The sequence below is a fragment of the Micromonospora sp. NPDC005413 genome (assembly GCF_040606435.1).
Lineage (GTDB): Bacteria > Actinomycetota > Actinomycetes > Mycobacteriales > Micromonosporaceae > Micromonospora.
Genome location: NZ_JBEXEV010000039.1, coordinates 1 through 57,671, shown reverse-complemented (window position 1 = coordinate 57,671; position 57,671 = coordinate 1). Strand labels below are relative to the sequence as shown.

At 71.6% G+C, this 57,671-nt stretch carries 49 protein-coding genes and 2 pseudogenes (1 of these 51 running past the window's edge); 30 read left to right on the top strand and 21 right to left on the bottom strand.

Annotated features, from left to right (window positions below; translation table 11 throughout):
* The 4 genes from ABZS37_RS28810 to ABZS37_RS28795 all read right to left on the bottom strand — a co-directional run.
* On the bottom strand, positions 1–790 hold the 5' portion of the coding sequence (locus ABZS37_RS28810; protein WP_355174074.1) for a hypothetical protein. 65 nt of this gene lie to the left of the window's left edge; only the first 790 of its 855 coding nucleotides appear in the window; it begins with the start codon at positions 788–790; its stop codon lies beyond the left edge, outside the window.
* Positions 783–1,283, bottom strand: coding sequence for a SigE family RNA polymerase sigma factor (locus ABZS37_RS28805; RefSeq protein ID WP_355174072.1), 501 nt, complete (start codon positions 1,281–1,283; stop codon positions 783–785). The genes ABZS37_RS28810 and ABZS37_RS28805 overlap by 8 nt, the downstream gene beginning before the upstream one ends.
* Positions 1,284–1,344: 61 nt before the next feature.
* A complete protein-coding gene (locus ABZS37_RS28800) occupies positions 1,345–2,328 on the bottom strand; it encodes a 2-dehydropantoate 2-reductase N-terminal domain-containing protein (RefSeq protein ID WP_355174070.1) in 984 nt (327 codons plus the stop codon).
* Between the two features lie 51 nt (positions 2,329–2,379).
* Positions 2,380–3,123, bottom strand: a complete 744-nt coding sequence (locus tag ABZS37_RS28795; protein ID WP_355174068.1) for a M50 family metallopeptidase — start codon at positions 3,121–3,123, stop codon at positions 2,380–2,382.
* Positions 3,124–3,249: 126 nt separating this feature from the next.
* Between ABZS37_RS28795 and ABZS37_RS28790 the strand changes: the two genes are divergently transcribed.
* The gene (locus ABZS37_RS28790; RefSeq protein ID WP_355174066.1) at positions 3,250–4,002 is read left to right on the top strand and encodes a GH25 family lysozyme; all 753 of its coding nucleotides are present in this window, start codon (positions 3,250–3,252) and stop codon (positions 4,000–4,002) included.
* An 84-nt stretch (positions 4,003–4,086) separates the two neighbouring features.
* On the opposite strand, the gene ABZS37_RS28785 is transcribed toward ABZS37_RS28790, so the two are convergent.
* Positions 4,087–4,314 carry a hypothetical protein gene (locus ABZS37_RS28785; protein ID WP_355174064.1) on the bottom strand — a complete coding sequence of 76 codons (228 nt, stop codon included), beginning with the start codon at positions 4,312–4,314 and terminating at the stop codon, positions 4,087–4,089.
* A 65-nt stretch (positions 4,315–4,379) separates the two neighbouring features.
* On the bottom strand, positions 4,380–6,386 hold the full coding sequence (locus ABZS37_RS28780; RefSeq protein ID WP_355174062.1) for a protein kinase: 2,007 nt from the start codon (positions 6,384–6,386) through the stop codon (positions 4,380–4,382).
* Positions 6,387–6,476: 90 nt separating this feature from the next.
* Between ABZS37_RS28780 and ABZS37_RS28775 the strand changes: the two genes are divergently transcribed.
* The 5 genes and pseudogenes from ABZS37_RS28775 (at position 6,477) to ABZS37_RS28755 (ending at position 11,551) form a co-directional block, all read left to right on the top strand.
* Complete coding sequence (locus ABZS37_RS28775) at positions 6,477–6,680, top strand: acyl-CoA carboxylase subunit epsilon (RefSeq protein WP_355174060.1); 204 nt, start codon at positions 6,477–6,479, stop codon at positions 6,678–6,680.
* An 88-nt stretch (positions 6,681–6,768) separates the two neighbouring features.
* Positions 6,769–7,227: a hypothetical protein gene (locus ABZS37_RS28770; protein WP_355174058.1), complete on the top strand. Its 459-nt coding sequence runs from the start codon at positions 6,769–6,771 to the stop codon at positions 7,225–7,227.
* Positions 7,228–8,605: 1,378 nt separating this feature from the next.
* Entirely contained in the window at positions 8,606–9,733 is a 1,128-nt protein-coding gene (mycP, locus tag ABZS37_RS28765) for a type VII secretion-associated serine protease mycosin (RefSeq protein ID WP_355174056.1), read from the top strand.
* A 500-nt stretch (positions 9,734–10,233) separates the two neighbouring features.
* A complete protein-coding gene (locus tag ABZS37_RS28760) occupies positions 10,234–10,902 on the top strand; it encodes a Maf family protein (RefSeq protein ID WP_354995435.1) in 669 nt (222 codons plus the stop codon).
* Positions 10,899–11,551 (top strand): annotated as a pseudogene (locus ABZS37_RS28755) (O-methyltransferase). Before ABZS37_RS28760 ends, ABZS37_RS28755 begins: the two are co-directional and overlap by 4 nt.
* 68 nt (positions 11,552–11,619) lie before the next feature.
* Here ABZS37_RS28755 and ABZS37_RS28750 read toward each other — a convergent pair.
* From ABZS37_RS28750 to ABZS37_RS28740, 3 genes are all read right to left on the bottom strand, one after another.
* A complete protein-coding gene (locus ABZS37_RS28750; protein WP_355174054.1) occupies positions 11,620–12,375 on the bottom strand; it encodes an ABC transporter permease in 756 nt (251 codons plus the stop codon).
* 16 nt (positions 12,376–12,391) lie between these two features.
* The gene (locus ABZS37_RS28745) at positions 12,392–13,351 is read right to left on the bottom strand and encodes an ATP-binding cassette domain-containing protein (protein WP_355174052.1); all 960 of its coding nucleotides are present in this window, start codon (positions 13,349–13,351) and stop codon (positions 12,392–12,394) included.
* Between the two features lie 146 nt (positions 13,352–13,497).
* Complete coding sequence (locus tag ABZS37_RS28740) at positions 13,498–14,112, bottom strand: PadR family transcriptional regulator (RefSeq protein ID WP_355174090.1); 615 nt, start codon at positions 14,110–14,112, stop codon at positions 13,498–13,500.
* Between the two features lie 148 nt (positions 14,113–14,260).
* Between ABZS37_RS28740 and ABZS37_RS28735 the strand changes: the two genes are divergently transcribed.
* Together ABZS37_RS28735 and ABZS37_RS28730 are read left to right on the top strand one after the other, a co-directional pair.
* On the top strand, positions 14,261–16,012 hold the full coding sequence (locus ABZS37_RS28735) for a biotin carboxylase N-terminal domain-containing protein (RefSeq protein ID WP_355174050.1): 1,752 nt from the start codon (positions 14,261–14,263) through the stop codon (positions 16,010–16,012).
* 117 nt (positions 16,013–16,129) lie between these two features.
* Positions 16,130–17,569, top strand: coding sequence for a GuaB1 family IMP dehydrogenase-related protein (locus ABZS37_RS28730; RefSeq protein ID WP_354995440.1), 1,440 nt, complete (start codon positions 16,130–16,132; stop codon positions 17,567–17,569).
* Positions 17,570–17,696: 127 nt separating this feature from the next.
* Here the strand turns inward: ABZS37_RS28730 and ABZS37_RS28725 are convergent, their stop codons facing one another.
* The gene (locus tag ABZS37_RS28725) at positions 17,697–18,260 is read right to left on the bottom strand and encodes a TetR/AcrR family transcriptional regulator (protein WP_355174048.1); all 564 of its coding nucleotides are present in this window, start codon (positions 18,258–18,260) and stop codon (positions 17,697–17,699) included.
* An 82-nt stretch (positions 18,261–18,342) separates the two neighbouring features.
* Here ABZS37_RS28725 and ABZS37_RS28720 point away from each other — a divergent pair, with 82 nt between their 5' ends.
* The 4 genes from ABZS37_RS28720 (at position 18,343) to ABZS37_RS28705 (ending at position 23,141) form a co-directional block, all read left to right on the top strand.
* Positions 18,343–18,789: a DoxX family membrane protein gene (locus tag ABZS37_RS28720; RefSeq protein WP_355174046.1), complete on the top strand. Its 447-nt coding sequence runs from the start codon at positions 18,343–18,345 to the stop codon at positions 18,787–18,789.
* Positions 18,790–18,814: 25 nt separating this feature from the next.
* Positions 18,815–19,297 carry a MarR family transcriptional regulator gene (locus tag ABZS37_RS28715; RefSeq protein WP_355174044.1) on the top strand — a complete coding sequence of 161 codons (483 nt, stop codon included), beginning with the start codon at positions 18,815–18,817 and terminating at the stop codon, positions 19,295–19,297.
* Positions 19,291–21,024, top strand: a complete 1,734-nt coding sequence (locus tag ABZS37_RS28710; RefSeq protein ID WP_355174042.1) for an ABC transporter ATP-binding protein — start codon at positions 19,291–19,293, stop codon at positions 21,022–21,024. Before ABZS37_RS28715 ends, ABZS37_RS28710 begins: the two co-directional genes overlap by 7 nt.
* Before the next feature lie 164 nt (positions 21,025–21,188).
* The gene (locus tag ABZS37_RS28705) at positions 21,189–23,141 is read left to right on the top strand and encodes an ABC transporter ATP-binding protein (RefSeq protein ID WP_355174088.1); all 1,953 of its coding nucleotides are present in this window, start codon (positions 21,189–21,191) and stop codon (positions 23,139–23,141) included.
* 59 nt (positions 23,142–23,200) lie between these two features.
* Here ABZS37_RS28705 and thrS read toward each other — a convergent pair whose 3' ends face one another.
* Entirely contained in the window at positions 23,201–24,418 is a 1,218-nt protein-coding gene (gene thrS, locus ABZS37_RS28700; protein WP_355174040.1) for a threonine--tRNA ligase, read from the bottom strand.
* Between the two features lie 517 nt (positions 24,419–24,935).
* On the opposite strand from thrS, the gene ABZS37_RS28695 reads away from it, so the two are divergent.
* Together ABZS37_RS28695 and ABZS37_RS28690 are read left to right on the top strand one after the other, a co-directional pair.
* The gene (locus ABZS37_RS28695; protein ID WP_355174038.1) at positions 24,936–25,550 is read left to right on the top strand and encodes a DedA family protein; all 615 of its coding nucleotides are present in this window, start codon (positions 24,936–24,938) and stop codon (positions 25,548–25,550) included.
* Between the two features lie 193 nt (positions 25,551–25,743).
* Positions 25,744–26,313, top strand: a pseudogene (locus ABZS37_RS28690) (DUF998 domain-containing protein); the annotation flags it as partial.
* A gap of 30 nt (positions 26,314–26,343) precedes the next feature.
* On the opposite strand, the gene ABZS37_RS28685 reads toward ABZS37_RS28690, so the two are convergent.
* A complete protein-coding gene (locus tag ABZS37_RS28685) occupies positions 26,344–27,747 on the bottom strand; it encodes an NAD(P)H-quinone dehydrogenase (RefSeq protein WP_355174036.1) in 1,404 nt (467 codons plus the stop codon).
* A 106-nt stretch (positions 27,748–27,853) separates the two neighbouring features.
* Between ABZS37_RS28685 and ABZS37_RS28680 the strand changes: the two genes are divergently transcribed.
* Positions 27,854–28,309, top strand: coding sequence for a gamma-glutamylcyclotransferase (locus ABZS37_RS28680; protein ID WP_355174034.1), 456 nt, complete (start codon positions 27,854–27,856; stop codon positions 28,307–28,309).
* A gap of 75 nt (positions 28,310–28,384) precedes the next feature.
* Here ABZS37_RS28680 and ABZS37_RS28675 read toward each other — a convergent pair whose 3' ends face one another.
* From ABZS37_RS28675 to ABZS37_RS28660, 4 genes are all read right to left on the bottom strand, one after another.
* Positions 28,385–29,344, bottom strand: coding sequence for a GNAT family N-acetyltransferase (locus tag ABZS37_RS28675; protein ID WP_355174032.1), 960 nt, complete (start codon positions 29,342–29,344; stop codon positions 28,385–28,387).
* A 60-nt stretch (positions 29,345–29,404) separates the two neighbouring features.
* Positions 29,405–30,139 (bottom strand): hypothetical protein, encoded by a 735-nt coding sequence (locus ABZS37_RS28670; RefSeq protein WP_355174030.1) that lies wholly within the window; start codon positions 30,137–30,139, stop codon positions 29,405–29,407.
* A 104-nt stretch (positions 30,140–30,243) separates the two neighbouring features.
* Positions 30,244–31,227 carry a hypothetical protein gene (locus tag ABZS37_RS28665; RefSeq protein ID WP_355174028.1) on the bottom strand — a complete coding sequence of 328 codons (984 nt, stop codon included), beginning with the start codon at positions 31,225–31,227 and terminating at the stop codon, positions 30,244–30,246.
* Between the two features lie 4 nt (positions 31,228–31,231).
* A complete protein-coding gene (locus ABZS37_RS28660; RefSeq protein WP_355174026.1) occupies positions 31,232–31,864 on the bottom strand; it encodes an MBL fold metallo-hydrolase in 633 nt (210 codons plus the stop codon).
* 93 nt (positions 31,865–31,957) lie between these two features.
* On the opposite strand from ABZS37_RS28660, the gene ABZS37_RS28655 reads away from it, so the two are divergent.
* A complete protein-coding gene (locus ABZS37_RS28655; protein ID WP_355174024.1) occupies positions 31,958–32,947 on the top strand; it encodes a DUF4349 domain-containing protein in 990 nt (329 codons plus the stop codon).
* Here the strand turns inward: ABZS37_RS28655 and ABZS37_RS28650 are convergent.
* Together ABZS37_RS28650 and ABZS37_RS28645 are read right to left on the bottom strand one after the other, a co-directional pair.
* Positions 32,904–34,163, bottom strand: coding sequence for an amidohydrolase (locus ABZS37_RS28650; RefSeq protein ID WP_355174022.1), 1,260 nt, complete (start codon positions 34,161–34,163; stop codon positions 32,904–32,906). The two genes, ABZS37_RS28655 and ABZS37_RS28650, sit on opposite strands and share 44 nt — an antisense overlap.
* A gap of 580 nt (positions 34,164–34,743) precedes the next feature.
* Positions 34,744–36,327, bottom strand: coding sequence for a methylmalonyl-CoA mutase family protein (locus ABZS37_RS28645; RefSeq protein ID WP_355174020.1), 1,584 nt, complete (start codon positions 36,325–36,327; stop codon positions 34,744–34,746).
* A gap of 206 nt (positions 36,328–36,533) precedes the next feature.
* On the opposite strand from ABZS37_RS28645, the gene ABZS37_RS28640 reads away from it, so the two are divergent.
* Both ABZS37_RS28640 and ABZS37_RS28635 read left to right on the top strand, forming a co-directional pair.
* A complete protein-coding gene (locus ABZS37_RS28640) occupies positions 36,534–38,594 on the top strand; it encodes a serine/threonine-protein kinase (protein ID WP_355174018.1) in 2,061 nt (686 codons plus the stop codon).
* Positions 38,595–38,642: 48 nt separating this feature from the next.
* Positions 38,643–40,322: a phospho-sugar mutase gene (locus ABZS37_RS28635; RefSeq protein ID WP_355174016.1), complete on the top strand. Its 1,680-nt coding sequence runs from the start codon at positions 38,643–38,645 to the stop codon at positions 40,320–40,322.
* Between the two features lie 24 nt (positions 40,323–40,346).
* Here ABZS37_RS28635 and ABZS37_RS28630 read toward each other — a convergent pair whose 3' ends face one another.
* Together ABZS37_RS28630 and upp are read right to left on the bottom strand one after the other, a co-directional pair.
* A complete protein-coding gene (locus ABZS37_RS28630; protein WP_355174014.1) occupies positions 40,347–41,024 on the bottom strand; it encodes a GPP34 family phosphoprotein in 678 nt (225 codons plus the stop codon).
* A gap of 73 nt (positions 41,025–41,097) precedes the next feature.
* Positions 41,098–41,730: a uracil phosphoribosyltransferase gene (gene upp / locus ABZS37_RS28625; protein WP_355174013.1), complete on the bottom strand. Its 633-nt coding sequence runs from the start codon at positions 41,728–41,730 to the stop codon at positions 41,098–41,100.
* A 135-nt stretch (positions 41,731–41,865) separates the two neighbouring features.
* Here upp and deoC point away from each other — a divergent pair, with 135 nt between their 5' ends.
* The 10 genes from deoC to ABZS37_RS28575 all read left to right on the top strand — a co-directional run bounded on the left by deoC (position 41,866) and on the right by ABZS37_RS28575 (position 53,679).
* Positions 41,866–42,894 carry a deoxyribose-phosphate aldolase gene (gene deoC / locus ABZS37_RS28620; RefSeq protein ID WP_355174011.1) on the top strand — a complete coding sequence of 343 codons (1,029 nt, stop codon included), beginning with the start codon at positions 41,866–41,868 and terminating at the stop codon, positions 42,892–42,894.
* 6 nt (positions 42,895–42,900) lie between these two features.
* Positions 42,901–44,331 carry an aldehyde dehydrogenase family protein gene (locus tag ABZS37_RS28615; RefSeq protein ID WP_355174009.1) on the top strand — a complete coding sequence of 477 codons (1,431 nt, stop codon included), beginning with the start codon at positions 42,901–42,903 and terminating at the stop codon, positions 44,329–44,331.
* The gene (locus ABZS37_RS28610; protein WP_355174007.1) at positions 44,324–45,148 is read left to right on the top strand and encodes an aldehyde dehydrogenase family protein; all 825 of its coding nucleotides are present in this window, start codon (positions 44,324–44,326) and stop codon (positions 45,146–45,148) included. Before ABZS37_RS28615 ends, ABZS37_RS28610 begins: the two co-directional genes overlap by 8 nt.
* 354 nt (positions 45,149–45,502) lie before the next feature.
* Positions 45,503–45,973 (top strand): BlaI/MecI/CopY family transcriptional regulator, encoded by a 471-nt coding sequence (locus ABZS37_RS28605; protein WP_355174005.1) that lies wholly within the window; start codon positions 45,503–45,505, stop codon positions 45,971–45,973.
* Positions 45,974–45,981: 8 nt separating this feature from the next.
* On the top strand, positions 45,982–46,887 hold the full coding sequence (locus ABZS37_RS28600; RefSeq protein ID WP_355174003.1) for a M56 family metallopeptidase: 906 nt from the start codon (positions 45,982–45,984) through the stop codon (positions 46,885–46,887).
* A gap of 284 nt (positions 46,888–47,171) precedes the next feature.
* Positions 47,172–48,422 (top strand): cytochrome ubiquinol oxidase subunit I, encoded by a 1,251-nt coding sequence (locus tag ABZS37_RS28595; protein WP_355174001.1) that lies wholly within the window; start codon positions 47,172–47,174, stop codon positions 48,420–48,422.
* A gap of 10 nt (positions 48,423–48,432) precedes the next feature.
* Complete coding sequence (locus ABZS37_RS28590) at positions 48,433–49,440, top strand: cytochrome d ubiquinol oxidase subunit II (RefSeq protein ID WP_355173999.1); 1,008 nt, start codon at positions 48,433–48,435, stop codon at positions 49,438–49,440.
* The gene (cydD, locus tag ABZS37_RS28585) at positions 49,437–51,113 is read left to right on the top strand and encodes a thiol reductant ABC exporter subunit CydD (protein WP_355173997.1); all 1,677 of its coding nucleotides are present in this window, start codon (positions 49,437–49,439) and stop codon (positions 51,111–51,113) included. The genes ABZS37_RS28590 and cydD overlap by 4 nt, the downstream gene beginning before the upstream one ends.
* Positions 51,110–52,915: a thiol reductant ABC exporter subunit CydC gene (gene cydC, locus ABZS37_RS28580; protein ID WP_355173995.1), complete on the top strand. Its 1,806-nt coding sequence runs from the start codon at positions 51,110–51,112 to the stop codon at positions 52,913–52,915. Before cydD ends, cydC begins: the two co-directional genes overlap by 4 nt.
* A 68-nt stretch (positions 52,916–52,983) precedes the next feature.
* Entirely contained in the window at positions 52,984–53,679 is a 696-nt protein-coding gene (locus ABZS37_RS28575; RefSeq protein ID WP_355173993.1) for a permease prefix domain 1-containing protein, read from the top strand.
* A 7-nt stretch (positions 53,680–53,686) separates the two neighbouring features.
* Here the strand turns inward: ABZS37_RS28575 and ABZS37_RS28570 are convergent, their stop codons facing one another.
* Positions 53,687–54,028 carry a helix-turn-helix transcriptional regulator gene (locus tag ABZS37_RS28570; protein ID WP_355173991.1) on the bottom strand — a complete coding sequence of 114 codons (342 nt, stop codon included), beginning with the start codon at positions 54,026–54,028 and terminating at the stop codon, positions 53,687–53,689.
* A gap of 160 nt (positions 54,029–54,188) precedes the next feature.
* Here ABZS37_RS28570 and ABZS37_RS28565 point away from each other — a divergent pair, with 160 nt between their 5' ends.
* Positions 54,189–55,148: a DNA primase gene (locus tag ABZS37_RS28565; protein ID WP_355173989.1), complete on the top strand. Its 960-nt coding sequence runs from the start codon at positions 54,189–54,191 to the stop codon at positions 55,146–55,148.
* A 39-nt stretch (positions 55,149–55,187) separates the two neighbouring features.
* A complete protein-coding gene (locus ABZS37_RS28560; RefSeq protein ID WP_355174086.1) occupies positions 55,188–57,575 on the top strand; it encodes a transposase in 2,388 nt (795 codons plus the stop codon).
* The last annotated feature ends 96 nt before the right edge of the window (positions 57,576–57,671 follow it).

The following is a 57,671-nucleotide window of genomic DNA, read 5'->3' as shown; positions in this document are numbered from 1 at the left end:
CCGGCTCGGTGCCGGTCTGTCCCAGACCGAGCACTGTGATCAGGTCGCCCACCCGGACCACGGCGGTGCTGGTCGGCCGGGGCGCCTTGGCGATGGGCTCGCCCGTCTTCTGATCAACGGGCTGCGAACCGGTGTGCCGTAGCAGTGCAGCCCCGTCGCCGGCGAACCCCCGCTGGACCACCGTCCAGCGGTGCACCGCCACCCCGGTGCCCGTTGCGCCCCCCACCTCGTACTCTCCGATGCTGTTCCACTCGGCGCACGGGGCGACCAGGTCGTCCAGAGTGGCGAGGAGCTGTGTGGCCGCGTCCGGAGTCAGCCGGAAGAGATCCTGCGTGACCAGACCATCCGCCGCGGTGAGGATTGCCGGGGCGCGCTTCGGCACCAGGGTCTGCGAGCGAGACAAGATTGACATCTGCCAGCCATCCGAGCGCCCCTGGCTTGTCCGGCAGTAGCCGAGCATCTCATCCAGCCGGACCGGCTCACCCAGGCCCGACTGGCTGAGCCGCACATCGACCGGCTGCGCCAGGTCGACCGGCTGCAACAGAGCGTCAATGGTGATCTCGTACCGGGTCGGCGGGGCGGAGGCAGTCGGCAGGGCCGGTGACGGGGACTTCGCCGGAGCGGCGACCGCCACGGCGGACACGCCGACGAGGGCCAGCACGACGGTGGCCACAACGGTCCTGCGCTGGTTGCGGCGGCGAGCCCGGGCACGGATCTCCGCCGGGCCGAGCCAGCGCACATCGTGCAGGTCCCGCTGGACTCGTTCGATGAATGTCGGGTCGTCACGCATCGGTGGCCTCCTCCAGATCAGAGACGGCGAGCAGGCCGGCGAGAGCGGCGCGGCCCCGGGAGAGTCGAGCCTTGACCGTGCCGACCGGGGCTGCGGTCTCCCGCGCCACCTCGGCGACCGGCATGCCGACCAGGTAGTAGAGGGCGATGGCGACGCGTTGCTCCTCGGGCAGTCGACGCAGGGCGGCGACCACCTCGATGGTGTCGGTGCCCGGGCCGGGAACGGTCTCGGTGACCCCGTGCCGCAGGTACGCGCGTGCGCGGCTGCGTAGGCTGCGCCACCGGCTGACCACGACCCGACTGGCCACCACCCGTACCCACGCCTCCGGGTCGTCGTACCCACTGATCGTCGACCAGCGCTGCCACGCCCGGATGTACGCCTCCTGCACGGCGTCCTGCGCCTCGACCCGGTCGCCGGTCAGGGCGTAGACGAACCCGAGCAGCCGTTGCCGACTCCCCCGGTAGAACTCGTCGAACCCGTCGACGTCCGGCACCCACTACCTCCCCGTGTCGGTCGCAGGGAACACGCACCGGGCAGGGTCATCGGTTGCCCGGTCAGGCGATCATCTTCTCCAGGTCGGCGAGCGGGAACGCGCCGGCCGCGATCCGTTCCCGGACCGCCCGGCGTACGGCCCGCTGGACGGCAACGTTGGCCGGCGTCGGTACGCCGTGCAGCCGGCCGAGCAGCGCGATCTCCCCGTTGAGGTGGTCGACCTCGGTCGAGCCGGTGCCCCGGGCCAGGCTCTGCCAGGTGGAGCCACCGGAGCGGGTCTCGCCGTCGACCGGGCGCTGCCCGACCAGGTCACCGCGTTCGGCCTTCTCCTCCTCCGGCGAGGTGTGCGCGATGCCGGCGGCGGCGAGTGCGGCGACACCTTCGGCGCGTACCCGCTCGACCAGCGCGTCCGGGATGTCCCGGCCGAGCAGGGCCTGCAGACCGTTGCCGAGGTTGCTGAGCAGCTTGCCGTACTTCCAGCGCAGCACGTCGGTGCGGACCGGCGCGACGAACCCGGCGGCGCTCAGATCGGCGGCGATCGCCCGGTCGGTGTCGTCCGCGCCGCCGGGGTACCGCCCGATGTGGAGCATCCCGGGATGCGGGTACCCGTTGGCCACCACCACGCCCGGGTCCAGGTGGGTGGCCGGCAGCCAGACGCAGACCGGGTGCACGTCGGCGAAGAGCCGCAACGCGGCCCGCTCGTTGGCCACCCCGTTCTGCGCGGTCACCAGCGGCAGACGCTCGCCCGCCGTGCCGCCGCCGACCACCGGCGCGTCCACCCAGGCTGCCAGCGCCCCGGCGGTGTCCTGCGACTTGACGGTGAGGATCAGCACCGTGTCCGCCGGCAGCGGCTGGTCACCGGGCCCGTCCACAGCGACGAACTGGGCGGTGACCTCGCCGTCGGGCTGCCGCAGGGTCAACCCCCGCGCGCGGATCGCATCCAGGTGGGCACCCCGGGCCACCAGGGTCACGTCCCGTCCGACCTGCGCCAGCCGTACGCCAATGGTCCCGCCGACCGCACCCGCCCCGATGATCACGTATCGCATGGCCTCATTCTGCCCGCCCGCGCCCGTCCCTTCTCCGGTCCGGGGATCGGGTCAGACGGTCAGGCCGGCGTCGGTGAGGATCGGGCCGGCGAGGAGCAGCGCGCCGGCGACCAGGGCCACCAGGTTGACCAGGGCGAAGACCGTCACCCAGAAGAGCGCCGGGAACGGGGTGAGCCCGGCGAGCTGGTCAGCGTCGGAGGCGGGCATCCGGCCGCGCGAGCGCAGCCGTTGCAGTTCCACCACCGGCCGCAGCCCGCCGAGCAGCAGGAACCACACCCCGGTGTACGCGAACGCGGCCTGGACCTGCGGGCTGGCGTACCACGAGACGGCGAGCACCAGTGCTCCGGTGACCAGCAGCGACACCACGCCGAACGCATTGCGGATCATCACGAGCATGGCCAGCAGCAGCACCACCGCGACCCAGAGCAGCAGCGTGATCCGGTTGCCACCGAGCAGCCAGGCGCCGGCCAACCCGACCAGCGGCGGGGCGACATAGCCGGCGAGCAGGGTGAGGATCATGCCCGGCCCGGTGGGCCGGCCGGCGGAGAGCGTCAACCCGGACGTGTCCGAGTGCAGCCGGATACCGCGCAGCTTACGGCCGGTGAGCAGGGCAACGAGGGCGTGCCCACCCTCGTGGGCGATGGTGATGGCGTTACGGGCGATCCGCCACGGCAGTCGGGTGGACACCACGACCAGCGCGACGGCCGCGGTGATCAGCACCAGCAGAGGGGGCGGGTCCGGTTGTGCGCCGAACAGCGTGTCCCACAGGTCGCTCAGCCCGTCGATCGACATCATGGGGCGCGAGCCTACCGGCGACGTTCCGTGTCGCCTGCCCGTGAAGCTTTTCTCAGTTCGCCTTGCGATCTAGGGCACTTACCTCCAAAGATGGATGTCGATAGAGCGACGTCCTTGGAGGCACTCATGGCCCGTACCTCATCATCGCTGCGCCGCACGCTCGCGGCCGGCCTCACCATCCTCGCCACCGCGGCCGCGGCCCTGGTCGCGACCGCCAGCCCGGCGGCGGCAGCCACCACACCCGGCATCGACGTGTCCAACTACCAGGGCTCCATCAACTGGACCAGCGTCCGGAACGCCGGCATCCAGTTCGCCTACATCAAGGCGACCGAAGGCACCAGCTACAAGGACCCGCGCTTCAACGCGAACTACGTCAACTCGTACAACGCCGGGGTGATCCGCGGGGCGTACCACTTCGCCCGGCCGAACATCTCCGCCGGCTCGACCCAGGCCAACTACCTGGCGTCCAACGGCGGCGCCTGGTCGGCGGACAGCCGCACCCTGCCCGCCGCGCTCGACATCGAGGGGAACCCGTACGCCGGCGGCTACTGCTACGGGCTCAGCACCACCGGGATGCGCAACTGGGTGCAGGACTTCCTCAACACCTACCGCTCCCGCACCGGCCGGTACGCGGTCATCTACACCACCACGAGCTGGTGGAACCAGTGCACGGGCAGCTGGACCGGCCCGTGGGCCAACCACCCGCTCTGGCTGGCCCGCTGGTCGAGCACGCCGGGCACCCTGCCGGCCGGTGCGCCGGTGTGGAGCTTCTGGCAGTACACGAGCACCGGCGCCGTCTCCGGGATCAGCGGCAACGTGGACCGCAACTACTGGAACGGTGACCGGAGCCGGCTGATCGCGATGGCCAACAACACCTGATCGGGCGGTTGGCGGCAGCGGGATCGACGATCACCTCACGGTCGACAATCGGTCCGGCTGCCGCCACATCACCCGGTAACAGGGTCAGGCTCGCCGCCGGCTCAACGCCGGCACCACAACTTCCTCGCGCGCCAGAGTGTCCCGCCGGGTCAGCCGCCAGGCAGCCACACCGCAAACGGCAACGATCACGACGCTGAGCAGTGCGATGAGCGCCGGCATCCCCGCGGCGACCAGCAGCAGAACCGCGTCGCCGAGCGCGACGAGCATCCACAGTGCCAGCCGAGGCCGAGCGTCCCTCCGTCGGTAACCCATGTCGTGCCTCCTTCCGTCGTCGAAGGTCAATTACCCAGGGCGACGCAAGGTCATGCGAATGAGTTTCAGTCCTGACGGTCGGGCACGAAGCCCTTGGCGATCCGGTCGAAGTTCGGCAGGTTGGCCCGCCAGTCCTTTTCCGCGATCTCCCACCGCAGCGCGTACCCCCGGTTACTGGCCGTCACGAACCCTCGGTTACGGACGTGGATCCGTTGCCCGTCTCGGGTCTCCAACCACTCCCAGTCGCCGCAGGTCTTCCAGAAGTCACAGCTTTTGATGCCGAGGTTCTGGTAGTTCTTGACGAGCCGCTTGCGGTTCGGCTCCTGCTCCCGCCAGTCCGCTACCGCATCCTTCTTCGGGGTGTTGGTCCACTGCACAAGCAGCTTTCCCGGCCCGTTGGACTGATTGAAGACGACCGTCTTGCCGTCGACCTGGCTACGCACCCAACCGTCCGGGATCGGCAGGGAGAAGCCGGCCGGGTCCTTGTGCAGCTTCCAGCCCGCCGGTAGCGCGTTCGGGTCGACAGAGGGCGTGGCCGAGGGCGTCACGCTGGGAGCACCGGTGGTGGGTGGGGGCGCAGCCGGAGCGGAGGTCGGCGCGGGCGCAGACGTCGCGGCAGCCCCGGTCGGCGCGGCCTGAGGGCTCTTGTCGTCGCCGTCGGTGAGCATCGGCACGATCACCACGAGGCCGATGAGCAGCAGTGCCACCACAGCCCCGATCAGCAGATTGCGTCGGGTGTTGCTCGGCTTCGTGCCATCCGACGGCAGCACCGGCGCGCGACCGGCCGGACTCAACGGAGGCATGAGCGCCGTCGGCGTCGACGGCTTGCGCTGCTCCGGAGCCACCGGTGGGCCGTCGACGACCGTCGGCTCGTCGTCGGTGTCCGTCGTACCGTCGCCGGCTGTGTCGCCCGCGGCCGTGACCTTCGCGGTCGGATCGGCATCGGTCGGGTCGGCCTCGGACGGGCGGTCGATCGTGGCGGTCGGCTCAGCCGTCTCCGCTACCGTCGGATCGGCCGGCACCACAGCGGTCGGGTCGGCGACCCCACCGGAGGAAACCACGGCCGTCGGCGTGGCATCAGCGGCAGCGGTCGCGGCAACAGCGGGGGCCGCGGCGGCGGCCGGTGGCGGCGACACCGGCCGGTCGGCGCTCTCGGCAGGTCGCGGCGCCGGCACGTGCGGCGGGCGCGGCTCGCGCGGGCCGTTCGGCCCCGGCCGGCGTACGCCATCGAGCAGTGAAATCCCGCGCGCCCGCTTGCCCCCGGCGCGGCGCAGTAACCGCTCCGCCACCTCGGCGGTGATCCGCTCGTTCGGGTCCTTGCGCAGCAGCCCGTTGAGCACGGCCTTGAGCGGGCCGGCGTTCTTCGGCGGAGGCATCGGTTCGGTGGCCAACGCGGCCAGCGTGGCGATCGCCGACGGCCGCGCGTACGGCGACTTACCCTCGACCGCCGCGTAGAGCGTCGCGCCCAGCGACCAGAGATCCGCCTCCGGCCCGGCGGTGCCCTCCCGGGCCCGCTCCGGCGAGATGTACGCGGGCGAACCGAGCACCATGCCGGTGCGGGTCACGTTGGGGTCACCGGGAATCGTGGCGAGACCGAAATCGGTCAACACCACCCGGCCGTCCTCGCCGAGCAACACGTTGCCGGGCTTGACGTCCCGGTGCATGACGCCCGCCTTGTGCGCCGCGTTGAGAGCGCCCAGCACGCCGAGGCCGATCTCGATCGTCTGGGCCACCGACACCGGCCCGTCCTCGGCGAGAGTGTCCTGCAACGACTTGGATGCCACGTACTCCATGACGATCCACGGATCGCCGTCAGTGCGCAGCACGTCGAAGATGCGGACGACATTGGCGTGGTTGAGCCGGGCGATGGCCCGGGCCTCCCGCAACGAGCGCTCCCGCATCTCGCGGCGCTCCTCGTCGGTGAGTCCGGGCGGCGGCACCAACTCCTTGATGGCGACGTCCCGGTGCAGCACCTCGTCGCGCGCCTTCCACACCCTGCCCATGCCACCCTGGCCGAGCGGCGAAAGAAGCCGGTATCGGTCAGCGACAAGTTGGGGAAGCGCGTTCGACATCGGTGAGACGGTACCCGGACCGGCCGACGCTCACACCGCCGGCACGCCACTGTGCGCTTCCCGCAACTTCGCGCCGCGTACCCTGGCGTCATGTCTGCCGAAGAGCCGCTGTTCCGGGTCGTCCGCGGCGTGCCCACCGCCGAGGAGTTGGCTGCCCTGGTGGGGGCGATCATCGTTCGGTCCCGCCCGACCACCCCCGCCCCGGCGACCGCGTCCGCCTGGGCTCGCAGCGGTCGACCGGCCGGCCTCAGCGCAGGCCCGGGTGCGTGGCGCTCGGCGGCCCTGCCCCGCTGACCCAACCTGCCCTGCGGGGGCTGCCAGGGGCACTCCCAGCCGTTACCCTCACTCAGGGAAACGGTGCCGTGACAGGTAGGGAGGATCGATGATCCCCGAAGAGGACCGGCCAGCACCCTGGCTGCGCGGTTACGGCGGCATCGAGGCCGACATCAGCCAGCTCAGAGAGTTCGCCGACCGACTCGCCGCCGAAGTCGAGAGCAACTACGCGCCGCACCTGTCGTACATCGCCGAAGACATGTCCGCCAAGCTGCCCAACCCGTGCGACGCCTTCATCGAGCTGGTCACATTCCTGCACGCGCACCACGACACGCAGCAGGCCACCGCCGACATGGTGTACGCCGTCCGAGGCGCCACCGGCCACCTGGCCGCCGTCGCCAACCAGGTCGCCACCCGATACGCCGACAGCGACGCCTTCACCGCCGCCCGGGTGGTGGACGTACGACAGGCCCTCGTCAACCCCGGAACCATGCTGCCCGGCGGCCCCACGCCAATGCTGAGCGACCCGACCGGCCCCGACGCCGAAGGCCCAGTGGTGCTGCCGTGATCGAGCGAGGCACCGGCCGCACCTCCGGCCTCACCGACTGGCAACTGATGGACGTTAACAGCATGTGGGCCTGCCTGCAGGACCACGACACCGCCAACCACTGGAAGCAGGTCGCCGGCTGGCGCAAGGTCTGCGACCTGGCGCAGATCCACCTCGGCCGCCTCCACGAATACCGGCGCGGGCTCGCCGAGGCGTGGCCACCCGAAACGAGCGCCGCCTCCAGCACGTACCTTGCCGAACTCGACGAGCTGATCGCCAAGGTGAAACACACCCACGACGCGGCCACCGCGAACTACACCGCGCTCTCCGCCGCCACCCAGGCCATCGGCACCACCCGCGCCGCGCTCCGCAAGATCTACGAGGAGTACGCGCCCAAGCTCCAAAAGAAGCAGGCGTACGAGTCGATGGCCGCCGACCCAAAGGCGGTGATGGGAAACCGGGTCACGGAGTCACCGGTTACTGACGCGGAGTTGGAACGGCTGAACGTGCAGGCACGGGCGATGATGTTCAGCCTCAGCGGCGAACTCCAACAAGCGCAAGCAACCCTCCAAAAACCACCGCCACGGCCTGCCCCTCGGGTTGATGAAAAAGTCGCTACTGTCACAACAGACGCAGCTCCGTTAATCCCCCCCATTGTTCCGGTTCCGATACGAGCGTCAGAGCCGCCTGCTTCAACCGACCACTCGTCGAGCGGCCCTCCAACCAAAAGAGTGCCTACCACAACCGGGATTGGGCCCGTTCTTGGTGGGGCGAACTCAGGGCCAGCTATGCCAGTTCAAGACTTGTCGCGTACTCAACAGCTGGGACATGGCAACACGCCACCTAGTCTTGGACTGCCATCAGTCGTGGGGCCTATCCCTAACGCGTCTGGAATCCCTAGACCGCCAGCTGAGCCACGCGGGGCAATGGGGCGACCAATGCCTGAGGGAATTAGGAGCGGTGGGGCTACCCCAACGGCACCGCCGCGACCTATGCCACCAGGGGGGTTGATAGGTGGAACACCCGGGCTAGGACTTGGCCAACCTGGCCTTGGTCCAACTTCGCCGCGTCGAGTCAATCCCATCGGAGGAGTCATCGGGGGCGGTGGCGCTGGCACCGCGCCTACGGGAGGAGCGGGTTCAAGGCCGAGCGCTCCGCGCACTCACAGTGGCGTGAACGGCCCGACTCCCCTCGGCGGTGCCCCAGGGACTGGCACCAATTGGAGCATGGGCGGTACGCCTCCTCGACCCATGCAACGTGATCAAAGTGATGGCGTCGGTGATCCCGGTCGGTGGGACCCGGACCATCCATGGAAGACGGAGCAAGGAGTAGCCCCAGTGGTACTTCCACCCGACGAGGATGGCCCAATTGACCCTGGCCCCGCACTCGGTCTTCCTCGGTGAATTCGCATCCCATCTCGATCCTCCTGGTGGTGTTGATCCTTACAGGCGGGATCGCAGCACCACCATTGCAAAATGAAGCCACTCACCATGCAGAGCAGTGGCATCTGGACTTCCTCAAGGCAACCGACGCGCACAAGGTTAGCCAAGGCGATGGGATAACGGTTGCACTTCCGGATAGTGGCGTAGATCGCCATCCGGACTTGCAAGGAAACCTCCTTTCGGGAAAAGACGTAATTGCCGGAGGAAGCGGCGATGGGCTCACCGACAAAGACGGTCATGGCACCGGAATGGCGGGCCTCATTGCAGCAGGCGGCGGGAGCGACTCGGGCACAGTCGGCATCGCACCCAAGGCGAAAATCCTGCCAATCTTCTGCTCGCCCCCCGGCTTAGACGGTGAAACAGAGGCATTGGCGGCCGCAATCGAATATGCCGTCAGCAGGGGCGTGGACGTCATCAGCGTTTCAATTGCCGGCGGCCCGAGCACCCGCCTTCAAGAGGCAGTCAGAATGGCATTGCAAGCCGATGTCATAGTCGTGGCCGCCGCCGGCAACGCCCCGTCAGCACAGTTTGTCGGCTACCCGGCTCGCTACCCAGAGGTAATCGCTGTCGGCGGAATCGACCGAGACGGGAAGCGTGCTGCCGTCTCCGTGACTGGACCGGAGATTGACGTGGTCGCGCCGGCGGTCGATATCTACAGCACGAGTATCGACGGCAAGTACCGCAAGGGCACCGGAACCTCTGACGCAACCGCGATCGTGGCGGGGGCGGCGGCGTTGATCAGGTCCAAGTACCCGTACCTGCCTGCGCGAGAGGTTGCACACCGACTCACGGCCACCGCCGTCGACAAGGGCCCACCTGGGCGCGACGACGAGTACGGCTATGGCGTGATCGATCTCGTGGCGGCGCTGACAGCAGACGTACCGCCGCTGGGTTTTGAGTCGGTGAGCGCGCCGGCCGGTGCTGGCCCGACGACGGCCGGCGCCCAGCCGGGCGATGACGGCAGCGGCGCGACGGCTCGCGGTCTGGCCACGCTCGGGGTGATCTTGGCTGCCGGAGTCGGATGGGCGGTGGTAGTACGACGCCGTCGGCGCGGCGATGATCCGCCACCCAGAATCAGTCGCTGACCGACCGACGAAACGGTGATCAACTCAGGATCGTGTATATGGCGGTGTCCGGGTGGTGGGATACCGCCATATCGCCGATACCGAGTCGATCACGGCGCGGGGCCGGGCCGGTCGTGGAGTGATCGACTCAATATCGCCGATGTGGGGCTATCCGGGCGGTGGGATAGCCCAATGTCGGCGATGTGGAGTGGATCAAGGCCGGCCCGCGACCCCAGGGCGGCCCGCGACTCCAGGCCGGCGCGCGACCAACGCCGGCGCGCGACCAACGCCGGCGCGCGACCAACGCCGGCGCGCGACCAACGCCGACCCACGACCCGGGCCTGCCCGCGACCCCAGGGCGGCGCACGACCCCAGGCCGGCGCACGACCCCAGGCCGGCGCGCGACCCCAGGCCGGCGCGCGACCAACGCCGGCGCGCGACCAACGCCGGCGCGCGAACCGAGACCGGCGCGCGACCAACGCGGAGGTCTTGGCGGCCGGCTAGCCGGTAACGTCGGGCTTGTGTCTGATTCTCTGCCGCTCCGCCTCGTGCTCGCCTCGGCGAGCCCTGCCCGTCGTAAGTCCCTTCAGGCCGCCGGCATCGAGCCGGACGTGCTGGTCAGCGGGGTTGACGAATCCCTGGTGGTGACTGATCGAGCCGAGGAGCTGTGCCTGGAGCTGGCTCGGCTCAAGGCACAGGCGGTGTTGACCCGGCTGAGCCCTGGCACCGACCAGCGGACGCTGGTGATTGGCTGCGACTCGGTGCTCGCGTTCGACGGGGAGATCCTCGGCAAGCCGGCGGACCCGGCGGACGCGACCCGGCGTTGGCTGCGGATGCGGGGGCGCAGCGGCGTTCTGCACAGCGGGCACTGTCTTATCGACGTTACCGCCGGGCGACGCGCGGAGGCGGTCGCCTCGACCACCGTCCATTTCGCGGACATCAGTGACGACGAGATCGCCGCGTACGTGGCCAGTGGTGAGCCGCTGGCGGTGGCCGGCGCGTTCACGATCGACGGGCTGGGTGGGCCGTTCGTGGAGCGGATCGAGGGTGACCCGGGGACGGTGGTCGGGCTGTCGATGCCGCTGCTGCGGAGGCTCCTCGCGGAACTGGACCTGCGGATCACCGACCTGTGGACGAAGGTCGCGCCCGGGGGTCAGTCGGTTGAGTCGCTGGGTAACGTCCGGTCATGACCACCAAGTCGATCCCGCTCACCGACGAGCTGCACTCCTACCTGGTCGCACACGGCTCCCCGCCGGACGAGATCATCCGGGACCTGGCCGAGGAGACCCGGTCGGTGCTGCCGGAGCACGCCACCATGCAGGTGGCCCCCGAGCAGGCCGCGTTTCTGACGTTCCTCACCCGGCTCCTCGACGTACGGCAGGCCGTCGAGGTCGGCACGTTCACCGGGCTCTCGTCGCTGGCAATAGCCCGCGGGTTGCCCGGGGGTGGGCGGCTGACCTGCTTCGACATCTCCGAGGAGTTCACCGGCATCGCCCGGCGTTACTGGGCTCGGCCGGCGTGCAGGACCGGATCGACCTGCGTATCGGCCCGGCCGGGGACAGGTTGCGGGAGCTGCCGTACGAGCGTCACCTGGACTTCGCGTTCATCGACGCGGACAAGACCGGCTACCCGGTCTACTGGGCGGAGTTGGTGCCGCGGATGCGGCCGGGCGGGGTCATCGCCGTCGACAACGTGCTGCGCGGCGGGCGGGTTATCGCCCCGCAGAACGCCGACGACCGAGCCATCGCCGCGTTCAACGACGAGGTCCTCGCCGACGTACGGGTCGACCCGGTGATGCTGCCGGTCGCTGACGGCCTGACCCTCGCCCGGGTGCGCTGAACCGGCAACCACCGAACACGGAAATCGGGGTGCCCCGTACAGGAGGCACCCCGATTTTCCGAAGAGCGTCAGCGGACGCTGCGGGCGAACTGGCGGGCGGCCCAGTAGACGCCCAACGCGGCGAGGACCGCGGTGATGGTCAGGCCCTGCCAGACCTTGTCGCTGCCCAGGTCACCGGCGAACAGCGCCCGGGTGCCATCGACCGCCCAGGAGAACGGGTTCCAGTTGGCGACGCCCTGCAACCAGCCGGGCGCGAAGGTCAGTGGCAGCAGGATGCCGGAGAGCAGCAGCACCGGCTGCGCCACCGTGTTCATCAGTGGGGCCAGCGCGTCCTCGCTCTTGACCTTGAGGGCGACACCGTAGGAGACGGCCGAGGTCATGAGCGCGATCAGGGCGAGCATCAGGTACGCCAGCAGCAGGTCCCCGATGAACACCCGCAGGTCGAACAGGAGCGCCAGCAGGGTGATGATGACCGCCTGCACGATGAGCGAGACGACGTCGCGCAGCGAGCGACCGAGCAGCAGGGCGAGCCGGCTGATCGGGGTGACCCGGGAGCGTTCGATGACGCCGGCACGCAGCTCGGCGATCAGGCCGAAGCCCTGGAACAGGCCACCGAAGATGGCCAGCAGCACCAGCAGACCGGGTACGAAGATCTTGTAAGCGGCGGCCTGGGTGGGCGCGTTCAGCGCCGGCTTGAGCAGCGGGGCGAAGAGCAGCAGGTACATGACCGGCTGGAACACGCCGACGAAGACCCAGACCGGGTTGCGCAGCAGGAGTTGGGTCTGGCGCTGGAAGATCAGCCATGTGTCACGGGCGAATTTCATGAGTCGTCTCCGGTGGTCAGGACTCGCGCAGCGAGCGGCCGGTCTTGGTGAGGAAGACGTCGTCCAGGCTGGGTCGGTGCAGCTCGATGGAGCGCAGCTCCAGCCCGGCGTGGTCGAGTCGGCGCAGCACCTGCGGGATGACGGTGGCACCCTCGTCGACGTAGAGGCGCAGGCCGCCCTCGTCGGCGGTCTCCAGCTTGTTGACGTACGGCTCGCCGTCGAGCGCCTGGGCGGCCTGCGGGGTGGCGGCCAGGTCGAGGCCGACCAGCACCACGTCGCCGGAGATTTCCCGCTTGAGCTCGGCCGGGGTGCCCTCGGCCACCACCTCGCCGTTGTCCATGATCGCGATCCGGTCGCAGAGCGCGTCGGCCTCGTCCAGGTAGTGCGTGGTGATGAAGACGGTCATCCCGTCGCCGCGTAGCCGCCGGATCTCGTCCCACATGTGGGCGCGGCTCTGCGGGTCGAGGCCGGTGGTCGGCTCGTCCAAGAAGACGATCTTCGGCTCGTGGATGATGCCGAGCGCGATCTCCACCCGCCGACGCTGACCGCCGGAGTAGGTCTTGCACTTGCGGTCGGCGTACTCGGTGAGCTGGAAGGCATCCAGGGCGCGGGCGGCGCGCCGCTGCGCGTCGGCCTTGCTGATGCCATACATGCGGGCGTGCAGCACCAGCTCCTCACGGGCGGTGGATTCGTCCCAGGTGCTGCCACCCTGCGGGACGTAGCCGATCCGTCGGCGCACCTCGGCCGGGTCCTTCCGCAGGTCGGCGCCCGCGATGGTGGCGTCGCCGCCGTCCGGCTCGATCAACGTGGCGAGCATCCGCAGCGTGGTGGTCTTGCCGGCGCCGTTCGGGCCGAGGAAGCCGAAGATCTCGCCCTTGGCGACCTCAAGGTTGACGCCCCGGACGGCGTCCACCGTCTTCGTCTCTCGACCCGCGCGGGAGCGGAACGACTTCCGCAGCCCCCTGGTCTCGATCATCTCTGCTCCTGATCATTCGGGCCGGCCATGCCGACCGTCGAGTCATTCGGGCCGGGCATGCCGGCCATCGAGAGGACGCCGGACGGCGCACTCCCCCGCTGTGCGTCAGCAGGCTAACGCGATATAGCTTCTATGGTCAACGTTGATTATTCCGAATCGCGAGTGGGGGTCGAATTCCCGCCGTCGGGCCACTGCGACCAACCATCGACGTTCTCCAGCCCAGCAGGCAGGTACGACACTCCGGAGTCGATCCGTTCCGCGATTCGTTCACACCAGCCCATCTCCGCCTCCGCCCGCGCTGACCACAGCTCGAACATCCACCCGACGTGCACCGGCTTGCTGGTGCGTATCCAGTCCGACTCGATCGAGGCGCGCATCGACTCGATGCCGGCGCGCAGCAGGTTGGCCCGGTTACGCAGGGCTGCCGCCGCCTCGGGCCGTGGCATCGCGGGCAGGAAGGAGAACGCCGCCGAGAACGGGTCCAGCGGTTCGGAGAGGTTCCACCAGAGGTTGCGCAGCAGCGTCTCGAACTCGTCCTCCCCCTTGGGGGTCACCTCGTAGGTCGTACGCGCGGGGCGGGCGCCCACCTGCTCGGTGGCGACGGCGCGCAGCAGCCCTTCCTCGGTGAGCTTGCGCAGCGCGTGATAGATCGAGCCGGGTTGTACGTTCGCCCATTTGTCGGCGTTCCAGCTCAGCAGCTCGCGGCGCACGTCGTAGCCGTGCACGGGCTGCATCCACCGCACCAGACCGAGGATCATCATCCGAGTCGCAGACACCCTGCAAGCGTAATAGACAAATTTGACTAGAGCGTGCCCGCACAGTGCGGCATCCCACACTGAGCGATCGTTAGGGCCGCCAGGGTGGCCGATACACTCCCCGTCAGTAACCTGCCCGGGAGGAGCCACGAAGGTGCGCAAGGTACTCATCGCCAACCGCGGCGAGATCGCCGTCCGGGTGATCCGCGCGTGCCGCGACGCCGGCCTGGGCAGCGTCGCCGTGTACGCGGACTCCGACCGCGACGCCCTGCACGCCACCCTCGCCGACGAGGCGTACGCGCTCGGCGGGGACAGCGCGACCGAGACGTACCTGCGCATCGACAAGTTGCTCGATGTCGCCGCCCGGGCCGGAGCGGATGCCGTGCACCCCGGCTACGGCTTCCTGTCCGAGAACGCGGACTTCGCCCAGGCGGTCATCGACGCCGGGCTGACCTGGGTCGGCCCCACCCCGCAGGCGATCCGTGACCTCGGCGACAAGGTCACCGCCCGGCACATCGCCCAGCGCGCCGGTGCTCCGCTGGTCCCCGGCACCCCGGACCCGGTGGCCAACCCGGACGAGGTGATGGCGTTCGCCGTCGACCACGGCCTGCCGGTCGCCATCAAGGCCGCCTTCGGTGGTGGCGGGCGCGGGCTCAAGGTTGCCCGGACCATGGAGGAGATCCCCCAGCTCTTCGAGTCGGCCACCCGGGAGGCGGTCGCGGCGTTCGGTCGGGGCGAGTGCTTCGTCGAGCGCTACCTGGACCAGCCCCGGCACGTCGAGGCGCAGGTCCTCGCCGACCAGCACGGCAACGTGATCGTCGTGGGCACCCGGGACTGCTCCCTGCAACGGCGGCACCAGAAGCTCGTGGAGGAGGCACCCGCGCCGTTCCTCACCGACGCCCAGCGGGCACAGATCCACGACAGCGCCAAGGCGATCTGCCGCGAGGCCGGCTACCACGGCGCCGGCACGGTGGAATACCTGGTCGGCGTGGACGGCACCATCTCCTTCCTGGAGGTCAACACCCGGCTCCAGGTCGAGCACCCGGTCACCGAGGAGACCGCCGGCATCGACCTGGTCCGCGAGCAGTTCCGGATCGCCGACGGTGAGAAGCTGCGGATCACCGAGGACCCGACGCCGCGTGGGCACTCGATCGAGTTCCGGATCAACGGCGAGGACCCGGGCCGCAACTTCCTGCCCGCCCCGGGCACGGTCACCGCGCTACGCCTGCCCACCGGCCCCGGCGTGCGGGTGGACACCGGCATCTCGGCCGGCGACGTGATCGGCGGCAACTTCGACTCGCTGCTGGCCAAGGTGATCATCACCGGTGAGACGCGGACCGAGGCGCTGGAGCGGGCCCGCCGCGCGCTGGACGAGATGGTCATCGACGGGATGGCCACCGCACTGCCGTTCCACCGGCTCGTCGTGCGGGACGAGGCGTTCACCGCCGAGCCGTTCACCGTGCACACCCGGTGGATCGAAACGGAATTCCACAACACCGTGCCGCCGTTCGCCGCCGCCGCGAGCGCCGCCGAGGCGCCGGCCGAACGCGACACCGTCGTGGTCGAGGTGGGCGGCAAGCGCCTTGAGGTCAGCCTCCCCGTCGGCTTCGGCGGGAGTACGACCACCGCGGCACCCGCCACCCGTAAGCCGACCCGGCGCGGTGGCGGAGCCAAGGCCGGCGCCCCGGTCGGCGGCGACGTGCTCGCCTCCCCGATGCAGGGCACCATCGTCAAGATCGCGGTGGCGGACGGCGACACGGTGGCCGAGGGCGACCTGGTGGTGGTGCTGGAGGCGATGAAGATGGAGCAGCCGCTGCACGCCCACAAGGCGGGCACGGTCAGCGGGCTCACCGCTGAGGTCGGCGCCGTGATCACCGCCGGTGCCCCCATCTGCACCATCGCCTGAGTCGCCTGAGAGGAAGAGCACCTTCCGCACGCTCCGTCGGCCCGGCGAGGCGTGTCGCGGGGGTGGTTTGCGGCACCGACGTGGGCGCGGGCGGTCGAGGGCAGGAATGATGGCCGGGTGCGGTTCCTTCACGGCGCGGTCCCCGCGCACGACCTGACCTATACCGACGTCTTCATGGCGCCGGCCCGTTCCGACCTGGGTTCCCGGCTCGACGTCGACCTGTCCACCGGCGACGGCACCGGCACCACCATCCCGCTGGTGGTGTCGAACATGACGGCGGTCGCCGGCCGGCGGATGGCCGAGACGGTGGCCCGCCGGGGTGCGATCACGGTGATCCCGCAGGACATCCCGATCGAGGTGGTGGCGAACGTCGTCGCCTGGGTCAAGCAGCGGCACCTGGTCTACGACACGCCGATCACCCTGGGCCCGACCGAGACCGTGGGCGACGCCATCCACCTGCTGCCCAAGCGCTCGCACGGTGCGGTGATCGTCGTCGACGAGGACGGCCGGCCGATGGGCGTGGTCACCGAGGCGGACACCACGGGCGTGGACCGGTTCGCCCAGCTACGACACGTGATGTCCACCGAGCTGCACACCGTTCCGGCGGACGCGGACCCGCGTACCGGCTTCGATCTGCTCTCCGCGGGCCGCCGCCGACTTGCTCCGGTGGTTGACGCCGATGGTCGGCTGATCGGGGTGCTGACCCGCCAGGGCGCGCTGCGGGCCACCCTCTACACGCCAGCCGTGGACGACCGGGGCCGGCTTCGGATCGCGGCGGCCGTCGGGATCAACGGTGACGTGACCGGCAAGGCCGCGGCGCTGCTGGAGGCCGGGGTGGACACGCTGGTCGTGGACACCGCGCACGGCCACCAGGCGCGCATGATTTCCGCGCTTCAGGCGGTCCGCAAGCTGGACCCGGGGGTGCCGGTGGCGGCCGGCAACGTGGTCACCGCCGAGGGGGTTCGCGACCTGGTCGAGGCGGGCGCGGACATCATCAAGGTCGGAGTCGGGCCGGGCGCGATGTGCACCACCCGGATGATGACCGGCGTGGGTCGTCCGCAGTTTTCCGCCGTACTCGACTGCGCGACCGCTGCCCGGCAACTGGGCCGGCACGTGTGGGCCGACGGCGGGGTGCGGCACCCACGGGACGTGGCTCTCGCGCTCGCTGCCGGTGCGTCGAACGTGATGATCGGATCCTGGTTCGCCGGCACCTACGAGTCCCCCGGTGACCTGTACACCGACGCGGACGGCCGGCGGTACAAGGAGAGCTTCGGGATGGCATCGGCTCGGGCGGTCAGCGCCCGTACCGCCGACGACAGCCCGTACGACCGGGCCCGCAAGGCGGTGTTCGAGGAGGGCATCTCCTCGGCGCGGATGCACCTGGACCCGACCCGTCCCGGCGTCGAGGATCTAATCGACGAGATCATCGCCGGGGTACGCAGCGCCTTCACGTACGCCGGCGCTCGGGACCTGACGCAGTTCCACGAGCGGGCGATCGTCGGCGTGCAGAGCGCCGCCGGCTTCACCGAAGGAATGCCCCTACCCACCAGCTGGTAACCCCCGCCGCCCCCTGCCGCCGCCCCCTGCCGCCGCGTCGATCATGGAGTTGTGGTGCCCCACGAAAGGGGCATGGTTGGGCGAAACGCCCACCATAACTCCATGATCGACGCGGCTGAGGGGGCTGTCAGCCCGACAGCCGGCGCAGCACGGCGCGGGCTGCCTCGCGGGGGTTGTCGCCGACCCGGTCGGGCAGTGCGCCCGCGAGCCAGAGGGTCGCGAAGCCGTGCGCGATCGACCAGGCGGCGAGCGCGTCCCGGTCGGCATCGGCGGGCGCGCCACGGGTGGGCAGTGCGGCCACCCCGGCCCGCAGCGCGGCCCGGGCCTTCCCTTGCGCGGCGAGCAGCTCGGGGTCGTCGGCACGGTAGAGCTCTGGCCGGAACATCACCTCGAAGTGCGCGCGGCGCCGGACGGCGAAGTCGACGTACGCGACACCGGCGCCCAACAGGTCGTCGCCCGCCGCGGTCAGCGTCTGCGCCAACAGGTCGAAGCCCTGGGCGGCCAGCGCGGTGAGCAGGCCGGCCTTGTCGCCGAAATGGTGGGCGGGCGCGGCGTGCGAGACGCCGGCCCGACGGGCCAGATCGCGCAGGCTCAGCGCGGCCGGCCCCACCTCCTCGATCGCTTCCAGCGCGGCGGCGAGCAGGGCACGGCGCAGGTCGCCGTGGTGGTAGGCGGCGCGCGTTCCGGTCATGCCCGAATCCTATCTTGCCATTGACAAGATGACACCCGTCGAGGCAATCTTGCCACTGACAAGTTCACGAGGAGGATTTCAAATGGCACCCCTGATCACCCTGCTGGTCGGCACCGCACTGGCCCGGTTGACCGGCTTCGCCGGTATCGACGCGTTGGACGGCTGGCAACCCGCACTACGGGTCGGACTGGCCCTGATGTTCGCGCTGACCGCCGTGGCCCACTTCGCCGGCCAGCGCCGCGCCGACCTGATCGCGATGGTCCCGCCCGGCCTGCCCCAGCCGGGCCTGCTGGTCACCGTCACCGGCGTGCTGGAGTTGGTCGGCGCGGTCGGGCTGCTGGTGCCGGCGACCGCCCGTGTGGCCGCAGGCGGGCTCGGCCTGCTCATGCTGGCGATGTTCCCGGCCAACGTCTCGGCCGCGCGTCGGCGACTGACCATGGCCGGGCAACCGGTCACCCCGCTCGGCCAGCGCATCGTCCTGCAGATCGTGTTCGTGGCCACTGCTGCGGCAATTTCGTTTGGCCCCTGACTATCAGGGGGCTAACCTGCCTTTCGTGGAACTCGTCACCCTCAAGGATGTGCCGCTCGCTCGGCTGCTGGTGGTGGCCGGGCACCTCGTCGGGCAGCGGTGGAACCGCTACCTCGCCGAGGAGCACGGCCTCACCCAGGCCGGCATGGTCACCCTGATGACGCTCGCCCGACACGGCGAGCTGCCCCACCGGGAGGTCGCCGAGAAGGGCTTCGTCCGCCCGGCGACCCTGACCGGCATCGTGGACACACTGGCCCGCGAAGGGCTGGTGGAGCGGCAGCGCGACGACAGCGACCGACGCAGCGTGCGGCTCGCCCTCACCCCCGCCGGGCGGGAACGGGCGGCCGCGCTCGGCGCACTGATGCACTCCGGACGCCCCCTCACCTCGATCGACGCCGACCCGGCGAAGGCCCAAGTGATCCGGGAGTTCCTGCTCGAGGTCATCGGCAGCGGGGACGACCCGCGGATGACCGGACGCCCTAACGAACCGAAGGATCCGGCGTGCTGATCCGACTGTTGCGCAACCAACTGCGCACCTACCAACGACCGCTGCTGGCGGTGGTGCTGCTCCAGTTCGTGGGCACCATGGCCTCGCTCTACCTGCCCAGCCTCAACGCCGACATCATCGATCAGGGCGTGGCGCGGGGCGACACCGACTACATCGTGCAGACCGGCGGGTGGATGCTGCTGGTCAGCCTGATCCAGATCGTCTGCTCGATCGCCGCCGTCTACCTGGGCGCGCGGATCGCGATGGGCTTCGGCCGCGACGTCCGGGCCACGCTGTTCGGGCACGTCAACCGCTTCTCCGCCCGCGAGGTGGCCCGGTTCGGAGCGCCGTCGCTGATCACCCGCAACACCAATGACGTGCAGCAGGTGCAGATGCTCGTCCTGATGAGCTGCACCATGCTGGTCGCCGCGCCGATCATGAGCGTGGGCGGCGTGGTGATGGCGCTCCGCGAGGATGTGGGGCTCTCCTGGCTGATGCTGGTCAGCGTGCCGGTGCTGGCCATCACACTCGGCGCGATCATCCGTCGGATGGTGCCGGGCTTCCGGCTGATGCAGACCCGGATCGACACGGTCAACCGGGTGCTGCGCGAGCAGATCACCGGCATCCGGGTGGTCCGCGCCTTCGTCCGCGAGCCGTACGAGACCGATCGGTTCGGCGTCGCCAACGCCGACCTGACCGCCACCGCGCTGCGTACCGGCCGGCTGATGGCACTGATCTTCCCGGTGGTCATGCTGGTGCTGAACGTCTCCAGCGTGGCGGTGCTCTGGTTCGGCGCGCAGCGGGTGGACGCCAACGCGATCCAGGTCGGCGCGCTCACCGCCTTCCTGCAGTACCTGATGCAGATCCTGATGGCGGTGATGATGGCCACCTTCATGCTGATGATGGTGCCCCGGGCGGCGGTCTGCGCCGAGCGGATCGTCGAGGTGCTGGACACCGACTCCTCAGTGGTCCCCGCCGCCGAGCCGGTCACCGAACTGCCCACCCGGGCCGAGTTGGAGCTGCGCGGGGTGCGCTTCCAGTACCCGGGCGCGGTCGAGCCGGTGCTGCGGGACATCTCCTTCCGGGCGACCCCGGGCACCACCACGGCGATCATCGGCAGCACCGGGGCCGGCAAGACGACACTGCTGTCGCTGATTCCCCGCCTGGTCGACGTCACCGCTGGCGCGGTGCTGGTCGACGGGGTGGACGTGCGGGAGTTGGCGCCAGACGAACTGTGGCGGCGCATCGGCCTGGTGCCGCAGCGGCCGTACCTGTTCACCGGCACGGTCGCCAGCAACCTGCGCTACGGCAACCCGGACGCCACCGACGAGGAGCTGTGGGCGGCGCTGGAGATCGCCCAGGCCCGGGACTTCGTGGCCCAGATGCCCGGCGGGCTGGACGCGCCGATCGCGCAGGGCGGCACCACCGTCTCCGGTGGGCAGCGGCAGCGACTGGCCATCGCCCGAGCCCTGGTCCGGCAGCCGGAGATCTACCTCTTCGACGACTCGTTCTCCGCGCTCGACCTGGGCACCGACGCGCGACTGCGGGCGGCTTTGCGGCCGGTCACCGCGCAGTCCGCGCTGGTGATCGTGGCCCAGCGGGTCTCCACGATCATCGACGCCGACCAGATCATCGTTCTTGAGGATGGAGGGGTCGTCGGAGTGGGACGACACACGGAGTTGTTGGAGACCTGCCCGACGTACGCCGAGATCGTGGCCTCACAGCAGACGGCGGAGGTGCCGGCATGAGCGAGCCCGACGAGCCGCGCACTGCGGCCGTACCCAGTCAAAAGCCGGGAGGCGATGCGCGGACGCCGGGAGGCGACGCGCAGCAGCCCGGCGGCGAGGCGCCGACGCCGAAGCGGCTGCCTCCGGGCCGCCCGGGCGGCGGGCCGCCGTGGGCGGGCGCCGGGATGCCCGCCGAGCGGTCGATGAACTTCGGGCCGTCGGCCCGACGGTTGCTCGGCCGGCTGCGCTCACACCGACTGCACCTGGCCGCGATCATCACGTTGGCCGTGGTGAGCGTCGGGTTCAGCGTGGCCGGGCCGAAGATCCTCGGCCACGCCACCGACCTGATCTTCACTGGGGTGATCGGCCGGCAACTGCCCGCCGGCACCACGGCCGAGCAGTCCGTTGCCGCGGCCCGAGCCAGCGGAAACAACAGCTTCGCCGACATGCTGGCCCGGATGGACGTGGTGCCCGGGGTAGGCATCGACTTCAGCGCCCTGAGCCGGGTGCTGCTGTTGGCGCTCGGACTGTACCTGGCGGCGAGTGTGCTGTCCTGGTGGCAGGGCTGGCTGCTCAACGGGGTGGTCCAGCGCACCGTGCTGCGGCTGCGCGCCGAGGTGGAGGAGAAGCTCAACCGGCTGCCGCTGCCCTACTTCGACCGGCAGCCCCGCGGTGAGCTGCTCAGCCGGGTCACCAACGACATCGACAACATCTCGACCAGCCTCCAGCAGACCCTCAGTCAGCTGCTCACCTCGCTGCTGACCGTCGTCGGCGTGCTGGGTGTGATGTTCTGGATCTCGCCGCTGCTGGCCCTGGTGGCCCTGGTCGCGGTGCCGCTGTCGGTGCTGGTCACCCAGCGCATCGCCAAGCGCTCGCAGAAGCAGTTCATCGCCCAGTGGACGCACACCGGCGAGTTGAACGGCCAGATCGAGGAGGCGTACACCGGTCATGAGCTGGTGAAGGTCTTCGGCCGGCAGCGTGAGGTGGAAGCTGCCTTCACCGCCAAGAACGAGGAGCTGTTCCGGGCCAGCTTCGGGGCGCAGTTCATCTCCGGGATCATCATGCCGTCGATGATGTTCATCGGAAACCTGAGCTACGTGGCCATCGCCGTGGTCGGCGGGCTGCGGGTCGCCTCCGGGACGATGAGCCTCGGCGACGTGCAGGCGTTCATCCAGTACTCGCGGCAGTTCACCCAGCCGCTCACCCAACTCGCCTCGATGGCCAACCTGCTCCAGTCCGGAGTGGCCTCGGCCGAGCGGGTCTTCGCGGTGCTCGACGCCGACGAGCAGAGCGCCGACCCGGTCGAGCCAGCTCGGGTCGTCGACCCGCACGGTCGGGTCGAGTTCGAGCATGTCTCGTTCCGCTACGAGGCGGACAAGCCGCTGATCGACGACCTGTCGCTGGTCGCGGAGCCGGGGCACACGGTGGCCATCGTCGGCCCGACCGGCGCCGGCAAAACCACACTGGTCAACCTGGTCATGCGGTTCTACGAGCTGGACGCCGGCCGGATCACCCTGGACGGGGTCGACATCACGACCATGCGTCGCGACGACCTACGCGGCCGGATCGGCATGGTGCTCCAGGACACCTGGCTCTTCGGCGGCACCATCCGGGACAACATCGCCTACGGGCGGCCGGACGCGACCGAGGAGGAGATCCTCGCCGCGGCTCGGGCCACCTTCGTGGACCGGTTCGTCCACAGCCTGCCCGACGGCTACGACACGGTCATCGACGAGGAGGGCAGCAACGTCAGCGCCGGCGAGAAGCAGCTCATCACGATCGCCCGGGCGTTCCTCGCCGAGCCGTCGCTGCTGATCCTGGACGAGGCGACCAGCTCGGTGGACACCCGCACCGAGGTGCTGCTCCAACGGGCGATGGCCGCGCTGCGCTCGGACCGGACCAGCTTCGTCATCGCGCACCGGCTCTCCACCATCCGCGACGCCGACCTGATCCTGATGATGGAGAACGGTCGCATAGTAGAACAAGGCACCCACAACCAGCTCCTAACCGCCCAAGGCGCCTACCACAGGCTCTACCGTTCCCAGTTCACCGGCGCCGCGGTCGACGAGGAACCCACCCCCGCCGCCCCCGCTCCCCCCGCCCCCGCCGCCCCCGCGCCCGCGCCCGCGTCGATCTAGGGCAGATCGTCGTGAATGGAGATCCACTCACAGCGATTCGCCCTAGATCGACGGGTGGGTCAGGCCCGGGGGAGCAGGGCGGACGCTCGGGCGGTGACCTGCTTGCTTATCAGGGTGAGCGCGGCGGTCGCGGGCATTTGGGGCAGGGTGCGGCCATCTCGGAGGCGCAGGGAGACTCCTCCGTCGGCTGCTTCTCGGGCGCCGAGCACCCCGAGGTACGGGACGCGGCGGCGGGCCGCGTCCCGTACCCGGGCGCCCAGCGAGCCGGCGACGTCGACCTCGACCCGCAGCCCGGCGTCGACGGCCCGCCGGGCCAGGTCGGCCGCCGCGCCGGCCTGCCCGTCGCCCAGCGGCAGCAACACCAGCTGGACGGGCGCGTACCAGGCCGGGAAGGCGCCCTCGTGCACTTCGATGAGGTACGCGAACAGCCGCTCCATGCTGCCGACCAGGCTGCGGTGCACCATGACCGGCCGACGTCGACTGCCGTCGGAGTCGGTGTACGACAGGTCGAACCGCTCCGGCTTGTCGAAGTCCAGTTGGATGGTGGAGATGGTCGACTCCCGGCCGGCCGCGTCAACGATCTGAATGTCGATCTTCGGGCCGTAGAACGCGGCCTCCCCCGGCGCCTCGACGTACTCCACGCCGGCGAGCGCTCCCCGGAGCAACTCCTCGGCGCGGGCCCACTGGGCGTCGTCGCCGACGTACTTCTCGCCCGGCCCGCGCAGCGACAGCCGGAACCCGGCCGGGCGGACGCCGAGCGCGGCGTGCGCGGCGCGGATCAGCCCGAGGATCTCCACGACCTCCTCGCCGACCTGGTCGGGGGCGCAGAAGGTGTGCGCGTCGTTGAGCGAGATGGCGCGGACCCGGGACAGCCCGCCGAGCACCCCGGAGCGCTCCGAGCGGTACATTCCGCCCAGCTCAGCGATCCGCAGCGGCAACTCCCGGTAGGAGCGGCCCCGGGCTCGGAAGACCAGCGCGTGATGCGGGCAGAGCGCCGGCCGGAGCACGAACTCGTCGTCGGCGCTCAGCCGCATCGGCGGGAACATGTCGTCGGCGAAGTAGCCGAGGTGCCCGGAGAGTTCGAACAGCTCGCGCTTTCCCAGCGGTGGCGAGTAGACGTGCTGGTGGCCGGAGCGACGCTCCAACTCTCGGACGTACTCCTCGACGGCGTGCCGGGCGGCGGCACCGGCCGGCAGCCAGATGGGCAGGCCGGCGCCCGCCAGCGGGTCAGAGACGAAAAGGTCCAGCTCACGGCCGAGCCTGCGGTGGTCGATCATGTCGCGCTCCTGGATCGGGTACGACCCGGAGGCGACCTGGACTCCGAACGCCGCGCGGCCCTCGGGGGCGGATCGCCCCGGGGCCTGGTCGACGGTGGTTACGTCAGAGCGGCACGCCGGGGACACCCGGCGTCGTGGTCATCACTACCGCGCTGCGCATGCGGCGACGCTACCCGTCGGGCGGTCACGGACGCACCCGGATTTGACGTGCTGGAGGAGGGGGCGGGCCGCCGGCGCGGGACCCGCCGGCGGCCCGGGGCGGCCCGAATCATCAGGAACGGGGGACCCGACGGGCTGGGCCGCGCCGACAACGGTACGCCGACGAACGCCGTTCCGCCGACCGTGACGGGGCGTCTGGGGCGACGGCCGAACCGTCACCCGGAAGCGGTTCGCCTCGTTGCACCTGCGTGGCCTGGCCGTGTCGACGGTCACGACGGGCCGGGGCTGTCCACGGTGACGCCGGACACGCCGTCAGGCTCAAGACACCCAATCGGCCGCATCCGGCGAGGTGGCAGGCGTGCCCGAACTACTGACTGACGTCGCATCGCCGACGTGGGCGTACCTGGTGCTGCTCATCCTGCTGATCGCCGACGCGTTCGTCCCGGTGATCCCCACCCAGATCGTCATGATCACCAGCGGTGCGCTCACCGTCTACGGTGGGCTCAGCCTGCCGGTCACCATCGCCGTCGGCGCACTCGGCGTGTTCGCCGGTGACCTGGCCTGCTACCTGCTCGGGCGGAGCGCACCAGACCGCCGGCTACCCCGGCACGCCGAACCGAGCCGGGCCCGGCGGGTGGCCAACCGGGTTACCCGAGGGCTCCGACAACCCGGGCCACTGGTCATCCTGCTCTGCCGGTTCGTGCCCGGCGGCCGAATGGCGGCCTGCTTCTCCGCCGGCCGCAGCCGCTACCCCTACCGGCTGTTCCTGCTCTACGAGACGATCGCCGCGCTGGGGTGGGCCACCTACGGCGCGCTGGTCGGGCACCTGGGCGGCACCGCGCTGACCGAGTCGGCGTGGCGGCTGGCCATCATCGCCACCGCCGCTGCGGCCGGCTTCGCCGCGGCCGGATGGGCCATGACCCTGGTCAGCGCCCGCCATGCCCGCGCCGCCGCCGATGTCCCCATCGACTGAGGCCGACCCAGCCGCGATCTTGCACTTGGTGTCCCGGCAAAAGGCGGCAAGGCACGCAGAACGGCGACCGCAAGTGCAAGATCGCGGAGAGGTTTGGGGCGTGGGGCGGCGCTGCCTCTAGGGGTGGTCCCGGGGGACGAATTGGGTGGCCGTTCCGGATCCGCCTCGGGTCCCTGCGGCGACAGGCTGAGGCATGCCTGGAACCCGGAGCACCGGTCTTTTGGCCCTCGGCGGGATCGCCCTGGCGGCGCTGCTCACCGTGATCGGCCACTTGGAAGTCAACGACGACCTCAACCCGTGGGCGCTGACCATCAGCGACTTCGCGGTCTCCGACCGGGGTGGCGTCATCGACATCGCCATGGTGGTGCTCGCGCTCGCCACCGTGGCGCTGCTGTACGGGCTGCGCCGCACCGGCCCACCCCGACCACGGTCCGGTCGGACGGCTGAGCTGCTGCTCGGCGCGTGGGTGGCCGGGCTGCTGCTGGCCGCGGTGGTGCCGACCAACGAGCCGGGCACCGCCATGACCACTGCCGCCTACCTGCACCGGTACGCCTCAGTGGTCGCCTTCCTGGCGCTCCCGGTCGGCGGCTGGTTGCTCGCCCGCCGACCCGACCTGGCCCCCGCCGCCCGGACGCTCCGGACCCTCGTTCTGCTCAGTCTGGCCCTGGCCGCGGCGATGGTCTGGTCCGCCTACCCCGGCGACCGCCTGCTGCTCGGCCTGGCCGAACGGCTCCTCATCCTCACCGAGGTCGCCGTCCTCGCCACCGTCGCGATAGCCCAAACCCGGGGCCAGTTACTCCAACTCGTGGAGCATGAGCTGGCGGGCCGCCTCGGTGATCGAGCCGGAGAGGCTCGGGTAGATGGTGATGGTCTGCGCCAGCTCGTTGACGGTCAGGTTGTTCTCCACCGCCATGGTGATGGGCAGGATCAGCTCGCTGGCCTTCGGGGCGACCACCACACCGCCGATCACCTGACCACTGGCGGGCCGGCAGAACAGCTTCACGAAACCGTCGGAGAGGTCGTCCATCTTGGCCCGGGCGTTGCCGGACAGCGGCAGCATCACCTGCCGGGCCGGCACCTTGCCGGCGTCCACCTCGTCCTGTGAGACACCCACGGTGGCCAGCTCCGGGTCGGTGAAGACGTTCGCCGCGACGGTCCGCAACCGCAGCGGGCGGACCGCCTCGCCGAGGGCGTGCCACATCGCGATCCGACCCTGCATGGCGGCGACACTGGCCAGCAGCAGCACGCCGGTGCAGTCACCGGCGGCGTAGATGCCGGGCACGTTGGTCCGGGAGACCCGGTCGACGGTCACGTAGCCGCCCCGGCCCAGCGCCACGCCGTACTCGGTGAGGCCCAGGTTGGCCGTGTTCGGGATCGACCCGACCGCGATCAGCGCGTGCGAGCCGGTGACCTTGCGGCCGTCGGACAGCTCCACCTCGACGCCATCGGCGGTACGCAGAACCGTGTCGGCCCGGGAGTTGTTGAGGATCTCCATGCCCCGGTTGCGGAACACCCGCTCGATGGCGGACGCCGCGTCGGCGTCCTCGTGCGGCATCACCCGGTCCCGACTGGAGACCAGGGTGACCTTCACACCCATCGCCAGGTACGCGCTGGCGAACTCCGCGCCGGTCACACCGGAGCCGACCACGATCAGATGCTCGGGCAGCTCGGGCAGGTCGTACACCTGGCGCCAGGTCAGGATGCGCTCACCGTCCGGCACGGCGGTCGGCAACTGCCGGGGCGTCGAGCCGGTGGCCACCAGCACGCTGGACGCGGCGATCGAGTATTCCTCGCTGCCGTCGGCGGGGGTGACGACCACCCGGTGGGTGTGCCCGAGGGCGTCCTCACCGAGGCGGGCGGTGCCGGCCACGAAGGTGACCCCGGCCTTGAGCAGCTTGGCGTGGATGTCGGCGGACTGCGCCAGCGCCAGCCGCTTGACCCGCTCGTGCACCGCCCGCGCGTCGACGGTGACCGCCTCCAGGCCGTCCGAGTGCACCCCGAACTCCTCGGTGTCCCGGTAGCCGGTGACCACCTGCGAGCTGGCGATGAAGGTCTTCGACGGCACGCAGTCGGAGAGCACGCAGGCCCCGCCCGCCCCGTCGGCCTCCACCACGGTGACATCGGCGTCCAGCTGGGCGGCGACCAGGGCCGCCTCGTACCCGGCCGGCCCTCCACCGATGATCACGATTTGGCTCACAGCGTTCGCCCTTCATTCATGCTCACAGTGACTTTCTTCTCCTGAGCGCATTCGACACGCACTGTCGTATTCTCCCCCACCCGTCGGTCGGGCTATCGTCATCGCCGTGCGTCATCACGCCGCCTACGGCTCAAATCTCGACCCTGCCCGGATGCGCGCCTACTGTCCGCATTCGCCGATGGTGGGCACCGGCTGGCTGGAGGGCTGGCGGCTGACCTTCGCCGGGGCGGACGTGATCGGCTGGGAGGGCGCGGTGAGCACCCTGGTCGAGTCTCCCGGTGACCGGGTCTTCGTGGCGCTCTACGACATCCACCCGTACGACGCGGACCAGCTCGACGAGCTCGAGGGCGTGACCGCCGGGACGTACCGCAAGCTGCACGTCCGGGTCTCCACCCTCGACGGCGACGTGACCGCGTGGATCTACGTCTTCAACGGGTACGAGGGTGGCCTGCCGACCTCGTGGTACCTCTCGGAGATCGCGACCGCCGCCGAGAAGGCGGGCGCTCCGGACGACTACGTCACCGAGCTGCGGGCCCGCCCCACCGGCACCGCGTCGGCGTAGCAGCGCGTATCGCACGTCTGCAGTCTGCTACCGCCGTCGACCGGACCGGCGGTCGGGCCCGGCCGGGGTCGTCAATCACACACCGGCGGCCGGGACGGAAAGTTCGTACATGTCGGTCCACCGGGTCTCCCGCAGGCCCACAGACCGGTAGAGCGACAGCGGGGCGGTCGGGTTGGTGAGGTCGACGCCCAGGCCGGCCGAGAGCCGCCCCTTCTCGGCGTAGCGGGCGAAGGCGCGGCGCAGCAGCGCCGCACCCACACCCCGTCGGCGGTACGCGGACAGCACCGCCAGGTTCTTCACGAAGCCCTCCTGCTGGTCGAGCGCCTGATCCGAGGACTGCAACGCGCCTGCGGGCACCCCGTCCACCTCGGCGACGAACCACTCGTCCCAGGCGGTCAGGTCGCCGATGCGGGCCCGCCACCGCTCGTACGACAGCGGCTCGTGGTCCGGGGTGTCACCGAAGGCGGTCTCGTAGATCCGGTGGAACTCCCGCAGGTCGGCCTCGTCGTCCGGGCGGACCGGCCGCACCGTCACACCGGGCGGCCCAGCGGGCTCGTCGGGCAGGTCGGCCAGCGGGCGGCTCATCCGGACGTACCGCTTGGCCAGGGTGAACCCGACGGCGCGCAGGGCGCGGTCCCAGTCGCGTTCTGGCGCGAAGACCGCGCAGCGGACGGTGAGCGCCGGCAGCCCTCGCTCGGCGGCGCGCTCGGCGACCCGGTCCAGTTGTCGGGCCAACAGCGGCGCCCGGACGGTGGCGGCGCGTTCCGGGTCGACGTAGACCTCCACGAAATCCCGGCCCACCCCGGTCGGGTTGTCCATCGTCGCCCAGCCGACCACGCTGCCATCCGGGTCGACCGCCAGCCAGGAGTCCCGGGTCGGGTCGAAGTAGGGGGCGGTCAGCGACGTCGCGACGTCCTCGGCGTCGAAGTCGGGATGGCCGATGGCGAAGGTGTCGGCGGCGTGCACCACCGCGAGGATCGCCGGCACGTCGTCGAGGGTGGGCCTGCGCGTTGTCCAACCAGCGGGAAGAGTCACGGCAGAAGATCCTGGCAGCCGGCCGCCGCAGGCGCCGCCCATTTTCGACGGCCGGGGCGCTCAGGCGAGGTCGGCCCGGGTGCGGTGCAGCAACTCCACCAGCTCGGCGCCGTCGGCGGGGCCGAGGGCCGTGAACGCCGGCGCGGCCAGACGGTTGGTCACCGCCTCCGCCCAGAGCCGCCGCCGCACCAGCGGCCCGATCGGCGGGTACGGCGGTGGCCAGCCGCAGGCCACCGCCCCGGCCTCCCCCTCCGGCCCGGACAGCACGGCCTCCAGCGGGGTCATCCCGGCGGCGCGTACCGCCAACAGGTAGGCGCCGGTGAAGTGTTCGCGGAGCAGCCGCAGCCCGGCGGCGCTCCGGGCCCCCGGGGAGAGATCCGGCAGCGGCATGGCACGCCACGCGGCGAAGAGCGGCATCCCGCTGGCGTCCGCCGCCGCCACCGCCCGCTCGACGAGCGCCGCCAGTCGCTCGGTGGTGGGCAGGGCGCCGAGCCGCTGCGATCCCCATCGGCAGCACTCGGCGAGGCTCGCGGCGGCCACCTCGAACGGCGGGACGATCCGGGTTGCGGCGTCCCAACCGTCGGCGACCGCGTCCGGGGCTATGAAACCGAGGGCGGCGGCGGCTGTTTCGGCCCGCACATCGCCGAGCGCGCCGGCCCGGCCACTGATGTAGAAGGCCCAGCCGGAGATGCCGAGCAGCCGGGCCCGGCGCAACGTGGTCGGGTCCCGGCTGAACGCGTCGCCCAGGTCGAGCACGACGGGCTTGCTGGCGGCGGCGACCTGCTCCGGCGTCATTCGAGCGCCACCCGCGGGCAACCCGACCCGTCGACCACGACGACGCCCCGATCCGGGGTCACCCGCCGTGGACGGCCCGCACACTCGACGTCGTCCATCGATGGTCAGTCTGCCGCGCCACCACCCATGTCCGCATCCCCCTCTTCGGCCGCCAGCGCCTCGACCGCCGCCTCGACCTCACCCGCGCGCCGCCGAGCCACGGTGACCGCACGCTCGGCGGCACGCCGAGCGAGCTTGGCCCGACTGAGATCCTGCTCGGCGACCGCCCGCCGCCGCTCCAGCTCGGCCAGCTCAGTCTCGATCCCGTCGAGTACGGCGACACCGTCCCGCTCCTGCCCGGTCGCCTCGGTCAGCTCGGCCTCAGCGCGCTCCTGGCCAGCCTGGGCCTTGGTCAGCTCCCGCTCCAACGCGCGGCGCTGCCGGGCCCGCTCGGCGCGGGCCGCTCGTTGCGCGGTCCGCTCGGCCTGCTCGGCGCGTTCCGCCGCCCGGTCCGTGCGGGGCGCCGCCTCGGGACGCCCTCGCTGGGCACCGGGTCGGCCGGTCGGACGTTCCTCCTCCGGCTCCTCGTCATTGCCGGTGACCAGCCGCAGCTGTGGCCGGGGCACCTCGCCGAAGCCGGCGTAGCTGGTCGCCCGGAGCAGGCGGCCCGCCCGGACCTGCTCGGCGACCTCGACGTCGGAGAACGCCGCGTTCAGGGTCGCCTCCACCTCGGCCAGTGGCAGCCGACCGGCCGGCGGCGCGTCCGGCTCCGCCGCGGCGAGCTTGCGGACCTCGGCGACCAGGGCGGCGACCACCGCCCGGCGCTGCGCGGACAGCTCCCGCAGCCGGGGGCCACGCAGCTCCCGCTGGGCGGCCCGCAACGCATCGGCGAGCTGGACCAGGTCGGCGACCAGCTCAGGACGGCGGATGGCGAGCAGGTTCACCAGCCAGGCGGCCACCGTCGGGCGACGCAGCCGGGCCAGCTGCCGGGCGGTGGTCGGGTCGCCGCCACGGCGAGCCTCGGCCACGGCGGCGTCCCGGGCGGCCACGAACCGGTCCGGTGGGGTGCGGTAGAGCTGCTGCACCAGCTCCGCTGAGGGGCCGGGCATGGTTTCAGACGTCCACCCGGCTACCGGGCTCCAGTCGCTGGTATTCGGTGCCGGACAACGCGGTGTACTGCCGGTCGAGCACACCCAACCCGTTGTCGTTGAGCAGGGCGTCGTGCAGGGCGTACGCGCGCCGCGGTGCGACCGCCCGAATGAAGTCGACGACCTCGGAGAACTTCGACCAGGGGGCGTGGATCGGCGCGAAGAGCGTGTCGACGGGTGTCTCGTCGGGCACCACCAGGGCGTCCCCGGGGTGGTAGACCACGTCGTTGATCAGGTAGCCGAGGTTGTCCACCACCGGAATGTCCGGGTGGATCACCGCGTGTCGCCCCCCGTACGCGCGGACGGCGACCCCGGCGGCGGTGAACGACTCACCGACGGTGACCGGGCGCAACACCTCGGCCACGTCGCCCAGGACACCGGCGAGCGAGGCCGGCCCGTGGATCGGGAACGGCTGCCGGTCGAGCTGCAGGCGCACCGCCGCCAGGTCCAGGTGGTCGGGGTGTTCGTGGGTGATCAGCACCGCGTCCGCACCGTCCAAGGCCACCGCCGGGTCGCTGAACACCCCGGGGTCGACGACGAGCACTCCCCCGTCGTGTTCCACCCGGAGGCAGGAGTGCGCGTACTTGGTGAGCCGCATCGTGACTCCTCGATTATCGAATCGTGACGTCCTCAGCGCAGTCTGCCGGAACCAGCCGACGCGCGCGCCGCGTCCGAGCTATCGCCACACCGGATGACGACGATGGGAGCGGGGATGGACGAACGGGCGGTACGACGCCGCGGCACACTGCTGGCGGCGACAGCATTGGTGGCCGCGCTGGTCTTGACGGGGTGCGGGGCCGGCGACAGTGGGTCGAGGGACTCTGCGGGGTCGGCGGCCGACGCCCCTGCGGCGAACGGCGGCGGTGCGGACAGGGACACTGCGGTGGGAGCACCCGAGGCGGCCGGAGCCGGGGCACCGCAGGAGGGCAAAGCCGCAGCACCGGACCTGCGGATCGACCAGCGGGCGATCATCTACACCGGATCGATGCGGGTGCAGGTGGACGATGTGGACGCCGCCGCCCGCGAGGTGACCGCCCTGGTCACCCGGGCCGGTGGCTTCATCGGCGGTGACCAGCGGCGCAGTGCCGAGGCCGACGCGGTGGCGGAGTTGCAGCTGCGGGTGCCGGCGGCGAAGTTCACCGGCGTGGTGGACGAGGTCGCGAAGCTCGGCCGGCAGCAGAGCCGGGAGATCAACACCCAGGACGCCACAGAGGAGATCGTCGACCTCGACGCGCGCATCGTCAGTCAGCGGGCCAGGGTGGAGAGTGCCCGGCGGCTACTGTCCCGTGCCACCTCGATCGCCGACCTCGTGTCGTTGGAGAACGAGCTGGGTCGCCGCGAGGCTGATCTGGCATCGCTGGAGGCCAAGAAGCGGCGGCTGGCCGACCTGACCGCCCTCTCCACGATCACCGTGTCGCTGGCCGGGCCGGCGGCGAAGATCGCCTCCGACGACACGACCGAGACCGGGTTCATGGCCGGACTGAAGGGCAGCTGGAAGGCGTTCGTCGCCTCGTTGACCGTCCTGCTCACGGTGCTGGGGGCGCTGCTGCCGTGGCTGGTGGCGTTCGGCGTACCGGTGGCGGTGCTGCTGCTGGTGCTGCGCCGGCGGCGCAAGACCCCGGCCCTGGTCGCCCCGGTCAGCGCACCGACGCCAGTGCCCGCAGCGCGGTCTGCACCATGACGCGTACGCCGGCCGGGATGGCCCGCTCGTCGACGTCGAAGCTTGCGCGGTGCAGGTCGACGTTGGGGCCGGAGCGACCCACGCCGAGCCGGGCGAGGGCGCCGGGGACGTACTCCAGGTACCAGGAGAAGTCCTCACCGCCCATGCTCTGCGGTGTCTCGGCGATCCCTTCCGGGCCGAGCGCGGCAGCGGTGGCGGCGGTCAGCACCTGGATGGCCCGGGAGTCGTTGCACACCGGCGGTCGGCCGCGCAGATATTCCAGGTCGACGGTGGCGCCGGTCGGGGCGATCACATCCCGGACCACCTGAGCGACGATCTTGGGAGCTTTCTCCCAGGTGTCGCGGTCCATCACCCGCAGGGTGCCCGAGGCGCTCGCCTCGGAGGGGATGACGTTGTAGCGGGTGCCGGCCGAAGCGTGGCCGAAGACCAGCAGCAGGCCGCTGTTGGCCGGCACCCGGCGGCTGACCAGGGCGGGCACCTCGGTGATCAGCCGGCCGAGCGCGTCGACCAGGTCGACGGTCAGGTGCGGACGGGCGGTGTGCCCGCCCGGGCCGGAGAGCCGGACGGTGACGTTGTCGGCGGCCGCCGTGATCGGGCCGACCCGCAGGCCGACCTGGCCCACCGGCAGGTTCGGGTCGCAGTGCAGCGCGAAGATCTGCACCACGTCGTCCAGGCCGCCTGCCTCGATGACCTCGAGCGACCCGCAGGGCAGGATCTCCTCGGCCGGCTGGAAGATGAGCCGGACCCGCCCATCCAGCTCACCGAGGTCGGCGAGCTGGGCCAGCAGCATGCCGACGCCGAGCAGGATCGAGGTGTGCACGTCGTGCCCGCAGGCGTGGCAGACGCCCTCCACGGTTGACCGGTAGGGCACGTCCTTGGGGTCGTCGAGCGGCAGGGCGTCGATGTCGGCGCGCAGCGCGACCACCGGGCCGTCCGGCCTGCCGTTGACGTCACAGATCACACCATTGCCCTTGGGCAGCAGGCGCGGGTTCAGCCCGGCCAGCGAAAGCTCCCGGGCGATCAGTGCGGCCGTCTCGAACTCGTTGCCCGAGAGCTCAGGGTGCGAGTGGAGGTGACGGCGCGTGGCGATCAGCCCCGGTACCCGGAGCGCGAGGAGGTGGTCCAGATCGCGGGGCAGGGGCTGGGACCCGGGTGGCGTCTCCAGCCAGGACGACGCCAGCTGGCCATCTGGGGGCAGCGTCAACGCACTCGTCACGTCGAATTCTCGATTACTAGAGATGGATGGATCATCGGGGACAGCAGACAGCCTAGACCTCCGGCGGTGACGCTGCGCAACCTCGTTACGGTAATGATCAGACCGCGAAGCGTCACGTATGCCCTGCTGGGGGCGCTCGGAGATGTGTGGGACAGCAGGTAGATCGCGGTCGAAGGCCGTCATCCGCCCCTCACCTCCTACAACGCGTAACCGATTGCGGCGGTCACGAATCCCGGCGCCACTAGCGGGCCCTTGTTGCGAATTGTCGCATTAGTCGGGGTGATGAACTGACACTCCGACAATTAGCCGACCGCACTCCGCAACGAGCCGGATAACGACGCTCACATGTACGCCCCCACCACGAGCGCACACGGTGTGCGTCCGCGTACAACGCCGGGTTACCCGCTCTGCCCCGGGGACACACCGCGTCCCCGCGCCAGCGCCACGCGAGCGCCTGCCTGCCTGCCTGCCTGCCTGCCCCGAGAAGCCTTATGACGCTGAGGCATATTTATGCCTCAGCGTCATCACGCTCATATCGGTGACCGGGAGCCCTGGAGAAGCACGGCCCGGTGCCGGTGACTCAGAAGCGATCGGTGGGCCGGTACAGACCCCACACCTCGCGCAGCGTCCCGCAGACCTCACCCACGGTGGCCCGGGCACGCAGCGCCTCCTTCATCGGGTACAGCACGTTGTCCGTGCCGTCGGCGGCCGCCCGCAGGTCGGCGAGTGCCCGCGCCACCGCGTCGGCGTCCCGCTCGGAGCGCAGCCGCGCCAGCCGGTCGGCCTGGGCCGCCTCGATCGTCGGGTCGACCCGCAGCGGCTCGTACGGCTCCTCCTCGTCCACGGTGAAACGGTTGAGCCCGACCACCACCCGCTCACCCGAGTCGATCTCCTGGGCGATCCGGTACGCGGACTGCTCGATCTCCCGCTTCTGGAACCCGGCCTCGATGGCGTCCACCGCCGAGCCGTGGTCGGCCACCCGCTCCATCAACTCGACGGCGGCGGCCTCGATCTCGGCGGTCATCGCCTCCACCACGTAGGAGCCGGCGAACGGGTCGACTGTGGCGGTCAGGTCCGTCTCGTACGCCAGCACCTGCTGCGTCCGCAGCGCAAGCCGGGCCGCCTTCTCGGTGGGCAGCGCGATCGCCTCGTCGAAGCTGTTGGTGTGCAGCGACTGGGTGCCGCCGAGGACCGCGCCCAACCCCTGTACGGCCACCCGGACCAGGTTCACCTCCGGCTGCTGGGCGGTGAGCTGCACGCCCGCGGTCTGGGTGTGGAAACGCAGCATCATCGACTTCGGATCCTTGGCGCCGAATTCGTCGCGCATCAGCCGGGCCCAGATCCGCCGGGCGGCGCGGAACTTCGCCACCTCCTCCAGCAGCGTGGTGCGGGCCACAAAGAAGAACGACAGCCGGGGCGCGAAGTCATCCACGGCGAGCCCGGCGGCCAGCGCCGCCCGCACGTACTCCACGCCGTTGGCCAGGGTGAACGCGATCTCCTGCGTGGGCGTCGCGCCGGCCTCGGCCATGTGGTAGCCGGAGATGGAGATCGTGTTCCACTTCGGCACCTCCTTGCGGCAGTACGCGAACGTGTCGGCCACCAGGCGCAGCGACGGCTTCGGGGGGAAGATGTACGTCCCCCGGGCGATGTACTCCTTGAGGATGTCGTTCTGGATCGTGCCGTTGAGCGCCGCGCCGGGCACCCCGTTCTCCTCGGCGACGAGCTGGTAGAGCAGCAGCAGCACCGAGCCGGGCGCGTTGATGGTCATCGAGGTGGAGACCTTGTCCAGCGGGATGTCGGCGAAGAGCAGCCGCATGTCGTCGATGGAGTCGATGGCGACGCCCACCTTGCCGACCTCACCGTGCGCGATCGGCTCGTCGGAGTCGTAGCCCATCTGGGTCGGCAGGTCGAAGGCGACCGAGAGGCCCATCGTGCCGGCCCGCAACAACTGGTGGTACCGCGCGTTGGACTCGGCGGCGGTGCCGAAGCCGGCGTACTGGCGCATGGTCCACGGGCGGGAGGTGTACATCGTGGGGTAGACCCCTCGGGCGTACGGGAACTCGCCTGGGCCGCCCAGCCGGGAGTCCAGATCCTCCGGAAGGTCGTCCGCCGTGTAGACGCCGTTGATCGGGAAACCGGACTCGCTTGACCGCCGTTCGTTCATCCCCGGATGGTAAGACGCCTGGCCACGTCGTCGGGTGAGGGATACCGCACAGTGCGTCCCGACCCGTCGACAAGAGGTGAACGACAGGGCACGTTCTGTCGACTTCGATAAACGTCCGTCGCGTCGGCTTTCGCATCGGGCGTCGGAACCAGCAAGATAGGGGGGTTGTGTCCCAGCCCCCCTCGATTTCCCCCGGTGGCTTTTCTGTGACTCAGATCCCGACGTGGAGCGGCGGACCAGTTAGTCCCGCCAACGGACGAGCAGCGCCCGGCACCACCATTGGTGGCCGGTACTCGCTGCGGTCCTCGGTGGGCAACGGCGGCATGGGCACGGTGTGGCGCGCCACAGACACACTGCTGCGCCGCGATGTGGCGGTGAAGGAGGTCGTCCTACCTCCGGGGCTGGCCCCCAGCGACCGTGACGCGATGTACGAACGCACCCTGCGCGAGGCCCGCGCCGCCGCCGCCATCCAGCATCCCGCCGTGGTGCAGGTGTACGACGTGGTCACCGAGGCTGGCCGGCCGTGGATCGTGATGGAGCTGCTGGACGCCCGCAGCCTCGCCGACATGGTGATCGAGGACGGGCCGGTCGCGCCCCGCGCCGTCGCCAAGATCGGCATCGCGCTGCTCGGCGCGTTGGAGGTCGCGCACGCGATCGGCGTGCTGCACCGCGACGTCAAGCCCGCCAACGTGCTGATCTGCACCGACGGGCGCTGCGTGCTGACCGACTTCGGGGTCGCCCGGATGCCCACCGACGTGCAGCTCACCACCCCCGGCATGGTGCTCGGCTCGCCGCACTTCATCTCGCCCGAGCGGGCCATGGGTCAGGAGTTCGGCCCGCCGAGCGACCTCTTCTCGCTGGGTGTGACGCTCTACACCGCGGTCGAGGGGCGGCCTCCGTTCGACAAGGGCGACCCGATCGAGACCATGCACGCCGTGGTCGAGGACCCGCCCGCCCCGCCGCAGCGCAGCGGCCCGCTGACCCGCGTGCTGATGGGTCTGCTGGAGAAGGACCCGGCCCGCCGGCTGGACGTGCACACCTCCCGGGCCATGCTGCGCGAGCTGCTCGCCGGCCCGCTCGGCAGCACCGCGACGGCTGTGCACTCGATCACCGACCCGTACGCCGTGGTGCCGGTGCAGCAACGCCCGGTGCCCGTCCTCCCGCCGGCCCAGCCCGAGCCGAAGCCGGACAGCCAGATCGGTGGCCCGGCGATGATCGGCCCGGGTGAGTCCCTGACCGACCGGCTGGCCGCGCTGCGCCGAGGCGAACGCCCGCAGCCGGCTGGCACGGCCGGCGCCACCGGGCTCGACGAGACCAGCGCCGACGCGTTGGCCGGCCCTCTGCACACACCCACCGGCGCGATGCCCGCACCCGGCCGACCGGCCGCCGGGCGCACCTACGGCGGCAACGCGGACGCCACCCAGCGGGTGGACGCCGGCGGGCACCCGGATGCGACCCAGCGGGTCAGCTACGGCAGTCCTGCCGATGCCACCCAGCAGGTCGGCTACGGCGGCGCACCGGAGGCCACCCAGCGGATCGGCGGCACCTACGGCGGGGGCAACCAGTGGTCGGTGCCCGGCACCGGCCAGCCCTGGGCCGCCGCGCCCGCTGCTTCGGGAGGCGGCGCTCTGGGCAAGGTTCGCGCCACCGGTGGTCAGCTCGTCAGCACGGTCAAGGGCTGGCCACGCAAGGTGCAGCTCGCCGCAGCCGGCGGGCTGGTCGTGGTGCTGCTCCTCACCGTGGTGGCGCTGTCCGGCGGCGACGACCCCGGGCCGAGCACCCCGCAGGCGCAGCCCACCCCGTCCGCCCCGGCGGCTCCCGCAGTCGAGATGCAGGAGCACGCGGCCCGCGGGATCCAGGTCATGGTGCCGAAGGGCTGGAAGAAGGCCACCGGCGGCTCGTACACCGACTACATCGACCCGGAGGACAGCGGCCGCAAGGTCCGCATCATCACCGAGAAGTGGTCCAGCAGCTCCACCCGGTGGGCGGAGACGGCCGAGAACGGTCTCAAGACCAGGAGCACCTCCTGCGTCAAGCCGTACAGCCAGATCTCCTCCACCGAAACCGAGCTGGCCAGCAAGCCGGCCGCCGAATTCGAGTACACCTGCGGCGAGGGTGACGCCATGCGGCACGGCGTCTGGCGTGGCGTGGCGCAGGACGGCAAGGCGTACTCGTTCTACCTCACCGCCACGGACACCAAGTTCGCCGAGAGCAAGTCGATCTTCGACGAGATGGTGCGGACGTTCCAGCTCACCGGAGACGGCTGAGCCGGAGGGAACCGACAGCGGTGATCCGCCGCCGTGCTATCAAGGGGCATGGCGGCGGACACCACTGACATCGACGACATTCGCGAGCAAGCCCGGCGCTGGCTGGCCGACGACCCCGACCCGGCCAGCCGGGACGAGCTGACGGCAGTCCTCGACGGACTGCCGGGGAGCGCACCGGAGCTGGCGGACCGGTTCGCCGGCCCGCTGACATTCGGCACCGCGGGCCTGCGCGGCCCGCTGCGCGCCGGCCCGAACGGAATGAACCTCGCCGTGGTCACCCAGGCCGCTGCCGGCCTGGTCGGCTGGCTCGCGGCCCAGGGCGGCACCGGCCCCCTGGTGATCGGGTACGACGCTCGGCACGGCTCCCGGCAGTTCGCCGAACGCACCGCCCAGGTGGCCACCGGGGCTGGCCGGCCGGCGCTGCTGCTGCCCCGCCCGCTGCCCACCCCGGTGCTGGCGTACGCGGTGCGCCACCTCGGCGCGGTCGCCGGGGTGATGGTCACCGCCAGCCACAACCCGCCACAGGACAACGGCTACAAGGTCTACCTCGGCGCGGAACTGGGCGGTGAGCTGGGCGTCGGCGCGCAGATCGTGCCGCCCGCCGACGCCGGTATCGAGGCGGCCATCCGGTCGGTCGGCCCGCTGGCCCAGGTGCCGCTGGGCCAACCCGGGCAGGTGCTCGGCGACGACCTGGCCGCCTCGTACGTCGAACGGGCCACCGCCGTGATCGACCCGGACGGGCCACGGGACCTGACGGTGGCGTACACCCCGCTGCACGGGGTGGGCGCGGCGGTGCTCACCGCCGCCTTCGCCCGCGCTGGTTTCCCGGTCCCCGGTGTGGTGCCCGACCAGGCCGAGCCGGACCCGGAGTTTCCCACCGTGTCGTTTCCCAACCCGGAGGAGCCCGGGGCGGTGGACCGGCTGATAGCCCTGGCCGACTCCACCGGCGCGGACCTCGCCATCGCCAACGACCCGGACGCCGACCGTTGCGCGGTGGTCGTCCGGGACAGCGTGGGCGACGGCGGGCAGACCTGGCGGATGCTGCGCGGCGACGAGGTGGGCGTGCTGCTCGCCGACCACCTGATGCGCCGCGGGGTGACCGGGCTCTACGCCACCACCATCGTGTCGTCGTCGCTGTTGCGGGCGATGTGCGCGGCCCGGGGCCTGCCGTACGACGAGACGCTGACCGGCTTCAAGTGGATCGTGCGGGCCGGTGGCGGGAGCACGCCGCTGGTCTTCGGCTACGAGGAGGCGCTCGGCTACTGCGTCGCCCCGGAGCACGTCCGGGACAAGGACGGCATCACCGCCGCGCTGACCGTGGCCGAGTTGGCGGCCGGGCTCAAGAAGCAGGGCCGCACGTTGACCGACCGGCTGGACGAGTTGGCCGCCGAGTTCGGTGTGCACCACACCGACCAGCTCTCTGTGCGGGTGGACGACCTGCGGGTGATCGCCGACGCGATGGCCCGGATCCGGGCGGCCACCCCGACCACCCTGCTCGGGCACCCGGTCGACAGCGTCCGGGACCTGCTGCCCGAGTCGGACGTGGTGATCCTGCGTACCGGGGTGGCCCGGGTGGTGATCCGCCCATCCGGGACCGAGCCGAAGCTCAAGGCGTACCTCGAGGTGGTGGAGCCGGTGCCCGGCGGCGACGTGGCCGCCGCACGCGCCCGAGCCGGCGCGGCGATCACGCAGCTCCGCACCGAGATCGCCGCCGCCCTCGGGTTGTAGCCCGGGGGGCGGCGGCGTCGGGGATCAGCGGCGGGGGCCGAGCGCCTGGTCGACGGCCCGGCCCAGGGCGGCGACGACCAGGCCGACGGAGGGACGGACCACCGAGTCGTCCGCGCTCACCTCGCCGGAGAAACCGGCGCCGGTGGCGATCTCCTCCAGCCGGCGGCGAGCGTCGGCAGCGGTCTCGCCACTCACCCCGAGGGCGGACTCCATCCGCAGCACCACGACCAGGGTGGCCAGCGCGGCGGTCCGCTCGTCGGGGGCCGCCGCGCCGGTCAGGGCTTCGGCCAGCCGCTCCCGGGTCTCCGCCTCGACGGAGGTGTCCACCACCGGGTAACGGTGTACGTGGATGAAGCCCAACTCGGTCTCGTCGACGTCGCGGACCACGCCCTGGCTGCACAGGTCACCGAGGATCCGGTCGCGCAGGCCGTGCCGCAGGCGCTGCACCCAGGAGGCCGGGGTGTGCGGAGTGTCGGCCGCGATCCGGCCGAGCACCTCGTCGGCGACCGGCTCGCCGGTAGGCGTCGGGTCGACCACCGTCAGGGACCCGTCGGCGTACGCGATCCGGCCGGCCAGGGCCAGCTCGATCAGCACCGCGGCGGCCATGCCGAGGTCCAGGCTGATCCGCGGCATGGTCGCCTTGCCGGTCGTGTCGTCGTAGGCGAGGAGCAGCAACTCCTCGGCGAGCGCAACACCAGTCATGGCCGGAAACGGTAGCGGGTCCGCGCACCACCGCGCGCGGACCCGCCGGACCCGGCACCGACCGGGTAACGCCTCAGAAGCGGGGCATGCCACCGAACTGACGGTCACCGGCGTCGCCGAGCCCGGGAACGATGAACATGTGCTCGTTGAGCCCCTCGTCGATCGAGGCCGTGACCAGGCGCAACGGCAGGCCGGAACGCTCCAGCCGCTCGATGCCGACCGGCGCGGCGAGGACGCAGAGCACGGTGATGTCGGTGCAGCCGCGGTCGGCCAGCAGCCGGCAGCAGTGCTCCAGCGAGCCACCGGTGGCCAGCATCGGGTCGAGCACCAGCACCGGCAGCCCGGCCAGGTCGCGGGGCAGCGACTCCATGTACGCGCGCGGCTCGTAGGTCGCCTCGTCGCGGGCCAGGCCCACGAAGCCCATCGACGACTCGGGCAGCAGGCCGAGGGCGGCGTCCGCCATGCCGAGGCCGGCGCGAAGCACCGGCACCAGCAGCGGCGGGTTGGCCAACCGGGTGCCCTCGGTGCCGGTGACCGGCGTCTGCACCGGGTACCGCTCGACGGGGAAGGTGCGCGCCGCCTCGTACACCAGCATGGTGGTCAGTTCGTGCAGCGCGGCCCGGAACGTCGAGGAATCGGTGCGCGCGTCCCGCATGGCGGTCAACCTGGACTGGGCCAGCGGATGGTCAATGACGTGTACGTCCACGATCGCTCAACCTACCGGTCCGTTCGGCACGGTGGTGCGGGTGCGGTCGGACCAGCGACGCCGCTCACGTCAGCGTGACCTACCGACCCGTCGTGAGCAAGATCACTCGACGCTCCGGTGCGTAGACTTCGGGGCATGACGGCGACAACGACGTCGGCCCGGTCGGAGCTCTCCGAGCTGGGACGATCCGAGACCGCTCTGCGGACCTTCCTGCACGGCCTGCCCGGCGTGGACCAGGTCGGCGCGGAGCAGCGGGCGGCACAGCTCGGCACCCGCTCCATCAAGACCACCGCCAAGGCCCAGGCGATCGACCTGGCGATCCGGATGGTCGACCTGACCACCCTGGAAGGGGCGGACACCCCGGGCAAGGTGCGCGCGCTCGCCGCGAAGGCGCTGCGCCCGGACCCGGCCGACCCGTCCTGCCCGCACGTCGGCGCGGTCTGCGTCTACCCGGCGATGGTCCCGTACGTCGCCGAGGTGCTGCGCGGATCCGGTGCCGGGTCCGGGCGGCCATCCGGCGGACCGGGACATGCGGGCGGCGCCGCGCCGGCCGGACTTGGCATTGTCCACCTGGCCAGCGTGGCGACAGCGTTCCCGTCGGGTCAGGCCCCCTTGGAGATCAAGCTCGCCGACACCCGGGCCGCCGTCGCCGCTGGCGCCGACGAGATCGACATGGTGATCAACCGAGGTGCGTTCCTGGCCGGGCGGTACAAGGAGGTCTACGACGAGATCGTGGCCACCAAGGAAGCCTCCGGGGACGCCCACCTCAAGGTGATCCTGGAGACCGGCGAGCTGGCCACCTACGACAACGTGCGGCGGGCCTCCTGGCTGGCCATGCTGGCCGGCGGCGACTTCATCAAGACCTCCACCGGCAAGGTCCCGGTCGCGGCGACGCTGCCGGTGACCCTGGTGATGCTGGAGGCGGTCCGCGACTTCCGCGAGGCCACCGGGCGGCAGGTCGGCGTGAAGCCGGCCGGCGGCATCAAGAACACCAAGGACGCGATCAAGTACCTGGTGATGGTCAACGAGACCGTCGGCCCGGACTGGCTCGACCCGGACTGGTTCCGCTTCGGCGCGTCCAGCCTGCTCAACGACCTGCTGATGCAGCGCACCAAGCTGACGACCGGCACCTACTCCGGTCCCGACTACTTCACCCTGGACTGATAGCCGATGTTCGAATACGCCCCCGCCCCCGAGTCCCGCTCGGTGGTGGACCTCAAGCCCTCGTACGGGCTGTTCATCGACGGTAAGTTCGTCGATCCGACCGATGGTGGCAGCTTCAAGTCGATCAATCCCGCCTCCGAGGAGGTGCTGGCCGATATCGCCGAGGCCGGCGCGCCGGACGTGGAGCGCGCGGTGCGCGCCGCCCGGAAGGCGTACGACAAGGTCTGGGGTCCGATGCCGGGCCGGGACCGAGCGAAGTACCTGTTCCGGATCGCCCGGCTCATCCAGGAGCGGTCCCGTGAGCTGGCCGTCCTGGAATCGCTGGACAACGGCAAGCCCATCAAGGAATCCCGCGACGTCGACCTGCCGCTGGTCGCCGCCTACTTCTTCTACTACGCGGGGTGGGCCGACAAGCTGGGTCACGCCGGCTTCGGGGCGAACCCGCAGCCGATCGGTGTGGCCGCGCAGGTCATCCCGTGGAACTTCCCGCTGCTCATGCTGGCCTGGAAGATCGCCCCTGCCCTTGCGGCCGGCAACACCGTGGTGCTCAAGCCGGCGGAGACCACCTCGCTGACCGCGCTGCTCTTCGCCGAGATCTGCCAGCAGGCCGACCTGCCGGCCGGCGTCGTCAACATCATCACCGGCGCGGGCGACACCGGTCGGACGCTGGTCGAGCACCCCGGCGTGGACAAGGTCGCCTTCACCGGCTCCACCGACGTCGGCCGGGCCATCGCCCGATCCGTCGCCGGCACCCGCAAGAAGCTCACCCTTGAGCTGGGCGGCAAGGCCGCCAACATCGTCTTCGACGACGCACCCATCGACCAGGCCGTCGAGGGCATCGTCAACGGCATCTTCTTCAACCAGGGGCACGTCTGCTGCGCTGGCTCCCGACTGCTGGTCCAGGAGAACGTCGCCGACCGGGTGCTGGAGTCGCTGAAACGGCGGATGGCCCAACTCCGGGTCGGCGACCCACTGGACAAGAACACCGACGTCGGCGCGATCAACTCCGCCGCCCAGTTGGAGCGGATCCGCGAACTGTCCGACGCCGGCTCGGCCGAGGGCGCTGAGCGTTGGTCGCCCCCCTGCGAGCTGCCCGACCGCGGCTTCTGGTTCGCGCCAACCATCTTCACCGGGGTCACCCAGGCGCACCGGATCGCCCGCGAGGAGATCTTCGGCCCGGTGCTGTCGGTGCTCACCTTCCGCACCCCGGCCGAGGCCGTCGAGAAGGCCAACAACACGCCGTACGGGCTGTCGGCGGGGATCTGGACCGACAAGGGTTCCCGGATCCTGTGGATGGCCGACCGGCTGCGCGCCGGCGTCGTCTGGGCCAACACGTTCAACAAGTTCGACCCCACCTCGCCGTTCGGTGGTTACAAGGAGTCGGGCTACGGTCGCGAGGGCGGCCGGCACGGGCTGGAGGGCTACCTCAATGTCTGAGCGGGTCGCGGTACGCAAGACGTACAAGCTCTTCATCGGCGGGAAGTTCCCGCGCAGCGAGTCGGGACGGTCGTATCTCGTGCAGTCCTCGAATGTGCCACTGGCCTCCCGCAAGGACGCCCGCGACGCGGTGGTCGCCGCCCGCGCCGCCGTGAAGGGCTGGGCCGGCGCGACCGCGTACAACCGGGGTCAGATCCTCTACCGGGCCGCCGAGATGCTGGAGGGCCGCCGCGAGCAGTTCGTCGCCCTGGGCGTGCCCGGCGACGAGGTGGACGCCGCGGTGGACCGCTGGGTCTGGTACGCCGGCTGGGCCGACAAGCTCCCCCAGGTGTACGGCGGCGCCAACCCGGTCGCCGGCCCGTACTTCAACCTGTCCTCGCCCGAGCCGACCGGCGTGGTCGCCGTCGTCGCCCCGGAGCGCCCGGCGCTGCTGGGCCTGGTCAGCGTGATCGCACCGGCGATCGTCACCGGTAACACGGTGGTCGTGGCGGCCTCCCCGACCGAGCCGCTGGCGGCGGTGACGCTGGCCGAGGTGCTGGCCACCTCCGACCTGCCCGGCGGGGTGGTCAACATCCTCACCGGCGCGATCACCGAGACCGCGCCGACGTTGGCCGCGCACATGGACGTCAACGCGATCGACCTGACCGGGGTCACCGACGCCTCGCTCGCCACCGACCTGGAGGTCAAGGCGGCGGAGAACCTCAAGCGGGTGCTCCGGCCGGCGCTGGCCGAACAGGACTGGGCCGCCGACCCGGGGCTCGCCCGGATGACCGCCCTGCTCGAGACGAAGACTGTGTGGCATCCCAAGGGGGTGTGAGCTGTCGGTCCCGGCCTTGGGCTTTCCGGGGGAGCCCGCCCACTCCGGGCGGTCAGGCTTGATCCCTGCGTGGGCGGGCTCCCCCGGAAAACCTGACGTGGGCCGGGCCCGTCGGGAAGGTCAGCTCACGGGTGCTGCCTCGAGGTCGGTTGCCGGCCAGCGGTGTCTGGGTGGGGAACGGCCTTCCGGATTGGCTGCTGCACCCCGCCCCGCTCCAAGATCGCACTACTTCCTTGAAGTAGTGGCCTCCCGGGCGCTTCGAGGCCACTACTTCACTGTTCTTGTGCGGATCTTGGCTGGTTGGGGTGGGAGCGCGGGGGTGGGGGGTCTACTACCGGGGGTAGGATTGATCCCGTGACTCGGTTGGGCGATCTTGAGCGTGCGGTGATGGACGTGCTGTGGGACGTGGTCCCCGGCACGTCGGACGGTGTGACCGTGCGCGAGGTGGCCGACGCGCTCGACGGCCGCGAGCTGGCGTACACCACGGTGATGACCGTGCTGGACCGACTCGCCGGCAAGGGCATGGTGCAGCGGGAACGGGAGGGCCGGGCCTGGCGGTACCGGCCAGCGGCCAGCCGCGAGGCGCACATCGCCCAACTCATGCTCGACGCCCTCGACCTGGGCGGCAGCCGGGACGCCGCACTGGTGCGGTTCGCCCGCTCGGTGACCGGCACCGAAGCCGAGGTGCTGCGCGCGGCCCTGGGGAGCGAGGCCGGGCTGACCGGGCCGGGTTCCACCGGCGGCGACACGGGCGGCGCCGAGCTGACCGACCGGGTGGACGGGCCAGCGGGCCGGCGAGCGGCCGACGAGACAGCGGAGCGGTAGGACGCGCCATGGCGTACGCCGTGCACTTCGCCGCCACCATGCTGGCCTGCTATCTGACCGCTCAGGTGCTGGCCCGCTCCACCTGGACGTGGCGCAGCCCCCGGGTGGCGATCATCTGCTGGCAGGCCGTCGGGTTGGCGCTGGGCCTCTCCGCGATGGGCCTGCCGATGGCGCTCGGGTTGAGCGCGTACGACCTGCCCACCGGGAGCGCCCTGCTCGCCCTGACCACCGACCTCGCCCACGGCACCCTTCCGGTCGGGGAGACCGCCTTCCACCTGGCCGGCGTGGGTGTGGGGTTCGGCATCGGGGCGGTGCTGGTCACCACGACGGTGCGCAGCATCCACGGCACCGTACGCGCCCAGCGCCGGCACCGTGACCTGCTCACGCTGGTCGCCCGGGACGACCCGGCCGCGCCCGGCGCACTGGTGCTGGATCATCCGAGCGCCGCCGCGTACTGCCTGCCGGGGGTTCGGCCGCAGGTGGTGGTCAGCGCCGGCACGCTCAGCCTGCTGGATCGGGCCGAGCTGGCCGCGGTGCTCAGCCACGAGCGGGCGCACGCCCACGAGCGGCACGACCTGGTGCTGCTGCCGTTCACGGCGCTGTGCCGCGCGTTGCCGTGGTTCGGCTGGGTCCGCGACGCCCACGAGCGGGTCGCCCTGCTGGTCGAGATGCGCGCCGACGACAAGGCTCGCGAGCTGCATGCCGAGGCGCCGTTGGCGGGAGCGCTACGCCGATTCGCCGCCGCCGGTCACCGGATCACCCCCGCCGGCGCGCTGGGCATGGGCGATCGGGACCTTGACGTACGCGTGCAGCGTCTGCTGGTCAGCGACCGGCCGCCCCGGGTGCTCGGTGCCACCGCCCTGGCGGTCGCGACAACGCTGGTCGCCCTACCGATCACCCTCTTCCTGAGCTGACCGGCAACCGCAACCGCCCCCACACCGCACACCCCCACACCGCGCGAGTCCACAGCGCGGCGCGGTCGCACCGCGTCCTCCCCGCGTCCTGAACCGCGTGGCCGCTCTCAAGATCGCGCTCGATCCAGGATCGAGTGGCATCCCACGGCCCACGAGACCACTACATCCAGGATCGAGCGCGATCATCAGGCCCACCACCACGACGGAGCGTAGTAGTCGGACATGTAGGCAAGCTACGTGTAGGGTGGCTACGACAAGGGAGCCAACGCTACGGAGAGCCGGCCATGGACACGCTGCTCCTCGCCCGCCTGCAGTTCGCCACCACCACCTCGATCCACTTTCTGTTCGTGGTCGTCACGCTCGGGCTGGTGACCCTGCTGGTCGGGATGCAGACCGCCTGGGTGCTCACCGGCAACCCGAAGTGGGAGCGGCTCACCCGCTACTGGGGCCAGCTCTACGTGATCAACTACGTGCTCGGCATCGCCACCGGCATCGTGATGGAGTTCCAGTTCGGGCTGAACTGGAGTGGCCTGTCGCGCTACGTCGGCAACGTCTTCGGCGCGCCACTGGCCATCGAGACGCTGGTGGCGTTCTTCCTGGAGTCCACGTTCCTCGGGATGTGGATCTTCGGCTGGCACCGGCTCCGCAAGGGTGTCCACCTCGCGTTGCTCTGGGGTGTGGCGCTCACCGCGTACGCCTCAGCGTTCTGGATCATGGTGGCCAACTCCTGGCTGCAGCACCCGGTCGGGTACGAGGTACGCGACGGGATCGCCCACCTCACCGATTTCGGCGCGCTGCTCACCAATCCCAGCCTCGGCATGGCGTTCGGGCACGTGGTCTCGGCCGCGTTGCTGGTCGGCGGAATGCTGATGGCCGCGGTCAGCGCCTGGCACCTGATCCGGCGTACCCCCGACTTCGCGCTCTTCCGCACGTCCCTGCGGATCGGCGTGGTCACCTCGGCACTGGCGATCACATTGGTGCAGGGCTTCGGTTTCGCCCAGTTCGGCCCGGTCGGCGAGGTGCAGCCGACCAAGTTCGGCCAGGGGCCCGAGGCGCAGGCGTTGATCGCCGAGTGGACCACCCGGTTCGGCCCCGGTGACTACACGCCACCGGTGCTGGCCAGCGTCGGGCTGGGCTTCATGATCCTGATCGGCTTCACCCTCGGCTGCGTCTGGTTCCTGCTCCCCCTGCTCTTCCGGGACTGGATCATCCGACTGCGTTTCCCGCTCTGGCTGGTCCTGCTCGCGCTGCCGCTGCCGTTCGTCGCCGTCATCCTCGGCTGGATCTCCCGGGAGGTCGGCCGCCAGCCCTGGGTGGCGTACGGGCTGCTCCCCACCGAGCAGGCGGTCTCCCCGGTCGGCGCGCCCGTGATGCTCGCCTCGTTGATCGGCTTCAGCCTGCTGCTGGGCACCCTTGCCGTCACCAACTGGGTGCTGCTCGCCCGGCACGCGGCACGTGGCGCGACCGACCCGGCGCTCGGCCGCCCACCGGCGCCACCCAGTGAGCCGGCCCACCCCGAACCCGCCCTCGTCTGAGGAGAAACCCGTGGTCCTCGCCTGGTACGGCCTGCTCGGCCTCTTCTTCGCCAGCTACCTGGTGCTCGCCGGCTACGACTACGGCGTCGGGCTGTTGCTCGCCCGGGGCGGCGGCGCGGCCGGGCGGCGGGAGACGCTCACCGCGCTCGGCCCGTTCTTCCTCGGCAACGAGGTCTGGCTGGTGGCCGCCATGGGCATCCTCTTCGGCGCGTTTCCGGTGCTGGAGGGCGAGCTGCTCTCCGGCTGCTATCCGGCCGTCGCCGGCGCCCTGGTCGGGGTCATCCTGGTCACCGTCGGGGTGCAACTGCGCAGTCGACCCGCCGACGAGCGGATCCGCGCGCGCTGGGACCGCGTCGTGGTGATCGGCAGCGCCCTCGCCGCACTGGGCTGGGGTGTGCTGCTCGCCGCGCTGCTGCAGGGCGTGCCCCGCCAGGCCGACGGGCACGTCGCCGGGGTGTCGCACCTGGCCACCCCGTTCGCCGCCGCCGCCGGGCTGGCCATGGTCGCCCTGGTCGCCGTGCACGGTGCGACCTTCCTCACCCTGCGGCTGTCGGCCGACGCCGCCGCCGTGGTCGGCCGCACAGCCCGCCGACTGGTGCCGGTGGCGCTCACCGCGGTCGCCCTGGCCACCGTCGTGGGTCTGCTCTCCGCCCGGGTACGCGACGCTGTCCAGCGGCCGGCGGTGGCCGTACTCCTGCCGGTGGTGCTGGTGGCGGCGCTGCTGGCGGCCCGCGCGGCGCTGGCGCGGCGGCGGCCGGGGTGGGCTCTGGTCGCCACCGGCGCGGCCCTGGCGCTGCCGGTGGTGCTGGTCGGCACGGCCCTCTGGCCCTACGTGCTGGTGTCCACGACCGACCCGGGCGCCTCGCTGACGGTGGCCGACGCCGCCGCGAGCACACCGACGCTGCGGCTGCTCGGCTGGGTGGCGCTGCCCCTGCTGCCGGCCCTACTAGGCTTCCAGGCGATGAGCTGGTGGGTTTTCCGGGGACGGACCGACGGCAGGGCACCGGTGTACTGGTGAACCGCCGTCCGTTCGACCCGCGTCTGCTGCGCCGGGTCCCCGAGGCCCGACGCGATCTTGCCGTGCTCGCGCTTCTGGGTGTGCTCGCCGCCGGGTTGATCGTCGCGCAGGCCACCGCGTTGGCGACGGTGTTGGCCACCGCCTTCGACGGGCGGCTGAACCGGCCGGCTCTGGCGGGTTTCATTGTCGCCGTCGCCGCCCGTTCGGCGTTGGTGTGGGCGCAGGGCACGGTCTCCGCGCGGGTCGCCGCCACCGTCAAGGCCACGCTGCGGGCCGACCTGTTCGCCGCGGTGGGCCGACACGGGCCGGGCTGGGTTGCCGGGCAGCGGGCCGGCCAGCTCGCCACCCTGAGCGGACGCGGGCTGGACGCGCTGGACGCGTACTTCACCGGGTATCTGCCGCAGCTGGTGCTCAGCGTGACGGTTCCCGTGGCGGTGCTGGCCCGGGTCGTCTTCGCCGACTGGAGTTCGGCGCTGATCATCGCGCTGACCCTGCCGCTGATCCCGGTCTTCGGCGCGCTGCTCGGGTGGCAGGCGCAGGCCGCCACCGAACGGCAGTGGCGGCGGCTCTCCCTGCTCGGCGGGCACTTCCTGGACATGGTCGCCGGGCTGCCCACGCTGCGCGTGTTCGGGCGCGCCCGGGCACAGACCGACGTGGTCCGCCGAATGGCCGACGGGCACCGCGTCGCGACCATGAAGACGCTGCGGATCGCGTTCCTCTCCGCGCTGGTGCTGGAGCTGGTCGCCACCCTCTCGGTGGCGCTGGTCGCGGTGCCGGTCGGCATCCGGTTGCTCGGCGGCGGGCTGGCCCTGCAGACCGCACTGCTGGTGCTGCTGCTCACCCCCGAGGCGTACCTGCCGTTGCGGGCCGCCGGCAGCCGCTTCCACGCCAGCATGGAAGGGCTCGCCGCGCTGGACGAGGCACTGACCATCTCGGCCGCGCCCGCCGCACCCCGGGCCGCCGAGGGCGCCGCCACCCCGGACGCGCGGCGCGAGATCCGGTTCGAGTCGGTGACCGTGGCGTACGAGCGGACCACCGCGCTGCGCGACGTGACCCTGACCATCCGGCCCGGCGAACGGATCGCCATCATCGGGCCCAGCGGGGCAGGCAAGAGCACCCTGCTCGGCCTGCTGCTCGGCTTCGTGACCCCGACCAGCGGCCGGGTCACCGTGGACGGGGTCGACCTCGCCACCGCCGACCCGGACGCCTGGCGCCGGCAGCTCGCCTGGGTGCCACAGCGGGCGCACCTCTTCGCCGCCTCGCTGACCGACAACATCCAGCTCGGCGCACCGGACACCCCGCCCGACGTGCTCGCCGCCGCGGTGCACGACGCCGCCCTGGACGACGTGGTGGCCGGCCTGCCGGACGGTCTGGACACCCTGCTCGGCGAACGCGGGCACGGGCTGTCCAGCGGGCAGCGGCAGCGGGTCGCGCTGGCCCGGGCATTTCTGCGGGCCGCACCGGTGGTGCTGCTCGACGAGCCCACCGCCCGGCTGGACACTGCGGCCGAGGCAGTGGTGCTCGACGCCACCCGCCGTCTGGTCGCCGGGCGGACCGCGCTGCTCGTCGCGCACCGACCGGCGCTGCTCGCCGATGCCGACCGGATCCTGCGGATCGAGGACGGTCGGGTCACCGAGCTGACGCCCGAGCCGACCGGAAAGGCGGCCCGATGAGCGCGGCACACGGGCCCGGCCCGGTAGACGTGGAGCCGGTCGACGACGCGGCACCAGCCGGGCGGGCCGCCGCCGAGCGGGCCGTGCTGCGGCTGGCCCGGCCGTACCTGAGTCGTCTGGTCGGTGCCGGGCTGCTCGCCGCCACCACCGAGTTCGCCGGGCTCGCCCTGATGGCCACCGCCACCTGGCTGTTGATGAGCGCCGCCGGCCAGCCTCCGCTGGACCGGCTCACCGTGGCGATCGTCGCGGTCCGGGCGCTGGCGATCAGCCGGGGCGTGTTCCGCTACACCGAACGGCTCGCCGGGCACGACGCGGTGCTCCGCATGATCACCGACGTCCGGGCTCGGGTGTTCGCCACCCTCGCGGCCCGCCGCAGCGCCGCGCACCGCTCGGGGGACGTGCTGAGCCGGCTGGTCTCCGACGTCGAGGCGGTCCAGGATCTGCTGCTGCGGGTGCTGGTCCCGGGCTCGGCGGCAGCCCTCGTCGGTGCGCTGGCGGTCGCCGTGGCGGCGCTGATCTCACCGCCGGCCGCCGGTGCGCTCGCCGTCGGGCTGCTGGTCGCCGGGGTGGCGCTACCCGCGCTGGCCACCGCGGTCACGCGTCGCAGCGCGGCCGAGGTGGCCCCACTGCGCGGCGCACTGGCCACCGACGCGATCGACCTCACCCACGGCGCCGCCGACCTGGCCGCGTTCGGGGCGACCGACGTGGCGCTACGCGCCGCCGAGCAGCGAGCCCGCCGGCTGGCCCGGCTGGAACGTCGACTGGCCGCCACCGGGTTCGCGGTGGACGCGGCCGGGGTGCTGACCGCCGGGTTGACCGCCGCCGCCGTGGTGCTGGCCGCCCTGGCCGCCGACGTGCCAGGGGTGCTGGTGGGCGTCCTCGCCGTCGGCGCACTGGCCGCCGTCGAGGTGACACTGACGCTGGTCACGGCAGCCCGGCAGTGGACACAACTGCGGCCCGGCCTGGCCCGGGTGGCCGCCCTGCTCGATGCCGACACGCCGACTCCCCCGCCCACGGGCGGTCTGACGGACCTGACCGGCCCGCACGAGCTGCGCTTCGTCGACGTGACAGTGCGGTACCGGGCCGGCGCGGCGCCCGCCCTGGACGGCGTCAGCCTGGACCTGCCGCCCGGGCGGAGGATCGCGGTGGTCGGCCCGAGCGGCGCCGGCAAGAGCACCCTGGCCGCCGTGCTGACCGGCACCGTCCGGCCAGCATCCGGCCAGGTCACCCTGGACGGTCAAGACCTGTCGGCGTACGCCGAGGAGGCGCTGCCCCGCGCGGTCGGCGGGCTGCTGGCCGAGGCGTACGTCTTCCATGCCACGGTGCGGGAGAACCTGCTGCTCGGGCGGGCCGGTGCCGGCGAGGATGAGCTGACCGCGGCGACCGCCGCCGCTGGTCTGCTGGAGTGGGTACGCGCCCAGCCGGCGGGCTGGGACACGCTGGTCGGCGAGGAGGGCGGGCAACTCTCCGGCGGCCAGCGGCAACGGCTCGCGCTCGCCCGGGCCCTGCTCGCCGCGCCGGCGGTGCTGGTGCTCGACGAGCCCACCGAAGGGCTGGACCCGGCCGCCGCGGACGCGGTGCTCGCGTCCGCGCTCGCCGCCACCCCCGCCGGGCACTCGGTGCTGCTGATCAGCCACCGGCTCAGCGGGTTGGCCGAGCTGGACGAGATCGTCGTTCTCGACGGCGGCCGGGTGATCCAACGCGGTCGACACGCAGAACTGGTCGCCGCCGACGGCTGGTACCGGGACCAGTGGCTGCTCCAGGCGGCGGCCGAACGCGGTTACCTGGCGCTCGCCCCCTGACCGGACTCCGGGACGGACCAGGGTTCTCCCGGACGTCGGCGCCCTGGACTCCGTGGCAGGGTGATGCCATGCCGCGCTGTGAGGACGTGTTGATCGACGAGCACCTGCGGGAGTTGGCCGCCCGCTTGCAGGGTCCGGCGCGCCTCAAGTCCGACCTGCTGACCGAGGCCCGGCACGGGCTGCTGGACGCCGTCGAGGCGTACCGCGAGCGCGGTGTGCCACCCACCGAGGCCCAGCGCCGGGCGGTGGTCGAGTTCGGCTCGCCGTCGCAGTTGCTCCCCTCCTGGCAGGCCGAGCTGGCGGTGGGCGCCCTGCGTGGCCTCTCCCTGCGGATGCTGGCGATCGCCGGCGTGGGGGTGGTCGCCGGCGACCTGACCTGGCAGGGGTCGAGCTGGAGCGGCGGCCCCCGCCCGCCGGCCGTCTACCTGCTGCTCTCCACGTCGGTCGAGTGGATCTGGATGGGTTCGCTGCTGCTCGCGGTGGCCGGTCTGCTGGTGGTCGCGGCGAGCGCCCGTTCGCCACGGCCGAGCCTGGCCGTGGCGCAACGCGCGGTGGGCATCGCCCTGACCGGCATGCTGGGCCTCGGCATGCTGACCGGCTGTGCCCTCTTCACCTGGTCACTTGACCTCTGGGACGCGGCGCTGCGGTGGCCGCCAATGATCATCGGCGCGGTGCTGGCGGGCGGCGCCTACTTTTCGCTGACCCGCGCGGCGCGCGGCTGGCTGCTGGCCAGCCATCGCCCCCTGAGCCGCGTCGCCCGCTGACCCTGGCTCAGGCGGGCGTCGCCGGTGGGTTGCGGGGGTCGAGGAACCGGCCGACGGTCAGTTGGAACTCGTGCCAACCGGCGCGCTCCCCGGCCAGTGCCCGCCGGCCGGAGTCGGTGAGCTCGTACGTCCGCCGTTCCCGGCCGTTGACGGTGCTCCAGGTGCTCGCCACGTGCCCGGCGCGTTCCAGGCGACGTAGCGCCGGATAGATGGTGCCGGTGGGCAGATCGAGACTGCCGTCGCTGCGCGCGCGCAGCGCCTCGATGATGGCGTAGCCGTGCAGCGCGCCCTGTTCGAGCACGGCGAGCAGCAGAGCGTCGAGATGGCCGTGCAGCGCCTGGGCCTTCATGCGTAGCTACGCTACTTGTCGAAGGGCCGGCTCGCCACCGACGGCCACCAGCAGGTCGTACCCGTGCGCCAACCGGCCACCGGGGTGCGGGCATCGGTCACCCAGGGCCGCCGACTAGGGTATGTGCCCAGAGTCACTCGCCGGTCAGAGACCCCGGCGGGTGGGCAACCCGAAGCACACGGAGGTCAGCGTGGCCCGCCAGTCGCCCCAACGGCCCGACGCCGACGAGCCCGAGCTCGACGACACCACCGGCGCGGCCGAGCCAGATGAGGCCGAGGAGACCGACCGCGCGTCGGCTTCGGTCGACCGTTCCCTCTGGGACGAGCTGCGCATCGACCCGGTGGAGATCGCCCTGCCCTCCGGCACCGGCTTCACGCTGCGGGCGTACCGGCCGGCCAGCTCGCTGACTCCGACCGACGTGACCGAGCGCGACCAGGACGACCCGTTCCTCGCCCGCCGTCAGGTGATCGAGGAGGAGGACGACGAGGCCGTCGTCATCCTCGACGAGGATCTGGCCGAGGAGTTCACCGACGGCGACGAGGATGAGTCGACGCGCCGCCGCCGCGACGGCACCGCCGACAGCGACGCGGACGACGACGAGGCGGACGAGGACGTCACGGACGAGGCGGACGACGAGGAGGTGCCGGTCTTCCTCACCAACCGGGGCAAGCTGCTGCTGTTCAAGAGCCCCGAGTCGTTGGTCAGTTTCATCCGATCCGGTGCGCCCACCGACCTGTCCCAACTGGACAGCTGGAATGAATTGTCCGAACGGGTGGAGCCGGCAGATATCGCGCCCCTCGACGAGGACACCTACGAGCTGGACCTGGTCGTGGAGAACCTGCGCGGCGGGCACGACGCCTGGGATTCGACCCTGCTGATCGAGGCCGGCGAGATCGCTCGTGACCTCTCGTACGCATTGCGGCTGCCTGCGGTACTCGACATGCTCTCCGCCGGCTCCAGCCTCGACGACCTGGACGAGGCGCTGCGCTCCACCGCCAACGGCGGGATCGGCGCCTTCATGGGTCGGCGCCGGCTGAAGAAGATCGGGGCACAGACCGCGAGTTTGGGTTGGCGCACCATTGTCGGCAAGATCTCTGCGGTGGTGGACTGGCGCGACTGACCCGTACCGGGGAGCATCAGTTGCTGGCAGAGGAAAGACCTGTCCCGGGAGGAGGACGACGCCGTGGCGCTCGTGCGCGTTTACTGCGGTCTGGCCTCGGCGGATCCAGCTGACCGACCGGCCTCCGCCGGTTCGACGCTGACGTCCGCTGTGGTCGACGACGCAGGCCGTCTGCTGCATGTCTGCGAGATCAGCGATGACGCCGCTGGCTACGCCCAGCTGGTCGCGCTGCTCGTGGAGCGGTCGGGCGGGCCGAGCGGTGCGGCCATCGCCGCCGACAGCGACGACCACACGGTCACCTCGCTGTTGAGCGCGGCGGGTCGGCCTCTGGCAATCGCCGACGACGACCTGGTGGACGACTTCGCCGAGCGGTTCGCCGATGACGACTCGCTGGAGGAGATGCAGTCCCCTCCGGCCGAACGGCGGGCCGTCGGCCTGGCCCGCGCGTTGCAGGCGGGCGCGCTCTCCGCGGTCACTCTGCCGGCACCCCGGGACCTCGCCGGCTACAAGCAGGTGCTCGCCGCGCACGCCGCTCTGGCGAGTGGTCGACACTCCGCCGCCGTGGCGCTACGCGAGGTCCTGCGTGAGCTCTACCCGGCGGCTCTGCGCGCGTACCCGGATCCGGCCGAGCCGGTCTCTCTGGCGGTGCTGGACGCGCTGCCGGAGCCGGGCATGCTCGGCGGCACCGTCGCCCGGGGCCGCGAGGTGTCGGTCGCGGCGGATGCCATCGCCGCGCATCTCGCCGCCGACGGCGTCGCCGACGCCGACGAAATCAACGAAGCGGTCACCGCCCTGCGGGTCGCCATCTCCGAGACGCCACGCCGCGCCGCGGTGAACCGGGCGCTCACGTCCGCGGTGGCCGAGACGGTCCGCCAGGCCGTCGCCTCCGTACGGGCCTGCGACGCGGGGTGTGAGGCGCTGGTCAGCGCGCTCAGCTCACGGGTCAGCACGCCTGCCCAGGCGCCCGGCCGCCGTGCCGCTGCCCGCCGTGGCGAGTCGGTCGGCGAGCTGAATGGTCTGGCCGGCAACGGGTTGCGGTCGGTCCGGCCCACCCCGCCCGCCGTCGACCCCGCACCCGCCCTCGGCCGGCGCAGCCGCCCCGAGCCGATCCCGGGTAACGCACCGCTGGCGTCGCCCCGCCCGCTCGGGCCGCCACCGGTCGCCCCGGCTCCGGTCACGCCGCCCCCGGTCGCACCCGCGCCGATGGCCCCGGCAGCGATGTCTGGTCTGCCGGCGTCCACGCTGCCAGGGCGCACCGAGTCGCTCCCCAGCCGGATCGACGGTCCGACCAACCGACCGGTCTCCTCACCGCCGCCCCCGCCGCCCGGGATCACCCCGATCGCACCGACACAGCGCGGCATGGTGCCCCCAGCCGAGGCCGGCGAGCCGTTCCGGCCGACGCTGACCACCGCCGCGATCAACAACGCGCGGGCCGAGCGGCAGCGTACGGTCATCCCGCCCCGCCCCAAGACCAACGGCGAGCCCCGGCCGAGCCACCTGCAACGCCCGGTCGACGAGCCACCCACCGGCGGGTTCAGCGCCACCGATCTCAGCATTCCGGTGCCGACGCCCCGGCCTGGTCAGGAGTCCGCACCGCCCGGCTCCCGTGCCAACTGGCCGCTGGTCAACAACCCGGACGACCCGGCCGACAGTTCGCCGAACAACCCGGTCGCCTACTCGTACGGCGGCAGCCGTGGCATCGATGCCCCGACCGACCCGGGCCGGGCCGACGGTCGGGTCACCCCGCCCTGGTTGGCGGACGACCTGCCGCAGGAACCACCCATGCTGCGGCTGGTGGAGCCACCACCACTGGCTGACCGGGCGCTGCGCGAGGGGCTCAACCCGCCCGTCGACCCGCACCTGGAGACGCCGCCGCTGCGGTTGGTCGACCGGGAGCAGGCCGCTCGCGGCGGCCGGCTGCCCTCCCGTTCCGACCGCCCCGCCGAGCACCGGCCTGCGCCCCCGGTGGAGCACCGGCCGCCTCCGGTCGCCGACGAGGGCGACGGTGATCTGCTGATCTTCGCGCAGGCCAAGTCGGCGTGGTTCGTCGGGCAGGCCGAGGAGACCGACCTGGAATGGTCGACCACGGCCGACACCGGCTGGCAGGCCGCCGAGCAGGCCGCCCGCCCCGCGGTGGGCGCCGAGACCAACGCCGGGCTGCCGAAGCGGGTGCCCCAGGCCAACCTGGTCCCTGGTTCTCCGCTTCGCGAGGAGCGTCCATTGCGGATAGTGCGCGATGCGGCGAGCCTCGCGGAGAACACCACCGGCTACTTCCGTGGCTGGCGTCGCGGACAGGAGATCGGCGGTTTCGCGGTGGGTGGTCGGCCCGGTCGCGAGGCAGCCGGTGGCTGGGACTTCAGCCGCGACCACGGCGACCGCGACGACGACCGGGAGTACGAGTACCGCTCCGCCGGCTACCAGTCCTGACCGTCACCCCTCTTCCATACGCGATCGCGCCCTCAGTCAGCTGACTGAGGGCGCGGACGCCGATGGGGGGAAGAACCCCGAGCGGAAAACGGTGGA

Coding starts and splice junctions, on each gene's coding strand:
- ABZS37_RS28615 (WP_355174009.1), top strand. CDS start 42,901: ATGTTCGAATACGCCCCCGCCCCCGAGTCCCGCTCGGTGGTGGACCTC.
- cydC (WP_355173995.1), top strand. CDS start 51,110: ATGAGCGCGGCACACGGGCCCGGCCCGGTAGACGTGGAGCCGGTCGAC.
- ABZS37_RS28800 (WP_355174070.1), bottom strand. CDS start 2,328: ATGCGATACGTGATCATCGGGGCGGGTGCGGTCGGCGGGACCATTGGC.
- ABZS37_RS28745 (WP_355174052.1), bottom strand. CDS start 13,351: ATGATCGAGACCAGGGGGCTGCGGAAGTCGTTCCGCTCCCGCGCGGGT.
- ABZS37_RS28655 (WP_355174024.1), top strand. CDS start 31,958: ATGACGACGATGGGAGCGGGGATGGACGAACGGGCGGTACGACGCCGC.
- ABZS37_RS28780 (WP_355174062.1), bottom strand. CDS start 6,386: ATGTCGAACGCGCTTCCCCAACTTGTCGCTGACCGATACCGGCTTCTT.
- ABZS37_RS28705 (WP_355174088.1), top strand. CDS start 21,189: ATGCCCGCCGAGCGGTCGATGAACTTCGGGCCGTCGGCCCGACGGTTG.
- ABZS37_RS28720 (WP_355174046.1), top strand. CDS start 18,343: ATGGCACCCCTGATCACCCTGCTGGTCGGCACCGCACTGGCCCGGTTG.
- ABZS37_RS28750 (WP_355174054.1), bottom strand. CDS start 12,375: ATGAAATTCGCCCGTGACACATGGCTGATCTTCCAGCGCCAGACCCAA.
- ABZS37_RS28645 (WP_355174020.1), bottom strand. CDS start 36,327: ATGAACGAACGGCGGTCAAGCGAGTCCGGTTTCCCGATCAACGGCGTC.
- thrS (WP_355174040.1), bottom strand. CDS start 24,418: ATGATCGACCACCGCAGGCTCGGCCGTGAGCTGGACCTTTTCGTCTCT.
- ABZS37_RS28575 (WP_355173993.1), top strand. CDS start 52,984: ATGCCGCGCTGTGAGGACGTGTTGATCGACGAGCACCTGCGGGAGTTG.
- ABZS37_RS28635 (WP_355174016.1), top strand. CDS start 38,643: ATGGCGGCGGACACCACTGACATCGACGACATTCGCGAGCAAGCCCGG.
- ABZS37_RS28770 (WP_355174058.1), top strand. CDS start 6,769: ATGATCCCCGAAGAGGACCGGCCAGCACCCTGGCTGCGCGGTTACGGC.
- ABZS37_RS28740 (WP_355174090.1), bottom strand. CDS start 14,112: ATGATGATCCTCGGTCTGGTGCGGTGGATGCAGCCCGTGCACGGCTAC.
- ABZS37_RS28610 (WP_355174007.1), top strand. CDS start 44,324: ATGTCTGAGCGGGTCGCGGTACGCAAGACGTACAAGCTCTTCATCGGC.
- ABZS37_RS28725 (WP_355174048.1), bottom strand. CDS start 18,260: ATGACCGGAACGCGCGCCGCCTACCACCACGGCGACCTGCGCCGTGCC.
- ABZS37_RS28785 (WP_355174064.1), bottom strand. CDS start 4,314: ATGGGTTACCGACGGAGGGACGCTCGGCCTCGGCTGGCACTGTGGATG.
- deoC (WP_355174011.1), top strand. CDS start 41,866: ATGACGGCGACAACGACGTCGGCCCGGTCGGAGCTCTCCGAGCTGGGA.
- ABZS37_RS28660 (WP_355174026.1), bottom strand. CDS start 31,864: ATGCGGCTCACCAAGTACGCGCACTCCTGCCTCCGGGTGGAACACGAC.
- ABZS37_RS28795 (WP_355174068.1), bottom strand. CDS start 3,123: ATGATGTCGATCGACGGGCTGAGCGACCTGTGGGACACGCTGTTCGGC.
- ABZS37_RS28670 (WP_355174030.1), bottom strand. CDS start 30,139: ATGACGCCGGAGCAGGTCGCCGCCGCCAGCAAGCCCGTCGTGCTCGAC.
- ABZS37_RS28665 (WP_355174028.1), bottom strand. CDS start 31,227: ATGCCCGGCCCCTCAGCGGAGCTGGTGCAGCAGCTCTACCGCACCCCA.
- ABZS37_RS28570 (WP_355173991.1), bottom strand. CDS start 54,028: ATGAAGGCCCAGGCGCTGCACGGCCATCTCGACGCTCTGCTGCTCGCC.
- ABZS37_RS28600 (WP_355174003.1), top strand. CDS start 45,982: ATGGCGTACGCCGTGCACTTCGCCGCCACCATGCTGGCCTGCTATCTG.
- ABZS37_RS28775 (WP_355174060.1), top strand. CDS start 6,477: ATGTCTGCCGAAGAGCCGCTGTTCCGGGTCGTCCGCGGCGTGCCCACC.
- ABZS37_RS28630 (WP_355174014.1), bottom strand. CDS start 41,024: ATGACTGGTGTTGCGCTCGCCGAGGAGTTGCTGCTCCTCGCCTACGAC.
- ABZS37_RS28790 (WP_355174066.1), top strand. CDS start 3,250: ATGGCCCGTACCTCATCATCGCTGCGCCGCACGCTCGCGGCCGGCCTC.
- ABZS37_RS28595 (WP_355174001.1), top strand. CDS start 47,172: ATGGACACGCTGCTCCTCGCCCGCCTGCAGTTCGCCACCACCACCTCG.